The sequence below is a fragment of the Halomonas borealis genome (assembly GCF_004798905.1).
GTDB classification, from domain to species: domain Bacteria; phylum Pseudomonadota; class Gammaproteobacteria; order Pseudomonadales; family Halomonadaceae; genus Halomonas; species Halomonas borealis.
The window spans coordinates 1-41723 of sequence record NZ_SDMO01000019.1 but is presented as its reverse complement, the minus strand read 5'-3'; the positions used below and the strand labels follow the sequence as shown (position 1 = coordinate 41723).

Annotated in this window: 37 protein-coding genes; 11 read left to right on the top strand and 26 right to left on the bottom strand. The window is 67.3% G+C overall.

Features of this window, described 5'->3' with window-relative positions:
- Positions 1-139: 139 nt before the first annotated feature.
- Positions 140-1255, bottom strand: a complete 1116-nt coding sequence (gene gbcB, locus ETC07_RS14495; RefSeq protein WP_136249235.1) for a glycine betaine monooxygenase reductase subunit — start codon at positions 1253-1255, stop codon at positions 140-142.
- Between the two features lie 339 nt (positions 1256-1594).
- Between gbcB and gbca the strand changes: the two genes are divergently transcribed.
- A complete protein-coding gene (gene gbca / locus ETC07_RS14490) occupies positions 1595-2884 on the top strand; it encodes a glycine betaine monooxygenase oxygenase subunit (RefSeq protein WP_136249234.1) in 1290 nt (429 codons plus the stop codon).
- A 132-nt stretch (positions 2885-3016) separates the two neighbouring features.
- Here gbca and ETC07_RS14485 read toward each other — a convergent pair whose 3' ends face one another.
- The gene (locus tag ETC07_RS14485; RefSeq protein WP_136249233.1) at positions 3017-3274 is read right to left on the bottom strand and encodes a hypothetical protein; all 258 of its coding nucleotides are present in this window, start codon (positions 3272-3274) and stop codon (positions 3017-3019) included.
- Between the two features lie 118 nt (positions 3275-3392).
- Positions 3393-4586: a formaldehyde dehydrogenase, glutathione-independent gene (gene fdhA / locus ETC07_RS14480; protein ID WP_136249232.1), complete on the bottom strand. Its 1194-nt coding sequence runs from the start codon at positions 4584-4586 to the stop codon at positions 3393-3395.
- A gap of 321 nt (positions 4587-4907) precedes the next feature.
- Here fdhA and ETC07_RS14475 point away from each other — a divergent pair, with 321 nt between their 5' ends.
- The gene (locus tag ETC07_RS14475; RefSeq protein WP_136249231.1) at positions 4908-5438 is read left to right on the top strand and encodes an invasion associated locus B family protein; all 531 of its coding nucleotides are present in this window, start codon (positions 4908-4910) and stop codon (positions 5436-5438) included.
- 73 nt (positions 5439-5511) lie between these two features.
- On the opposite strand, the gene etfB is transcribed toward ETC07_RS14475, so the two are convergent.
- The 10 genes from etfB to ETC07_RS14425 all read right to left on the bottom strand — a co-directional run bounded on the left by etfB (position 5512) and on the right by ETC07_RS14425 (position 18052).
- The gene (gene etfB / locus ETC07_RS14470) at positions 5512-6315 is read right to left on the bottom strand and encodes an electron transfer flavoprotein subunit beta (RefSeq protein ID WP_136249230.1); all 804 of its coding nucleotides are present in this window, start codon (positions 6313-6315) and stop codon (positions 5512-5514) included.
- Positions 6305-7609, bottom strand: coding sequence for an electron transfer flavoprotein subunit alpha (gene etfA / locus ETC07_RS14465; protein WP_136249229.1), 1305 nt, complete (start codon positions 7607-7609; stop codon positions 6305-6307). Before etfA ends, etfB begins: the two co-directional genes overlap by 11 nt.
- Positions 7609-9582: a (Fe-S)-binding protein gene (locus ETC07_RS14460; RefSeq protein ID WP_136249228.1), complete on the bottom strand. Its 1974-nt coding sequence runs from the start codon at positions 9580-9582 to the stop codon at positions 7609-7611. Before ETC07_RS14460 ends, etfA begins: the two co-directional genes overlap by 1 nt.
- A gap of 255 nt (positions 9583-9837) precedes the next feature.
- A complete protein-coding gene (gene dgcA / locus ETC07_RS14455) occupies positions 9838-11910 on the bottom strand; it encodes a dimethylglycine demethylation protein DgcA (protein WP_136249227.1) in 2073 nt (690 codons plus the stop codon).
- A 12-nt stretch (positions 11911-11922) separates the two neighbouring features.
- On the bottom strand, positions 11923-12480 hold the full coding sequence (locus ETC07_RS14450) for a DUF5943 domain-containing protein (RefSeq protein WP_136249226.1): 558 nt from the start codon (positions 12478-12480) through the stop codon (positions 11923-11925).
- Positions 12481-12648: 168 nt separating this feature from the next.
- Positions 12649-13626 carry a dipeptidase gene (locus tag ETC07_RS14445; protein ID WP_136249225.1) on the bottom strand — a complete coding sequence of 326 codons (978 nt, stop codon included), beginning with the start codon at positions 13624-13626 and terminating at the stop codon, positions 12649-12651.
- Positions 13627-13769: 143 nt separating this feature from the next.
- Entirely contained in the window at positions 13770-14471 is a 702-nt protein-coding gene (gene mtgA / locus ETC07_RS14440; protein WP_136249224.1) for a monofunctional biosynthetic peptidoglycan transglycosylase, read from the bottom strand.
- Positions 14472-14541: 70 nt separating this feature from the next.
- On the bottom strand, positions 14542-15678 hold the full coding sequence (gene gbdR, locus ETC07_RS14435) for a choline metabolism transcriptional regulator GbdR (protein WP_205742559.1): 1137 nt from the start codon (positions 15676-15678) through the stop codon (positions 14542-14544).
- A 281-nt stretch (positions 15679-15959) separates the two neighbouring features.
- A complete protein-coding gene (fghA, locus tag ETC07_RS14430) occupies positions 15960-16817 on the bottom strand; it encodes an S-formylglutathione hydrolase (protein WP_136249222.1) in 858 nt (285 codons plus the stop codon).
- A 125-nt stretch (positions 16818-16942) separates the two neighbouring features.
- On the bottom strand, positions 16943-18052 hold the full coding sequence (locus tag ETC07_RS14425; RefSeq protein ID WP_136249221.1) for an S-(hydroxymethyl)glutathione dehydrogenase/class III alcohol dehydrogenase: 1110 nt from the start codon (positions 18050-18052) through the stop codon (positions 16943-16945).
- Positions 18053-18191: 139 nt separating this feature from the next.
- On the opposite strand from ETC07_RS14425, the gene ETC07_RS14420 reads away from it, so the two are divergent.
- Complete coding sequence (locus ETC07_RS14420; protein WP_136249220.1) at positions 18192-19085, top strand: LysR family transcriptional regulator; 894 nt, start codon at positions 18192-18194, stop codon at positions 19083-19085.
- A gap of 101 nt (positions 19086-19186) precedes the next feature.
- Here the strand turns inward: ETC07_RS14420 and ETC07_RS14415 are convergent, their stop codons facing one another.
- Positions 19187-20566 carry an L-serine ammonia-lyase gene (locus ETC07_RS14415; protein ID WP_136249219.1) on the bottom strand — a complete coding sequence of 460 codons (1380 nt, stop codon included), beginning with the start codon at positions 20564-20566 and terminating at the stop codon, positions 19187-19189.
- A 161-nt stretch (positions 20567-20727) separates the two neighbouring features.
- On the opposite strand from ETC07_RS14415, the gene ETC07_RS14410 reads away from it, so the two are divergent.
- The 3 genes from ETC07_RS14410 (at position 20728) to ETC07_RS14400 (ending at position 24080) form a co-directional block, all read left to right on the top strand.
- The gene (locus ETC07_RS14410) at positions 20728-21693 is read left to right on the top strand and encodes a LysR substrate-binding domain-containing protein (RefSeq protein WP_136249218.1); all 966 of its coding nucleotides are present in this window, start codon (positions 20728-20730) and stop codon (positions 21691-21693) included.
- 35 nt (positions 21694-21728) lie between these two features.
- Positions 21729-22373 carry a hypothetical protein gene (locus ETC07_RS14405; RefSeq protein WP_136249217.1) on the top strand — a complete coding sequence of 215 codons (645 nt, stop codon included), beginning with the start codon at positions 21729-21731 and terminating at the stop codon, positions 22371-22373.
- Between the two features lie 135 nt (positions 22374-22508).
- Positions 22509-24080: an AbgT family transporter gene (locus tag ETC07_RS14400; protein ID WP_136249216.1), complete on the top strand. Its 1572-nt coding sequence runs from the start codon at positions 22509-22511 to the stop codon at positions 24078-24080.
- Positions 24081-24176: 96 nt separating this feature from the next.
- Here ETC07_RS14400 and rpoD read toward each other — a convergent pair whose 3' ends face one another.
- From rpoD to rpsU, 3 genes are all read right to left on the bottom strand, one after another.
- Complete coding sequence (rpoD, locus tag ETC07_RS14395) at positions 24177-26045, bottom strand: RNA polymerase sigma factor RpoD (RefSeq protein ID WP_276605518.1); 1869 nt, start codon at positions 26043-26045, stop codon at positions 24177-24179.
- 200 nt (positions 26046-26245) lie between these two features.
- Positions 26246-28072, bottom strand: coding sequence for a DNA primase (dnaG, locus tag ETC07_RS14390; protein WP_136249214.1), 1827 nt, complete (start codon positions 28070-28072; stop codon positions 26246-26248).
- Positions 28073-28202: 130 nt separating this feature from the next.
- Positions 28203-28418 carry a 30S ribosomal protein S21 gene (gene rpsU, locus ETC07_RS14385; protein ID WP_013333229.1) on the bottom strand — a complete coding sequence of 72 codons (216 nt, stop codon included), beginning with the start codon at positions 28416-28418 and terminating at the stop codon, positions 28203-28205.
- 277 nt (positions 28419-28695) lie between these two features.
- Here rpsU and tsaD point away from each other — a divergent pair, with 277 nt between their 5' ends.
- Positions 28696-29733, top strand: a complete 1038-nt coding sequence (gene tsaD, locus ETC07_RS14380) for a tRNA (adenosine(37)-N6)-threonylcarbamoyltransferase complex transferase subunit TsaD (protein ID WP_136249213.1) — start codon at positions 28696-28698, stop codon at positions 29731-29733.
- Between the two features lie 155 nt (positions 29734-29888).
- Here the strand turns inward: tsaD and plsY are convergent, their stop codons facing one another.
- Positions 29889-30476: a glycerol-3-phosphate 1-O-acyltransferase PlsY gene (plsY, locus tag ETC07_RS14375; protein WP_276605517.1), complete on the bottom strand. Its 588-nt coding sequence runs from the start codon at positions 30474-30476 to the stop codon at positions 29889-29891.
- Between the two features lie 150 nt (positions 30477-30626).
- Here plsY and folB point away from each other — a divergent pair, with 150 nt between their 5' ends.
- Positions 30627-30989 carry a dihydroneopterin aldolase gene (folB, locus tag ETC07_RS14370; RefSeq protein WP_136249212.1) on the top strand — a complete coding sequence of 121 codons (363 nt, stop codon included), beginning with the start codon at positions 30627-30629 and terminating at the stop codon, positions 30987-30989.
- Complete coding sequence (folK, locus tag ETC07_RS14365) at positions 30989-31504, top strand: 2-amino-4-hydroxy-6-hydroxymethyldihydropteridine diphosphokinase (protein WP_136249211.1); 516 nt, start codon at positions 30989-30991, stop codon at positions 31502-31504. Before folB ends, folK begins: the two co-directional genes overlap by 1 nt.
- A 3-nt stretch (positions 31505-31507) precedes the next feature.
- On the opposite strand, the gene ETC07_RS14360 is transcribed toward folK, so the two are convergent.
- From ETC07_RS14360 to ETC07_RS14325, 8 genes are all read right to left on the bottom strand, one after another.
- On the bottom strand, positions 31508-32650 hold the full coding sequence (locus ETC07_RS14360) for a tRNA nucleotidyltransferase/poly(A) polymerase-related protein (RefSeq protein ID WP_276605516.1): 1143 nt from the start codon (positions 32648-32650) through the stop codon (positions 31508-31510).
- A gap of 3 nt (positions 32651-32653) precedes the next feature.
- Complete coding sequence (gene glpE / locus ETC07_RS14355) at positions 32654-32974, bottom strand: thiosulfate sulfurtransferase GlpE (protein ID WP_136249210.1); 321 nt, start codon at positions 32972-32974, stop codon at positions 32654-32656.
- A 37-nt stretch (positions 32975-33011) separates the two neighbouring features.
- A complete protein-coding gene (locus ETC07_RS14350; protein ID WP_136249209.1) occupies positions 33012-33818 on the bottom strand; it encodes a symmetrical bis(5'-nucleosyl)-tetraphosphatase in 807 nt (268 codons plus the stop codon).
- Positions 33819-33845: 27 nt separating this feature from the next.
- Entirely contained in the window at positions 33846-34235 is a 390-nt protein-coding gene (gene apaG, locus ETC07_RS14345; protein WP_136249208.1) for a Co2+/Mg2+ efflux facilitator ApaG/CorD, read from the bottom strand.
- Positions 34232-35044 carry a 16S rRNA (adenine(1518)-N(6)/adenine(1519)-N(6))-dimethyltransferase RsmA gene (gene rsmA, locus ETC07_RS14340; protein WP_136249207.1) on the bottom strand — a complete coding sequence of 271 codons (813 nt, stop codon included), beginning with the start codon at positions 35042-35044 and terminating at the stop codon, positions 34232-34234. Before rsmA ends, apaG begins: the two co-directional genes overlap by 4 nt.
- Positions 35045-35114: 70 nt before the next feature.
- On the bottom strand, positions 35115-36170 hold the full coding sequence (pdxA, locus tag ETC07_RS14335) for a 4-hydroxythreonine-4-phosphate dehydrogenase PdxA (protein ID WP_136249206.1): 1056 nt from the start codon (positions 36168-36170) through the stop codon (positions 35115-35117).
- A complete protein-coding gene (locus tag ETC07_RS14330) occupies positions 36167-36802 on the bottom strand; it encodes a SurA N-terminal domain-containing protein (RefSeq protein WP_136249205.1) in 636 nt (211 codons plus the stop codon). The genes pdxA and ETC07_RS14330 overlap by 4 nt, the downstream gene beginning before the upstream one ends.
- A gap of 70 nt (positions 36803-36872) precedes the next feature.
- Positions 36873-39350 (bottom strand): LPS-assembly protein LptD, encoded by a 2478-nt coding sequence (locus tag ETC07_RS14325; RefSeq protein ID WP_136249204.1) that lies wholly within the window; start codon positions 39348-39350, stop codon positions 36873-36875.
- Positions 39351-39511: 161 nt separating this feature from the next.
- Between ETC07_RS14325 and ETC07_RS14320 the strand changes: the two genes are divergently transcribed.
- Positions 39512-40558, top strand: a complete 1047-nt coding sequence (locus tag ETC07_RS14320) for an aminoglycoside phosphotransferase family protein (RefSeq protein ID WP_136249203.1) — start codon at positions 39512-39514, stop codon at positions 40556-40558.
- Positions 40555-41232 (top strand): N-acetylmuramate alpha-1-phosphate uridylyltransferase MurU, encoded by a 678-nt coding sequence (murU, locus tag ETC07_RS14315; protein WP_136249202.1) that lies wholly within the window; start codon positions 40555-40557, stop codon positions 41230-41232. Before ETC07_RS14320 ends, murU begins: the two co-directional genes overlap by 4 nt.
- The last annotated feature ends 491 nt before the right edge of the window (positions 41233-41723 follow it).

Here is a 41723-nt window from a genome sequence, read left to right as displayed (position 1 = left end):
CCATCGGCCATGTCTTCATCGGTGATGCCGCCGTCGTGCTCCATGTCGACCTCGCCCGAGGTCAGCGGCACCCGGCAGGTGCCGGCAACAAGAACGTCCCATGCCACCGGCATGGGGCGGCATCGCGTGGCGACAACCCTCAGTACTCGACCACCACATCGCCCGTGGGCTTGCTGCAGCAGGACAGGATGTAGCCATCGGCCATGTCTTCATCGGTGATGCCGCCGTTGTGCTCCATGTCGACCTCGCCCGAGGTCAGCGGCACCCGGCAGGTGCCACAGATCCCCATGCCACAGGCCTTGGGAATGTGCAGCCCCAGCTTGGCCGCGGCGGTGTGCACCGTCTCGCCGGGCTGGATGCGCACGCTCTTCCCGGTGCTGCTGAACTCGACGCTCAGCATGTCGGAGACATCGAGCTCCCCGGCCTCAGCCTCGGCCTGCTCGGCGTTTTCGATGACCTCCTCCTGGACATCCACCGGCGTGGCACCGAAGGCCTCCTCGTGATAGCGGCTCATATCGAAGCCGTTCTCCTGCAGCAGGCGCTTGATCGCATTCATGTACGGCGTAGGGCCGCAGCAGAAGATCTCACGCTCCAGGAAGTCGGGCGCCATCAGCTCGAGCATCGCCTGGCTCAGGTAACCGCGAAAGCCCGACCAGGCCTCACCCATCTCGTCGCTGCGCTCGCAAACGATATGCAGCTTGAACTCGGGAATCCGCGAGAAGATATGCGCCAGCTCGCGGTGGAAGATGATGTCCTGGGGAGCCCTTGAGCTGTGCACGAACTGCAGGTCCACCGCGGCGTTGGTATCAAACAGCCAGCGCACCATCGACATCAGCGGGGTAATGCCCACGCCACCGGAGAGCATCAGCAGCTTGTCGGTCGGATAGTCGATGATATTGAACTTGCCGACCGGGCCGTGCACGGCCAGCTCGTCGTTGACCTTGAGGTTGTCGTGCAGCCAGTTGGACACCACGCCACCCGGCATGCGCTTGACGGTGATCGAGAAGCTGTAGGGCACGGACGGCGAGCTGGAGATGGTGTAGGAACGCATCACCTGCTCGCCATCGATCTCCAGCTCCAGGGTCACGAACTGTCCCGGCTTGAAGAAGAACATCACCGGCTGCTCGGCCATGAAGCAGAAGGTGCGGGTATCCCAGGTCTCCTGAATCACCTTGACGCAACGCACCTGGTGGCGACCGTTGGTCCAGGTCTGGGTGGTGACGGGATTGACGGGGTTGAGAAAGTTCATTGTCATGAGGGTATCGCCTGAGGGTCGCCGGGTGCTGCAGCATGGAGGCCTCCGACTGCGGAGATACCGCCTGCCGTTAGTCGAATTCTGCGCACCCCGGCGCCCCCCGACTTGCCTGTCAACGACATGAGCATGCCCACCAGGTCCACCGGCACGACATTTATCCGCTGCCCGGGTCGCTGTTGCATCATCACGCGTCGCCGGTAGACAACTCTCCCTCCCCGCACTGTTTCACACTCACCTCATCCGCCACGGCCCCACCGGGGCGTGAATTCACGAGGCATCGGCCTCTCGTCCATCCTTCGAGGCTGTCGTCACCGCCCAGCAATGAGGAAGCGCCCCACCATGGATTCACTGTCATCGTCTCGCCTGGATGATCCCCTGGCCCCGGCACGCGAGGCCACCGCGGATCTACTGGCCAACCGCCAGCAGAACTACTCCTTGCCCCAGCCCTGCTACAACGATGAACGCTTGTTCGCCCTCGACATGCAGGAAATCTTCGAGAAGGAATGGCTGTTTGCGGGCATGACCTCCGAGATCCCTACCAAAGGCCATTTCATGACCCTCGAGGTCGGGGACAACCCGGTGGTGATCGTGCGTGGCAACGACGGTGAGGTTCATGCCTTCCACAATGTCTGCCGCCATCGCGGCTCGCGCCTGTGCGTCACCGACAAGGGCAAGGTGGCCAAGCTGGTATGTCCCTATCACCAGTGGACCTACGAGCTGGATGGGCGTCTGCTGTTCGCCGGCACCGACATGGGCCAATCGTTCGATCTCGCCGCGCACGGCCTCAAGCCGATTCACGTGCGCACCGGCGGCGGGTTCATCTTCGTCAGCCTGGCCGACGAGGCCCCGTCCCTCGACGACTTCCTCGCCACGCTGGACCACTACCTGGCGCCCTACGACATGGAACATCTCAAGGTCGCTACCCAGTCTCGCATCGTCGAGCAGTGCAACTGGAAGCTGGTGCTCGAGAACAACCGCGAGTGCTACCACTGCAATGGCGCGCACCCGGAACTGCTCAACTCCCTGCAGGAGTACGACGACACCGACGACCCCCGCGCGCCCTCGGCTTACAAGGAACTGGTGGCCCGCAAGCAGGCCGACTGGGAGGCCCAGGGCGTCCCCTACCGGCTCACCCGCCTCGACCGTCGCAACCGCCTGACCCGCACGCCGCTGCTGGCCGGCACGGAATCGATGACCCTCGACGGCAAGCGCGCCTGCCAGACGCTGCTGGGTGACCTGGCCAGTGCCGACCTGGGCTCGCTACGCATCCTGCACCTGCCCAATTCATGGAGCCACTTCATGGGCGACCACGCCGTGGTCTTCCGGGTCATGCCGATCGGCCCGCAACAGACCGTGGTGACCACCAAATGGCTGGTGCACAAGGACGCCGTGGAAGGTGTCGACTACCACCCCGAGCAGATGCGCAGGGTCTGGGACGCCACCAATGACCAGGACCGTCGCCTGGCCGAGGAAAACCAGCGCGGCATCAACTCCAAGGGCTACCAGCCCGGCCCTTACTCCGAGACCTACGAGTTCGGCGTCATCGACTTCGTCGACTGGTACAGCGAGCGCATGCTGGAAAACCTGGGCCACACCGCGCCCGACCTGCGGCTCGCCCGCCACGGCTGAGCCCGGCGCCACCGGGTGTACGCTCGCTTCACGACAGGACCCGCCGACGCGGGTCCTGCGGCCTGCCATCGACACACCACCACCCCGGAGGCCACCCCAACGCTTACGATGCACCGCCAGGCATCGCGGGCATCACCGGGCCGGCCGATCCTCGCGCGGCAACCCCATCAGATGATGCTCGAGCGCCTTGCGTACCGCGGGCAGCATCACATCGGTCTGCGCCATCAGCTCGCGCACCAGGGCGTCGAGCCCCACGACCCCCGTCTCGTCATGCTTGCGCCGCGCCAGCTGAGCCCCACTCTCGGGGCTCGCATCGGCGGGGACATCAACCCCCAACGCCAACAGGCGATCACGGAAGTCATCTCCGTCGATCAGGTCGACGATCATCATGGCGAACTCCTCCTCTATCGCGTACGCGAGCCCGATGGCATCACCGGCCCGAGCCGGGTGAGTACCCCGCGGCCTCGTCACGCGGCCGCGGGGTGGCAACGCCTCACACGGCAACGCCTCACACGGCGACGCTGCCATGGGGGTCGATGACGAATTTCTTCGCCGCCCCGCCATCGAAGTCGGCATAGCCCTTCGGCGCCTGATCCAGGGTGATCATCTGGACGTTGACGGCATCGGCGATGTTCACCTTGCCGAACAGGATCGCCTGCATCAGCGGGCGGTGATACTTCATCACCGGGCACTGCCCGGTATGGAGGCTGTGCGACTTGGCCCAACCCTGGCCGAAGCGCATGCTCAACGAACCCTGCTGCGCGGCCGCATCGGCGGAACCCGGATCCTCGGTGACATACAGCCCCGGGATGCCGATCTGGCCGCCGGCGCGGGTCAGCGACATGGCGGAATTGAGCACGGCCGCCGGCGCCTCCTCGCCGTGATGGCAGCCGCAGGCGTGGGCCTCGAAGCCCACGCAGTCGACGAAGGCGTCGACCTCGCGCTCGCCGAGGATCGCCTCGATCTTGTCGGCCATGTCGCCGTCCTGGGTCAGGTCGAGGGTCTCGCAGCCGAAGCTACGCGCCTGGGCCAGGCGCTCCTCGATCATGTCGCCGACGATCACGCAGGCCGCACCCAGCAGCTGGGCGGAAGCCGCCGCGGCCAGGCCGACCGGGCCGGCACCGGCGATGTAGACGGTGGAGCCCGGTCCGACGCCGGCGGTGACGCAACCATGGAAGCCGGTGGGGAAGATGTCGGACAACAGCGTCAGGTCCTGGATCTTCTCCATGGCCTGGTCGGCGTCCGGGAACTTCAGCAGGTTGAAGTCGGCATAGGGCACCATGACGTATTCGGTCTGGCCGCCGACCCAGCCGCCCATGTCGACATAGCCGTAGGCCGCCCCCGGACGCGCCGGATTGACGTTAAGGCAGATGCCGGTCTGGCCGGACTTGCAGTTGCGGCAGCGCCCGCAGGCGATGTTGAACGGCACCGAGACCATGTCGCCCGGGCTCAGGAATTCGACGTCGCGCCCACACTCCACCACGATGCCGGTGATCTCGTGGCCCAGCACCAGGCCCTCGGGCGCGGTGGTACGGCCCCGCACCATGTGCTGGTCGCTGCCACAGATGTTGGTGGTGACGACCTTGAGGATCACACCGTGCTCGCACTTGCGATTGCCGAGGGCGAGCTCCGGGTAGGCGATGGACTCGACGGCGACCTCGCCGGCCCCCTTGTAGACGACTCCGCGGTTGTTAGCACTCATGTGGCAGGCTTCCTTCATGGTTGAGGTGAGATCACGGCACACGACCGTCTTCCCGACCCTACCCCTCCTGCATGATCGCAACGCTCCTCGAGCGGCCTCGTCATATCCCTGCGCGACCCTTGCGCCCCATGACCGTCGCCGCGTTTCCTCACGCCACGTCCCGGCACGCCTCTCACCACCCGGCGGTGGGGCCGCTACGACGTCGCGGGACTCGACCTCGTCGCCCGTTCCGGGCATGGTGGTAGCATCATGCCCGGGTACCGGTCGACGTCCGGGGCCACGAGCGTCAATCCGTTGCAACCGTCAGGAGAAAGAAGCCCAATGTCCAAACGTCTCGTGTCGGGCCTGATCGGCCTGCTGTGCCTGCTGCCGCTGGCCTCCACCGCCCTCGCCCAATCCAGCCTTGCGGGGCAAGGCCAGGGCCAAGGCGGCAATTTCGAGAGCGAGCAATACCAGAGCTGGGAGGTGCGCTGCCCTAGCGACGGCCAGAATGCGCCATGCAGCATGACCCAACTGGTCACCAACCCGGACGATGACCAGCCGGTGATGCGGGTGATCATCGCCCAGCCACCCCAGGCCGATAACCCGATCATGACCTTCCTGCTACCGCTAGGCGTGCGCCTGGCGCCGGGTCTGCAGCTCAGCGTGGACAGTGGCGAGGGCATGCCCTTCCCCTATCAGGTCTGCGACCAGCCGGGCTGCCGCGCCGACCTGCCGCTGGAGCCATCGCTGCTGCAGCAACTACGTGGCGGCAGCAACGCCTCGCTGAGCCTGATCGGCCCACGCGGCAATCGCCGCGACCTGAACATCTCGCTGATGGGCTTCACCGCCGCCAGCCAGCGCATCCTGTAAATCGATCGCCGCACCACGACGAAGGCCCCGGTCATCGACCGGGGCCTTCGCGTTAATGCCTGGCCATGCCGCCTTAACGCAGCACGCCTTCCGCCTTCAGCAACGCAAGGATCGCCTCGGCGCCCTCCTCCGCGCTGACCTCGGTGAGCACCTGGCCACCGCCGCCCTCGGCCTTGGCCGCCGCGGCCTTGAAGCGGTCACGCGCCGAGGCCGCCTTGACGACCTTCAGGCGCTTGGGTCGCTTGCGCGCCGGCTGTGTCGCCCAGCTCACCCACTCCTCGTCGCGGGTCACGCTGCCCACCACGGCGTTGAGATGGCCTCGCCGCGCCGGCCCATAAGCGCTCTGGCGTGGCGCCGGGGCCGCCCCGTCGACGGTGACGATGGCCGGCAGGCGCACCCTGAGGCGTCGCCGTTGGCCACGCGGCAGCGCCTGCAGCAGGGTGGCGACGCCGTCCTCGACGCCTTCTACCGCGGCCAGCCCGCTGACCACCGGCCAACCCAGGCGCTCGGCCAGCAGATAGGGCAACAGGCCGGAGCCTTCGCCCTGTTCGGCGCGTTCGCCACCGATCACCAGCTGCGCCGGCGACGCGTCGAAGGCCTCGGCGAGCGCGCCCAGCACATCGGCGCCCTCGGGTTGCTCGACCAGGGTCAAGGCATCGAACCCCATGCCCAGGTAGTCGCGCAACGCCGCCTCACTCTCCGCGGCCTGTCCACCGGCATGCAGCAGGCGGACCTCGGCACCGCTGACACCGCGTGCCAGCTCCACCGCGCGGGCATCCTGGTCGGCGCGGCGCGCGCGGCCGGTGATGGGGTGACGTCCCACGGAGACCAACACGGTGATCTCCAGCGAGGCATCGATGTCGGTTTCAGGCTGCATCGCGCTTCTCCTCCCGTTGCTGCTTGACCCTGGCCATCAGTGCTCCGAGCACCTCGGCCGAATCGCCGATGACCGCCAGATCGGCACGCTTGATCATGTCGCAGCCAGGGTCCATGTTGATCGCCACCACCTTGTCGCAGCTCTGGATGCCCTGCAGGTGCTGGATGGCACCACTGATGCCCACCGCGACATAGACGCGGGCCGTGACCCAGGTACCGGTAGCGCCCACCTGGCGATCGCGCGACATGAAACCATCATCCACGGCCACCCGGGAGGCGCCCTCGGTGGCCCCCAGGGTCTCGGCGGCGACATGGAAACCCTCCCAGTCGGTCACGCCATTGCCGGCGGAGAGAATGAACTCGGCCTCGGCCAGGGCCACACCCGCCGGGTCCACGGCCACCTGGCCCAGATCCTCGATGCGCGAGATCGGCGATGGCAGCGCCTGGGGCAGGCTCAACGCCTGGGCCGCGTGACGCTCGTCATCGGCCGGCTCGGCACACTCCTCGAGCGCCAGGGTGATGCGCGGCAGCGGGCGCTGGATATCGAGGGTGGCCGCCGCGCCACGCGCCGTGCATTGCCAGCCGAGTGGCGCATCGGGGGCCGCCATGACCTGCCAGACCCCGGTAGCCGGACGCTCACCGAGCCTGACCGCCAGGCGACGCCCCAGGTCGGCGCCGCCGAGCTTGGAGTCCGGCAGCAGCCAATGGCGCGGCGCCCAGGCATCATCCACGGCGAGCAGCGCACCGCGCCGAGCCTCCGGGGCGACGCCGTCGTAGCGGGTATCGTCGAGGGTCAGCAGGCGATCGACGCCGGCCTCACCGAAGCCATGCTCCTTGAGCTCGCCTTCCCCCTGGCGCGCGTAGCCACCGAATACCACCGCAAGCACCGCACCGCGTGCGTCGGGGGCGGCATCGGCCAGCCGGCGGGCCAGACCCAGCAGGTCGCGATCATGCTGGGAGAGCCGACCGCCAGGCATGTCCGGCACCACCGCGACCAGGAAAGCCGGCGAGGCGATCTCGACCAGCGGCTTGCTCTGGGCGATCGACTTGGTGGCCCCACCACCACCGGCGCCCTGCTGGACGCCGCTGCGGTCGATGCGTTTCACGCCATTGGGACCCATGAACCCCACCGCGCGGGGGTTCTTTCGCATCAGGCCATGGGGGCCCAACCATGCGCTGACCGCGCCCTGCCCCGCACGCCTGCCGAGTTCCGTCAGGGCCTCGAGATGCCGGGGATGCAGGCGGTTACGAGCGATCCATTCCTTGCGCGGATCGCGACGCCGGGTCTCGCTCATCACGCCACCTCCACGGCCAGGGGCCGATTCGATGAGGGTTGGGCCGCACCGGCGGGCGCCTCGACCAGCGCATCGGCGACCAGTTCGGCGATGTCGCGTACCTCGGCGGTGGCATCGACCACGCCCTCGAGCATCGCGGTGCACTGCGGGCAGCCCACCGCCACCAGATCGGCGCCGGTCTCTCCCACGTCGTTCATGCGCATGTCGGGAATCCGCTGCTTGCCGGGAATATCGGTGATCGGCGCCCCGCCACCGCCGCCGCAGCAGCGTGAACGGGAGCCGGAACGCTCCATCTCGTTGAGCTCGATGCCGAGCGCCTTGAGCACGTTGCGCGGCGCCTCGAACTCGCCGTTGTAGCGACCCAGATAACACGGATCATGATAGGTCACGCGGCCACCCTTCCAGGGCGCGAAGTGCAGCCGACCGGCATCAAAAAGCTCGGCAATGTAGGTGCTGTGATGGTGGACCGCATAGTCCCCCCCCAGCTCGCCGTATTCGTTGCCCAGCACATGGAAGCTGTGCGGGTCGCAGGTCACGATGCGCTGGAAACGGTACTGAGACAGGGTGGCGATATTGCGCCGGGCCAGGCTCTGGAAGGTCGCCTCATCGCCGAGACGGCGGGCCACGTCGCCGCTGTCGCGTTCCTCGTTACCGAGCACCGCGAAGTCGACCTCGGCGGCGCGCAGCACCTTGACCAACGAACGCAGGGTACGCTGGTTGCGCATGTCATAGGCACCATCGCCGAGCCACAGCAGCACCTCGGCCTCGCCCTTGTCGGCCATCAGCGGCAGGTTCTGGTCGGCGGCCCAGTGCATCCGTGCGCCGGGATCGAAACCACCGGGGTTATCGGTGGCGATCAGGTTGTCGAGCACCTCGGCACCCTTGTTGGGCGTATTACCGTGCTCGAGCGTCAGGAAGCGACGCATGTCGACGATGGCATCGACATGCTCGATCATCATCGGGCATTCCTCGACGCAGGCCCGGCAGGTGGTGCAGGACCACAGCGTCTCGGCATCCACCAGCGCCTTGCCCTCGCGTGCCACGATGGGCCCGTGGGGGCTGCCCCGATGCTCGCCCAGCGGTTGTCCCGGATAGGCGCTGCCGGCGTAGGCGGCATCGCTGCCACCGGCCATGCCGACCACCATGTCCTGGATCAGCTTCTTGGGGTTGAGCGGCTGGCCGGCGGCGAAGGCCGGGCACGCCGCCTCGCAGCGACCACACTGCACACAGGCATCGAACCCCAGCAGCTGGTTCCAGGTGAAGTCGCTGGGGGTCTCGACGCCCAGGGGCGCCTCGGCGTCGTCCAGGTCCAGGGCCTTGAGGCCGGTGGAGCGACCGCCACCGAAACGTTCGGCCCGGCGATGGAAGGCCAGGTGCAGGGCGCCGGCGAAGGCGTGCTTCATGGGCCCGCCCCAGGTCATGCCGAAGACCATCTCGGCCAGCCCCCAGGCCAGCACGGCGACGAGCGACAGCGCCAGGAGCCATCCGCCGGCACCTTCGAAGAAGCCCGCCGGCAGCAGCCCCACGCTGGGCAGGGTGAGCGCGAAGACACTCAACGAGAAGGCCGCGAGGCTCTTCGGCAGGCGCATCCAGGGCCCTCTGGAGAGCCGTGCCGGCGGGTCGCGGCGACGCCGGGCGACGAACCGGCTGCCCACGAACATGGTCGCGCTGGCCGCCAGAAGCCCCCAGCCGAGGATGCCCTCGGCCAGTTTGAAGCCGTGCACCAGGACCATCAGCAGCGCCGCGACGACGAAGCCGCCGGCGGTCGCCACATGGGTGTTGGACATGACCTTGTCGCGGGCGACCACGTGGTGCAGGTCCACCAGGTAGCGCCGGGGCATGGCCGCCAGGCCTCGCAGCGTCGGAACCGGCGACGGCCGCCCCTGGCGCCACAGCCGGACGCGCCGCCAGGCACCGAGCGCCGCCAGCGCCAGGACGGCGAAGATCAGTATCGGCAGGAGGGTATCGAGCATCTCGGCTCTCCTCGATGAGGTGCTATAAGCCTTGGTGATAAGCGTTAAGAGTCCTGGTCAACCCTCCGCCGATGGTGATGGGCGTTTCCGGCGACAAGCCTTCGCGAGGGCGCTGTGAACCTATCCCTGGACGCTACCTTTGCCATCCCTGGCAAAGGACCCTCGCTTCGCCTTACCCCCGGAGCCCATTGCCCATAGGTGGTTGGCAATGTCCCTTGACTCTCCTCTCTTACCGATGACGGCTTATGGCTGGGGTTAAAAGTCTTTACACAGCCGCAGGGCGTCGTAGATCGCCGCATGGGTGTTGCGCGGCGCGGTGCAGTCCCCCAGGCGGAACAGCAGGAAGCCATCCCCCTCCTCCGACAGGCAGGGCTGCGGCTGGATCGCATATAACGCCTCGAGGTCGACCTGCCCCTTGTTGCGGGACTGCTCCTTGAGGGCGTAGTAGAGCGCCTCATCCGGCCGCACCCCGTTCTCCACCACCACCTGATCGACGACCCGCTCCTCCTGGGTGCCGGTGTACTCGTTCTCGAGTACCGCCACCAGGGAATCACCCTCGCGATAGACCCGGTGCAGCATCAGGTCGGAGGTCATGATCACCTCCTTCTCGTAGAGGCTGCGGTAGTAGGTCGGGAAGGTCGTGCCCCCCACCGCCGCGCCGGGCTTGATGTCGTCGGTGACGATCTCGACCTGAGCCCCCTTGTCGGCCAGATAGTCGGCCGCCGAGACCCCGGAGAACTCACAGATGGCATCAAATATCAGCACGTTCTTGCCCGGGGACACCTTGCCGTTGAGCACGTCCCAGGTGCTTACCACCAGGCTTTCTTCGGTATTCTCCGAGTAGCCCCACTCCGGGTGCTGCTCCAGGAAGGGCTGGCCGCCGGTGGCCAGGATCACGATGTCCGGTCGCAGGTCCTGGAGGGTCGCCGCATCGGCACGGGTACCGAGGCGCAGGTCGATCTTGAGGCGCGCCAGCTCGAGCTGGTACCAGCGAGTGATACCGGCGATCTGATCGCGCTGCGGCGCCTTGGCCGCGGTGGTGATCTGGCCGCCCAGCTGCTCCTCGGCCTCGAACAGGGAAACGTCGTGGCCACGCTCGGCGGCGACTCGGGCTGCCTCCATGCCGCCGGGGCCACCGCCGACCACCACCACCCTGCGCTTCGCTCCTTCGCTGGGCTCGATGATATGCGGCAGGCCCATGTACTCCCGGGCGGTGGCGGCATTCTGGATGCACAGCACGTCGAGCCCCTGGTACTGGCGGTCGATACAGTAGTTGGCGCCCACGCACTGCTTGATCTGGTCGACCTGGCCCATCTTGATCTTGGCGATCAGGTGAGGGTCGGCGATATGCGCCCGGGTCATGCCGACCAGATCCACGTAGCCACCCTCGAGGATCCGTTCGGCCTGATTAGGATCCTTGATGTTCTGGGCGTGGATCACCGGCACGGAGACCACTTCCTTGATGCCCGCCGCCAGGTGCAGGAAGGGCTCCGGCGGGTAGGCCATGTTGGGGATGACGTTGGCCAGGGTGTTGTGGGTATCGCAGCCCGAGCCGATCACGCCGAAGAAGTCCAGCTGGCCGGTGGCGTCGTAGTAGGCGGCGATCTGCTTCATGTCCTCGTGGGACAGGCCGTCCGGATGAAACTCGTCGCCACAGATGCGCAGGCCCACCGCGAAGTCGTCGCCGACCTCGGCGCGCACCGCCTTGAGCACCTCCATGCCGAAGCGCATGCGGTTCTCGAAGCTGCCGCCCCACTCATCCTCACGCTTGTTGACCCGCGGGCTCCAGAACTGGTCGATCAGGTGCTGGTGGACGGCCGACAGCTCGATGCCGTCCAGCCCGCCTTCCTTGGCCCGGCGCGCGGCCTGGGCGAAGTCGCCGATGATCCGCCAGATATCTTCTTCCTCGATGGTCTTGCAGGTCGAGCGGTGGACCGGCTCGCGGATGCCGGAGGGCGACAGCAGCGTCGTCCAGTTGAAGCCGTCCCAGCGCGAGCGACGCCCCATGTGGGTGATCTGGATCATGATCTTACCGCCGTGCTGGTGCACGGCATCGGCGAGGTTCTGGAAGTGCGGAATGATGCGGTCGGTGGCGAGGTTCACCGAGCTCCACCAGGCCTGGGGGCTATCGATGGAGACCACCGAGGAGCCACCGCAGATGGCGAGCCCGCAGCCGCCCTTGGCCTTCTCCTCGTAGTACCTGACGTAGCGCTCGGTGGTCATGCCGCCGTCGGTGGCGTGGACCTCGGCATGGGCGGTGCTGACCACCCGGTTGCGGATGGTCAGGTTGCCGATCTGGATCGGCTGGAAGATCGCGTCGAATGCCATGGTGGTGCCTCCTCAGCCCTGTCCGATAGTGGCGAGAGTGTCGAGCGGACGGGTCTCGAAGAGCCCCGTGTCGCAGCCTTCCTCGGCGGCGCTCCGGGTCTGCTCGGCGACGGTGCGCAGATCGCTTCCGCGGGCGGCGAGGATCTGGTCCATGGCGCCGGCGAACCAGCCGGTGAACATGTATTCGACCCGACGGCCGACCTTGCCGAGCTGATAGACGAAGGCGCTATGTTCCAGGCGTACCCGGCAGGTACCGGCCTCGAGGTCGATGTCCTCGGTGATGAACTTGCCCCAGCCGCGCTGGGACAGTCGCCGCATGTAATGCGCGAAGACCGCTTCGTCCTCGAGGCCGTGCAGCTCGGCCTCCTGCTCGCACCAGTGCCAGGCGCTCTTGTAGCCGGCGTGATAGAGGATCTCGGCGTATTGCTCGGCGCCCAGGGCCTCTTCCACGGCCAGGTGGTTGTTGATGAAGAAATGCCGCGGCACGTAGAGCATGGGCAACGCATCGGTGGTCCAGACGCCGGTCTCGGCATCCACGTCGATGGGCAGTTCGGGGGCCATCTTGGTCACGATCGTATTCCTCGAAACAACTTGTATTTATTCACACTCATCATCCCGGTGGGCCATCATGAGTGCAGCGAGAACAAGGCGCGGATGCAGCAAGAAAGCGGAGTGGACGGTTGTCCATGAGCATTTCGAGCGAGTCCGCAACACCGTTATCGCCAACGCAATAGGCCCTCAGGCGCCCCAGACATCCTTCAGCACACGGGTCCAGTTCTCGCCCATGATCTTGCGCACCTGGGGTTCGCTCATCCCGCGCCTCAACAGCGCCTCGGTGAGGTTGCCGAACTCGCCGATGGTACGGATGCCCGCGGGGTTGATGATCTCGCCGAAACGGGTCAGGCGGCGGGCATAGCCCTTGTCGTGGGTCAGCCACTCGAAGAAGTCATGGCCGTGGCCCTGGGTGAAATCGGTGCCGATGCCGATGGCGTCCTCGCCGACAAGGTTCATCACGTACTCGATGGCCTCGACGTAGTCATCGACGGTGGCGTCGACGCCGGCACGCAGGAAGGGGGTGAACATGGTCACGCCGACGAAACCGCCGCGATCGGCGATGAACTTGAGCTCGGCGTCGGACTTGTTGCGGGGGTGATCCTTGAGCCCCGCGGGCAGGCAATGGGAGTAGCAGACCGGCTGGGTGGATGCCTCGATGACCTCGGTGGAGGTCTTCTCGCCGACATGGGAGAGGTCGCACATCATGCCCACGCGGTTCATCTCGGCGACGATCTCGTGGCCGAAGCCGGACAGCCCGCCGTCACGCTCGTAGCAGCCGGTACCGACCAGGTTCTGGGTGTTGTAGCACATCTGCACGATGCCCACGCCGAGCCGTTTGAAGACCTCGACGTAGCCGATCTGGTCCTCGAAGGCATGGGCGTTCTGGAAGCCGTAGATGATGCCCGTCTTGCCCTCTTCCTTGGCGCGGGTGATGTCGGCGGCGGTACGCACCGGCCGCACCAGGTCGTCGCACTCGGCCATCAGGGCGTTGGACCTGACGATGTTGTCGACGGTGGCCTGGAAGCCTTCCCACACCGAGACGGTGCAGTTGGCGGCCGTCAGGCCACCACGACGCATGTCCTCGAACAGCTCGCGGTTCCACTTGGCGATAACGAGGCCATCGATGACGATGGCATCCTGGTGCAGCTCGGCGGGGGTCATGGCGGGGAAGCTCCGTAGTAGCGCAGGGTTACGCCGGCAGCATATCCCTCGCCCTACGGAACCCGGCGCCTGGAAACGACCGGGGAAATTCCAAAAACGTCACCCGCGTCGCGATCGCGACACAACGGGAAATCGATGTCGTGTCAGAGACGCTCGAGGTAGCTGGCACCGCCAAGATTGCGCATCTGCTGGCGGATCCAGGCGCTGCGTTGCAGGACGTAGCCGCCGGGCCGAGAGGCGCTCCGACCACGGGGGTCGGGCAGGATGGCGGCCAGCCGGCTGGCCTGGACATCGCTCAGCCGTGCCGCCGGCACGCCGAAGTAGTGCCGTGATGCGGCCTCCAGGCCGAACACTCCGGTGTCCCACTCGGCGATATTGAGATAGACCTCGAGGATGCGCTGCTTGGGCCACAGCGTCTCGATGAGCAGGGTGAACCAGGCTTCCAGGCCCTTGCGCACCCAGCTGCGCCCGGTCCACAGGAAGAGATTCTTGGCGGTCTGCTGGCTGAGAGTGCTGGCACCACGCAGGTCGCCGCCATTGAGGCTGGCCTCGACGGCGCGCCGCAGCTCTACCAGGTCGAAGCCATGATGCGTGGGGAAACGCTGATCCTCGGCGGCGATCACCGCCAGCTTGGCGCCGTCGGCCAGCTGATCCCAAGGGCGCCAGTCGTGACGCAAGTCCAACGGCTCGTCGGCGCGCCAGGCCTGCACCTTGCGCTCGAGCATCACCATGGAGCCGCCCACCGGTATCACCCGCAGCATCAGCACCACCAGCACGCTTAGCCCGACCCAGCCGAGCAGCGCGAGCCACAGTACTCGCGCCAGCCATCGCCATCCTTTTCGCATCGACCTCGCCCGGAACTCCGTCAGGGGCTCACTCCCGCGGCATGCGGATGAGCCCTCCCGGCGCCAGGCGTTAACTCAGCCTGACGCTGGCATAGGTCGGCTCCCCCCGGGCCTGATTCAGGGCGCTCATGGCCGCGGAGACCGGGGCATCGGGAACCGACTCGAACGAGGCGGACTGTAGCATGGCCACGGCGTCCTGGCCCAGCTGCACCGGCACCAGCTCGACGGCGCTGGAGCCTAGCCGCTCGTCGCGCGGCGGAATGCCGAAGTATTCCCGATAACACTTGGAGAAGTGCGGCGTGGAGACGAAACCACAGGCCGACGCGACCTCGATGATCGACAGCGGGGTCTGCTTGAGCAATTGCCGGGCGCGGGTCAGGCGCAGCTTGAGGTAGTAGCGCGACGGCGAGCAATGCAGGTTCTTCTGGAACAGCCGCTCCAGCTGGCGCCGCGAGACGTTCACGTAGCCGGCCAGCTCGTCGAGGCTGATCGGCTCCTCGAGGTTGGCCTCCATCAGCGCCACGATCTCCAGCAGCCGCGGCTGGGTGGTGCCCAGCACATGCTTGAGCGGCACGCGCTGCTGGTCCTGTTCGTTGCGCACGCGATCGTAGATGAACATCTCGGAGATGCCAGCCGCCAGTTCGCGGCCGTGGTCGCGACCGATCAGCGTCAGCACCATGTCCATCGGCGCCGTGCCGCCGGAGGCGGTGGCCCGGTCGCGGTCGATGGAGAACAGCCGGGTACTCAAGGCGACCCGGGGAAAGGCCTCCTGCATGGCGGCCAGGCATTCCCAGTGCACGCTAGTCTCGAAGCCATCGAGCAACCCGGCCCGCGCCAGCGCCCAGGAGCCGGTACACACGGCGCCCAGGCGGCACGAATGGCGCGCCTGCGACTGCAGCCAGGCGACGTGCTCGCGCTGCACGCTGCGCTGCGGCCCCACGCCGCCGCAGACGATCACCGTGTCCAGCGCCAACGGCACCGTGATGGAGGCATCCGGGGTGATCTGCAGGCCGTCGCTGGCACGCACCGGGCCACCATCGGCGGTCAGGGTGTACCAACGATAGAGTTCGCGCCCGGCTAGCTGATTGGCCATGCGCAAGGGCTCGATGGCCGAGGCCAACGAGATGAGGGTGAAGTTGTCCAGCAACAGGAATCCCAGGGTCTGGGGCCCGGCGGCATGAGGGGGAGGCTGAGGAGCGCGTGTCATCATCCATACTCCGGCACGAGGTGTTGTCATCATTATTGTCGAGTCAGGCAGGGGCCGCCCTGGCGGGCTATCCGTCGCGAACCGGCATGCACACCCCGAAATTTACCGGTTGTGTCGTTTTCCGGCATGTCAAATTTGGCTATCGGGAGACGCCGCCCCGGTGAAGCACGACAATGAGTCGTCGATAGGTACGCGGATGACGCTGCAGGGCATGGAGAGGGGGCGTAAACGACTCGCGCCGCCTGTGCACAGGCGGCGCGTGAAGCGAGTCGCAGGGTGACTCAGTGTCGAGCGTGGAGATGCTCGGCGTGGTAACGCAGGTGGTCGTCGATGAAGCTGGCGATGAAGTGGTAGCTGTGATCGTAGCCGGGCTGGCGACGCAGGGTCAGCGGATGATCGTGCTCGGCGCACACCGCCTCCAGGCGCTCGGGGCACAGCTGCTCCTCGAGGAAGTCATCGGCCTCGCCCTGGTCGACGAACAACGGCTGGCGGGAAGCGCCGCGCGCCACCAGTTCGCAGGCGTCGTACTGGGTCCACTGGCTGACGTCCTCGCCCAGGTAGTGGCCGAAGGCCTTGCGCCCCCAGGGGCACTGGGACGGATTGACCACCGGCGCGAAGGCCGACACCGAACGATAGTGCCCCGGCCGGCGCAGCGCCAGGATCAGCGCGCCGTGGCCGCCCATGGAGTGGCCGCTGATCGACTCCCGGCCGTTGACCGGGAAGTGCTGGCGCACCACCGAGGGTAACTCCTCGGCCACGTAGTCATACATCCGGTAGTGGTGCTTCCACGGCGCCTGGGTGGCGTTGACGTAGAAGCCCGCGCCGGAGCCGACGTCATAGCTATCGTGCTCGCCGGGCAGATTCAGCCCGCGAGGGCTGGTATCCGGACAGACGATGGCGATGCCGAGCTCCGCGGCCAGGCGCTGAGCCCCGGCCTTCTGCATGAAGTTCTCGTCGCTGCAGGTCAGCCCCGACAGCCACCACAGCAGCGGCACACGCTCGGTCTCCGCCTGGGGCGGCAGATAGATGGCGAAGATCATCTCGCAGTCCAGCGCCCGGGAGCGGTGGCGATAGCGCTTGTGCCAGCCACCGAAACTGCGGTTAGCCGAGACCAGCTCGAGCTGTTCGGTCATGGTCATGAGCGACTCCTTATGGAATTCGAGGCGTGCCGGGCATCGCCGTCGCGATACCCGGCATCGGGCGCATTACACACGCGTCGCGGCGGACACGTTTCAAGCCCCGCGCGCGTCAGCGGGCGCGTTGATCAATAGTGCAGCACGGTACGGATGCTCTCCCCCTTGTGCAGCAGCTCGAAGGCCTCGTTGATCTTCTCGAACGGCATGTCGTGGGTGATGAAGTCATCGATGTTGATTTCGCCCTTCATGTAGCGATCCACATAGCCCGGTAGCTCCGTGCGGCCCTTGACGCCACCGAAGGCGGACCCCTTCCAGACCCGCCCGGTAACCAGCTGGAACGGACGGGTCGAGATCTCCTCGCCGGCACCGGCGACGCCGATGATCACCGACTCGCCCCAGCCCTTGTGGCAGCACTCCAGCGCCGAGCGCATGACATTGACGTTGCCGATGCATTCGAAGGAGTAGTCGACGCCACCGTCGGTCAGGTCGACGATCACCTGCTGGATGGAGTCGCTGTAGTCCTTGGGATTGACGAACTCGGTGGCGCCGAACTGCTTGGCCAGCTCGAACTTCTCCGGATTCACGTCGATGGCGATGATGCGGCTGGCCTTGGCCATCACCGCGCCCTGGATCACCGCCAGGCCGATGGCGCCGAGCCCGAACACCGCCACGGTGGCGCCCGGCTCGACCTTGGCGGTGTTCATGACCGCACCGATGCCGGTGGTCACGCCGCAGCCCAGCAGGCAGATCTTGTCCAGCGGCGCCTCCTTGGAGACCACGGCCAGCGACACCTCGGGCACCACGGTGTACTCGCTGAAGGTGGAGCACCCCATGTAATGGTGCAGCTTACGACCCTCGAGGGAGAAACGACTGGTGCCGTCGGGCATCACGCCCTTGCCCTGGGTGGCACGCACGGCGCCGCACAGGTTGGTCTTGCCGGAGAGGCAGAACTTGCACTTGCCGCACTCGGCGGTATACAGCGGGATGACGTGGTCGCCGGGACGCAGCCCGGTGACGCCCTCGCCCACTTCCTCGACGATGCCGGCGCCCTCATGGCCCAGCACGGTCGGGAACAGGCCTTCCGGGTCGGCACCGGACAGCGTGTAGGCGTCGGTATGGCAGACGCTGGTGGCGGCCATGCGTACCAGCACCTCGCCGGCCTTCGGGCCCTCGACGTCGATCTCGGTAAGTTCGAGGGGTTTGCCCGCTTCCAGGGCGATGGCGGCGCGTGACTTCATGATGCTCTCCTCTGAATGGGCGGTGGCCTTCGCCGGGCGTCGGCCTTCCCCTAGTCTAGGCAACCCCGCATACTCGGATAAACCGCACGAAACACATCACATTATTGCCACATGGCAATAATCGCCGAGGAGACGCGGAATGCAGCGCTGGGATCGCGTCGAGGCCTTCATCGAGGTGGTGCGCCAGGGTGCCTTCAAGGCCGCCGCCGAGCGTCTGAAGGTCTCGAGCTCTCACGTCAGCCGGCTGGTCAGCCAGCTGGAGCACCAGCTGGATACCACCCTGCTCTATCGCACCACGCGCCGCCTCCGGCTCACCGAGGCGGGCCGCCTCTACTATCAGCATTGCCAGCACCTGTTCGAGGGCTTCCGCGAGGCCGAGACCGCGGTCAAGGAGCTGCAGGACACCCCCAGCGGCCTGCTCGCCCTGACCTGCGCCACCACCTTCGGCGAACGCTTCATCGCCCCGCTGGTGCACGACTTCATGGCCGCCCACCCGCGGCTCGAGGTCAACATGCACTTCACCAACCGCCAGGTGGACATCATCGACGAAGGCTTCGATATCGCCATCCGCATGGGGCGGTTGAAGGACTCTACCCTGATCGCCCGGCGGCTGTGCGAGCGTCGCGAGTACGTGGTCGGCTCACCCGACTACTTCACTCGCATCGCCCAGCCCCACAGCCTCTCGGAGCTGTCTCGGCACCGCTGCCTGATCGGCTCGCGCAACGAATGGCGCTTCGACGTCGATGGCGTGCGACGCGATATCCGTGTCGACGGCCCGCTGAGTGGAAACTCGGGCCCGGCGCTGCTGGACGCCGCCCTCAAGGGGCTCGGCCTGGCCCAGTTGCCCGACTACTACGTCGAGCAACACCTGGCCCGCGGCGAGCTGATCAGCGTGCTCGATGCCTATCGCCACGCCGACACCGCGGTATGGGCGGTCTACCCCCGGCATCGCCATCGCTCGGTCAAGGTACACCGTTTCCTCGACCACCTGGTCGCGCATATCGATGAGGGGCTGCCATCGCGGCGCCGCTGATCGAGCCTGCACCACCCGACTGGAGGCGCAGGATCAAAAAAAGCGCGCCCCGAGGGACGCGCCGGCAAGGACGGCACCCGCCGCCCGACAAAGAACTCGTTTCAGCATTCGATGGCGTTGACCGCCAGGCCCCCCTTGGAGGTTTCCTTGTACTTCTCCTGCATGTCGGCGCCGGTGTCTCGCATGGTACGGATCGCCTTGTCCAGCGAGATGAAGTGGTCGCCGTCGCCGCGCAGCGCCATCTGGGTGGCGTTGATGGCCTTCACCGAGGCGATCGCGTTGCGTTCGATGCAGGGCACCTGCACCAGGCCGCCCACCGGGTCGCAGGTCAGGCCCAGGTTGTGCTCCAGGCCGATCTCGGCGGCGTTCTCCACCTGGCCCGGGCTACCACCCAGCACCTCGGTCAGGCCGGCGGCCGCCATGGCGCAGGCCGAACCCACCTCGCCCTGGCAACCGACCTCGGCGCCGGAAATCGAGGCATTCTTCTTGCACAGGATGCCCACGGCACCGGCGGTCAGCAGGAAATCCACCACGCAGCGCTCATCGGCACCGGCCTGGAACTTCATGTAATAGTGCAACACCGCCGGAATAATACCGGCCGCGCCATTGGTCGGCGCGGTCACCATGCGCCCGCCGGCGGCGTTTTCCTCGTTGACCGCCAGGGCGAAGACGTTGACCCAGTCCATGGCGGAGAAGGTCGAGGCGATCAGGCTGCCGTCGTCGTCCATCGCCTCGAGGCGACGATGCAGGTCGCCGGCACGGCGCTTGACGTTGAGTCCGCCGGGCAGCACGCCCTCGCTCTCGAAGCCCTGCTGCACGCTGTCCTGCATGGCCTCCCAGATGCGCCATAGTCCGGCACGTATCTCGGCCTCATCGCGCCAGGCCTTCTCGTTCTCCATCATCAACTCGCTGATGCGCAGGCCATGCAGGCGGCACAGTGCCAGCAACTCGCCGGCGGAGTTGAAATCGAAGGGCAGCACGGTGGTGTCGCTATCGAGCTCGCCGCTGGCCGCCTGCTCCTCGTCGACGACGAAGCCGCCACCCACGGAGTAGTAGATGTTGCGATGCAGCTCCTGGGAATGGCCGTGAGCCACCAGGGTCATGGCATTGGGGTGATAGGCCAGGCTCTCGTCATGCCACTGCAGGTCACGCGACCACAGAAAAGGGATCGCCAGACGACCGTCGAGCAACAGGGTCTGGGACTCCAGCAGCTCCTCGATGCAAGGCGAGACGATGGACGGGTCGATCGACTCGGGGCGCTCGCCCATCAGGCCCATGATGGTGGCCTGATCGGTGCCGTGGCCCTGGCCGGTAGCGGACAGCGAACCATGCAAGTGCACCTCGACCCGGGCCACTCGCTCCAGCATGTCTCGTCGACGCAGTTCCTGGACGAAGTCGTTGGCCGCACGCATCGGCCCAACCGTGTGAGAGCTGGAGGGGCCGATGCCGATCTTGAAGAGGTCGAAGACGCTGATGGACATGGGAAACACCTCGGAGTGGGGGTCGGATCGTACCGACACCGCCTTGTTGTCAGTTACACTAAAGCCTGCTGGCCTTCGCTTGCCTTGGACCCTAATGTTGTCGCTAGCCGAGCCCGACGACAATCTAGAATATCTTGCCCACAGTGTAGAATCACTAAACCATGAGCCAACTCCTCAATTCACAGACGCATGCCTGGCTGAAGGTCTTCGCGGTCAGCGCCCGCCACCTGTCCTTCACTCGGGCGGCGGAGGAACTTCACGTCACCACCGGGGCCGTCAGCCAGCAGATCAAGCAGCTCGAGGAACGACTCGGTTTCAAGCTGTTCCGCCGCCTGCCCCGGCGCCTGGCCCTCACCGAGGAAGGCCGACGGCTGGCGTCGGTGGTCGGCGAGGCCTACCAGGCGGTCGGCCTGGAAGTGAAGCGGCTGCGCAGCGGGGTCATGAGCGGCATCATCCGCATGCGCGTGGTGCCCTCCTTCCTCAACAAGTGGCTGATGCCACGCCTGCCGCGCCTGCAGGCGCGCTTCCCCGACATCGAGCTGCACATCATCTCCGAGGACAGCAGCACCTCGCTGCGGGAAGGCGAGTTCGATCTCGCGATTGACCTCAACGACGGTCGCTATCCCGGCATGTCGATCACGCCGCTGATGGAGGAAACCATCTTCCCCGTCTGCGCCCCCTCGCTGATGCGCGGCCGCCCCCCCCTGCGCCGCCCCGTCGACCTGGCCTGGTATCCCCTGTTGCACGACATCACCGCCTGGCGCGGCAGCCACGACTATGGCGAATGGGAACACTACCTGACCGCCATCCATGCCCCCGAGATCAATGTGCGTCGCGGTTACACGTTCAATCGTAACCACCTGACCATGGAGGCGGCGCTGGCCGGCATGGGGGTCGCCATCGCCCGCCAGACGCTGATCACCAACGAACTGGATACCGGCGCCCTGGTGGCGCCCTTCGAACGACGCGTGGCCACCGGCATGCACTACGGCATCGTGCATGCCGCCGGCTCACTGGACGACCGACGGATCCTCGCGGTCCACGACTGGCTACAGGAGGAGGCTCGACGCCAGCACCCTTCTCGACATCCCTTCGTGGCAGACAAGGGCCATCCTCAAGACGTATAATTAGCCGACTCAACATCTCATCAGAAGACAGCACCATGCCCGACTCCCCTTCCGAGCGAATCGCCTTGCGCGCACTCTGCCTGCGCGGCTTCGCCTATATGCTCTTCATCGCCGCCCTGATGCAAGGCGTGCTCTTCGAGGCCATGCACATGCCGGCCGTGCGCTTCTCCGAGGCCGGCTTCACCGAGCTCACCCAGTCCGCACTGCTGATAGGGGCCACGACACTGGCGCTGATCACCCACCGCCTGGACGACCGCCTTCCGCACCTCACCCTGCTGCTGGTGGGCCTGCTCGGTGCCTCGCTGATTCGCGAGCAGGATGCCTGGCTCGATGCCAACGTCTTCGACGGTGCCTGGCAGCTTCTGGTGACACTACTCGTGGTGCCGATCCTGTACGCGGTGCTGCGCGGCCGCCGCACCCTCGCCGCCGAGCTCGAGCGCTACGCCATGAGCTTTTCCGGCGGCCTGTTCGCCGCGGGGTTCCTCGGCACCTATGTCTTCTCGCGCCTCTACGGGCGTGGCGAGCTGTGGACGAGCCTGCTGGGTGAGCATGACCTGCGGATCGTCAAGGATGCCGCCGAGGAGGTCACCGAGCTGTTCGGCTATGCGCTGTTGCTGATCGCCATGCTGGAACTGCTGCTGATGGTGCGGCGCTGGGCGAGAAGCCGCGATACGGCCTGAGCCGAGTCACTCGACTCGTGCGTCACTCACAATACGTTTGAGTTTGCAGAAGATCTCTTATCGAAGTAATGTCGCGCGTCATGCCATTTTGGCAATAACTTCAACCAACAACGCCTTCATTGACGAGAAACTTCGATGTCTACTGCCAATTCCGGTGGCGCACGCCTGCGCCGCAGCGCCTTCACACGCTTCCTCGATAGCGTCGAGTGGCTCGGCAATCTGCTGCCCCACCCCGTAACCCTGTTCGCCGTGCTTTGCATGGTCGTGGTGGTGGCCAGCGGTATCGCCGGAGCGCTCGACGTGTCCGTCGCCGACCCCCGACCCACCAATGAAGGCGAATCGATCGCCGTCAATTCGCTGCTCAATGCCGACGGCCTGCGCCTGTTGCTCACCGAGCTGGTCAACAACTTCACCAGTTTCGCACCGCTCGGCACCGTGCTGGTGGCGATGCTCGGGGTCGGGGTCGCCGAACACTCCGGCCTGCTATCGGCCAGCATGCGCGCCCTGGTGCTCGGCCGCTCGCCGCATATCGTCACCTATGCGCTGGTCTTCGCCGGCATCATGTCCAACATGGCCGCCGAGCTTGGCTACGTGGTGCTGATCCCGCTGGCGGCGATGATCTTCCATTCCCTGGGGCGCCACCCCCTGGCCGGCCTGGCCGCCGCGTTCTGCGGCGTCTCGGGCGGCTACAGCGCCAACCTGTTGATCGGTACCGTCGATCCCCTGCTCTCCGGCATCACCCAGGAGGCGGCGCACCTGATCGATCCGAGCTACACGGTCGGCGCCGAGGCCAACTGGTTCTTCATGATCGTCAGCACCTTCGCCGTGACCCTGATCGGCGGCCTGGTCACCGAGCGCATCGTCGAACCCAAGCTCGGCACGTTCGATGCCACCTATGCCGAAGACGATATCGACTCGCAGCGCATGACCGGGCTCTCGAGCGACGAGAAACGCGCCCTGAAGGGCACCGGCCTGGCCACCCTGGCCATCGTCGCGGTGCTCGCCATCATGGTGGTGCCGGAGAGCGGCATCCTGCGCGACCCCGAGACCGGGGCCGTCAGCGGCTCGCCCTTCCTGAACGGCATCGTGGCGATCGTCGCCGTCTCGCTGGGTCTCCTGGGCTTCGTCTACGGTCGCCTGGCCGGCTCCATGCACGGCGACCGCGATGTCGTTGACGCCATGGCCAAGAGCATGAGCAGCCTGGGGCTGTATATCGTGCTGGTGTTCTTCGCCGCACAGTTCGTGGCGCTGTTCAACTGGAGCAACTTCGGCACCGTCATCGCCGTGGCCGGCGCGGATCTGTTGCAGACACTGGGGCTCAAGGGCCCGGCGCTGTTTGCCCTGTTCATCCTGCTGTGCGCCTTCGTCAACCTGTCGCTGGGCAGCGCATCGGCCCAGTGGGCGGTGACCGCCCCGGTATTCGTGCCGATGCTGATGCTGATGGGGTATGCCCCCGAAGTCATACAGGCGGCCTACCGTATCGGCGACTCGGTGACCAATCTGATCACCCCGATGATGAGCTACTTCGGCCTGATCATGGCGGTGGCGGCACGCTACCGCAAGGATCTGGGCATCGGCACCCTGGTCGCGCTGATGCTGCCTTATACACTGTTCATGCTGGTCGGCTGGAGCCTGCTGTTCTTCGCCTGGGTCTTCCTGTTCGGCCTGCCGGTGGGCCCCGGCTCGGCGACCCACTACAGCCTCTGACGGCGACGGCCAGCCCCCAGGGTTGGCCAAGGGCTACACGAAAAAACGCCCGCAACCTTTCGGTTGCGGGCGTTTTTTTCGAAGCGTCGGTCAGGCTTATTCGTCGAGGAAGGAGCGCAGCGGCTCCGAGCGCGACGGATGGCGCAGCTTGCGCAATGCCTTGGCCTCGATCTGGCGGATCCGCTCGCGGGTCACGTCGAACTGCTTGCCGACCTCCTCGAGGGTGTGGTCGGTGTTCATGTCGATGCCGAAGCGCATGCGCAGCACCTTGGCCTCGCGGGCGGTGAGACCGCCGAGCACATTGCGAGTGGCCTCGATCAGCCCTTCACCGGTAGCCGAATCGATGGGCAGCATCATGGTGCCATCCTCGATGAAGTCACCCAGGTGCGAGTCATCGTCATCGCCGATGGGCGTCTCCATGGAGATCGGCTCCTTGGCGATCTTGAGCACCTTGCGCACCTTGTCCTCGGGCATCTCGAGGCGCTCGCCCAGCTCCTCCGGCGTCGGTTCGCGGCCCATCTCTTGAAGCATCTGCCGCGACACGCGGTTGAGCTTGTTGATGGTCTCGATCATGTGCACCGGGATACGGATGGTGCGCGCCTGGTCGGCGATCGAGCGGGTGATCGCCTGACGAATCCACCAGGTCGCATAGGTCGAGAACTTGTAACCGCGACGGTATTCGAACTTGTCGACCGCCTTCATCAGGCCGATGTTGCCCTCCTGGATCAGGTCCAGGAACTGCAGGCCACGGTTGGTGTACTTCTTGGCGATCGAGATCACCAGACGCAGGTTGGCCTCGACCATTTCCTTCTTGGCGCGACGCGCCTTGGCCTCGCCGATGGACAGCCGACGGTTGACCTCCTTCACCTCGGGCACCGCCAGCTGGATCATCTCCTCCTCGAAGGCGATCTTGCGCTGGGCACGCTGGATATCGCCCTTGAGCACGGCCAGCTTGTCGGCGTACTTGGCGTTATCGGCCATGAAGTCATCGAGCCATGCCTGACGCGACTCGTTGCCCGGGAAGGCCTTGATGAAGGTCTTGCGCGGCACCTTGGCCTTCTTCACGCACAGCTGCATGATGGCCTTTTCCTGGGCACGCACCTGCTCGACGCTGATCCGCACTTGGCCGACCAGGCGTTCGAAGTGCTTGGGCACCAGCTTGATCGGCGAGAACAGCTCGGCCAGGCGCGTCAGCTCGGCCTGGGCGGAACGACGCCCGCCGGCCTCGATGGCCTGGCGCACCATCTCGTTCTGCCCGCGGATCTGTTCGAAACGCGCACGCGCTTCTTCCGGATCCGGGCCACCGCCGCTGTCGTCTTCTTCCTCGGCTTCTTCGCCATCCGCGTCGGCATCGCTGGCGGCCACTTCCGGCTCTTCGGGCACCTCGGCCTCGGCCACGCCGGGGATGCCGCCGTCGGGATCGATGAACCCCGAGAACAGGTCGGACAGCCGGCCCGGCGCCTCTTCGTCCTGGGTCGCATCATAGGCCGCGAGGATCGAATCCACGGCGCCGGGTAGATAGGCCAGGGCGGACATCACCTCACGGGTGCCCTCCTCGATCCGCTTGGCGATCTCGATCTCGCCCTCACGGGTCAGCAGCTCGACCGTGCCCATCTCGCGCATGTACATGCGCACCGGGTCGGTGGTGCGCCCTACATCGCTTTCCACCGCGGCCAGGGCGGCCACGGCTTCCTCGGCGGCCGACTCGTCGGTGGATTGGTCAGACATCATCAGGGTGTCTTCATCGGGCGCTTCCTCGACGACATTGATACCCATGTCGTTGATCATGCCGATGATGTCTTCCACCTGATCGGGGTCGGCGATATCCTCGGGAAGATGGTCGTTGACCTCGGCATAGGTCAGGAAGCCCTGTTCCTTGCCGCGCGCGATCAACTCCTTCAGACGTGACTGCTGCTGCGCATTTCCAGCCATAGAAACCCTACTCGACGAAGAAGAATGGAGCACCTGAAGCACTGAGGCGGAGAAAACTCGATAAGCCGAACAGTATAGCGGTTTTGGCCGCCATCTTGCCAGTTCGACGTATTTGCGCGGTCATTCAGGTGTGTTAGCTTGTCAGGTTGCGTTCCGTTCGGGGACGCTCTGTATATGGTGATATTAGAAGGAAATTCAAGCCTGGCGCCAACATCCGGCGCGCCACGCCCTCCTCACCCCTTGAGCTCGGCCAGCAACACCATCAGCCGCTGACGCTCCTCGCGTGACAGTCGCTCGCCGGCGCGCTCCCGTGCCAACAGGGCATCGAAGGCCTCCTGCGGCGACTGCTGCCGGCGATGGCGCTGGAAGTACGCCACCCAGTTATCGAGCTCGGCGCCGCGCAGCCCACTCGGGACCAGCGGCGCTCGCCGGGCCAGCATCGCCAGGCGCTCGCCTTCCGGCGTACCGTGGAAGTGCGCCAGCAGCACCTGGGCGCTGCGATAGCCACCCGCCCGAAGCAGCCGTACCACCTCGCGACACAGCCCGGCATCCGGGTCGCGCTGATCGCACCAGTCGTCGTCCTCGGGCAACCGCTCGACCAGCGCCGGCTCATGCACCAGCAGCTGCAAGGCTCGCGCCATGCGTCCAAGCGACGCCGGGGCGCCGGAGGCGGGTGACGCCCCCTCGCCCGCCGATGGCATCGTCCCCGCCAGCTCCGGCGGCACGTCCTCGGGCGGCATCGCCTCGACGCCCTCTTCGCGGGGCATCAGCGCCTCGAAGCTCGACTGGTCGACGCCGGTGCGACGCGAGAGTTCCGTCAGCAGCAGCGACTTCATCACCCCTTCGGGCAGGCGGCCGATGGCGCCCAGCACCCGACTGGCGAAGCGCTCACGCTCCTCCAGCCGCTCCAGGTCGCGCCCCTCGGCGGCCTGCTCGAAGAGGAACTCCGACAGCGGGCTGGCGCAGGTCACGCGATCCTCGAAGGCCTCAGGGCCCTCGCGGCGCACCAGGGTGTCCGGATCCTCACCCTCGGGCAGGAACAGGAAACGCGCCTGGCGGCCGTCGATCATCTGCGACAGCACCGTTTCCAGCGCCCGGCTCGCCGCCTGGCGGCCGGCACGGTCGCCGTCGAAGCAGAACACCACCTCGTCGACCATGCGGAACAACCGCCCCAGATGATCCTCGGTGGTGGCCGTGCCCAGGGTCGCCACCGCATTGCGAATGCCGAACTGGGCGAGCGCCACCACGTCCATGTAGCCCTCGACGATCACCAGACGTTCGAGGCGCGGATTGGCCTGACGCGCCTCATACAGGCCGTACAGCTCGCGCCCCTTATGGAAGACCGGCGTCTCCGGGGAGTTCAGGTACTTGGGCTTGGTGTCGCCCAGCACTCGTCCACCGAAGGCAATCGTCCGCCCACGGATATCGCGGATCGGGAAGACCACGCGATCACGGAAGCGGTCGTAGGTGCGCCCGCTCTCCTCGCGGTGCACCAGCAGGCCATACTCGACCTGCACCGACTCGGCGATGCCCTGTTCGCCGAGGTGTCGCTTGAGCGCCTCCCAGCCATCGGGGGCATAGCCGATACCGAAGTCGCGCACGACCTCCGGCGACAACCCGCGGCGCTCGATGTACGTCCGCGCACCCTGCCCTTCGGGCATCTTCAGGCGCTCGCGGAAGAAGCTCGCCGAGAGCTCCAGCAGGTTGACGCCTTCCTTGCGCTTGCGCTCGCGAGCCTGGGCCCGCGGATCGTCGGCACCTTCGCGCGGCACCTCGACGCCCTGCCGGGCGGCCAGGCTTTCCACCGCCTCGGGAAAGCGCAGGTTGTCGTACTCCATCAGGAAACGCAGGGCGTTACCGTGGGCACCGCAACCGAAGCAGTGATAGAACTGCTTGTCGGCGCTGACGGTAAAGGACGGCGACTTCTCCTGGTGGAAGGGGCAGAGACCGGAATGATTGCGCCCGGCCTTCTTGAGCTTGACCCGCTCGCCGACCACCTCGACCACGTCGACGCGAGCCAGCAGGTCATCGATGAAACGTTGCGGAATCTGACCGGCCATCAGGCAATCCCGTCGGGGTTGAAAGCCAGTGCGCCGAAAACAGGCGCAAAAACAAGCGGCCACCGAACGGCGGCCGCTTGGCGCTCCTCCCGAGTCGCCCCGCTAGCGAGCGAGTCGACCCCAGTACGGATCAATAGAGCCGTTCGAAACGCTTGCGCTCACGCTGCAGCTTCTTGGCGTGACGCTTGACGGCGGCAGCCGCCTTGCGCTTGCGCTCTGCGGTCGGCTTCTCGTACTGCTCGCGACGGCGAACCTCGGAGAGAACACCGGCTTTTTCACAGGAACGCTTGAAGCGACGCAGTGCGACGTCAAACGGCTCGTTGTCACGTACTTTAACAGAAGGCATTAAGCACTCACCTACCTTGAAAAACTTGAGTTCGGTTCGAACGCACGCCTTGAGGAACGCTCGTGATGTTCCGATACCACCAGCAACCACGCCTTGCGGGCCGACAGCGGTAAGGGAGATACAGAGAGTCTGCCCCTGGGCGCACGACCCAGTCTTGCAGCGCACAATATTCTAGTCGTCGTACCACGACCATGCAAACCGTTTCGCGCCGCGCCCCTGCCGCAGGCCACACAAAAGGCGTAGAATGCCGGCATTTCCGCTGTACCGAGCCATGATCATGCGTGTACTGGGCATCGAGACCTCCTGCGACGAGACCGGCGTCGCCCTCTATGACACCGAGCGAGGCCTGGTGGCCGACGCGCTCCATAGCCAGATCGCCATGCACGCCGAATACGGCGGCGTGGTGCCGGAGCTGGCCAGCCGTGATCATACCCGGCGCCTGCTACCGCTGATCCAGGCGGTGCTCAGCGATGCCGGCATGCGCCGCGACGAACTGGACGCCATCGCCTACACCGCCGGGCCCGGCCTGGTGGGGGCGCTGATGGTCGGCGCCAGCACCGCCCACGGCCTGGCCCGGGCGCTCGACATTCCGGTGCTCGGCGTGCACCACATGGAAGGCCACCTACTGGCACCGATGCTCGAGGACGCCCCGCCCGCCTTCCCCTTCGCGGCATTGCTGGTCTCCGGCGGCCATACCCAGCTGGTCGAGGTGGCGGGCCTCGGCCGCTATCGCCTGCTCGGCGAATCGGTGGACGACGCCGCCGGCGAGGCCTTCGACAAGGCCGCCAAGATGCTCGGCCTGGACTATCCCGGCGGTCCCGCCGTGGCACGCCTCGCCGAGGCTGGCGATGCGAGCCGCTTCCGCTTCCCGCGGCCGATGACCGACCGTCCGGGGCTCGACTTCAGCTTCTCCGGGCTCAAGACCCACACCCTGACCGCGATCCGCCGGCTCGAGGCCGACGACGCCCTGGACGACGCCGCCCGCGCCGACGTGGCCCGCGCCTTCGAGGACGCGGTGGTCGACACCCTGGTGATCAAGTGCCGCCGCGCCCTCGACCAGACCGGTCTCAAGCGCCTGGTGGTGGCCGGCGGCGTCAGCGCCAACATCCGCCTGCGCGAGCGCCTCGGCCTCGAGGCCGCCAAGCGCGACGCCGAGGTGTTCTACCCTCGCGGCCGCTTCTGCACCGACAACGGCGCGATGATCGCCTATGTCGGCGCACAACGCCTGCTCGCCGGCGAACGCGACACCGCGGGGCAGATGCAGGCCGTGCCGCGCTGGCCGATGGATGGGCTGGAGCCACCAGCCGAGGCCTGAAGGCCCAAGGAAAGATGATGACCTGCCAGCAGGGCATGCCTACGGCCAGGCGTGTTTGAGGAAGGGGCGAGAAGACAGAGCTTACGGGGTAACAATGAGGCCTTTGAGCCGGTCTTTAACGCCTTATCGCCGAGCGCTGACATCTTTCAGAATGCCTAGAGCCCCGGCTCATCGCCACGCCCCAGGCGCTGGAAGTTCAGCGCGTGGCGTCCCAGCACCAGCAGCGTGAAGCCGATCACCACCGGCACATAGGCCGGCGCCAGCCAGATCGCGACCAGCGGTGCCAGCGTGGCGCTGGCAAGCGAGGCTACCGCCGCGGTGCGCACCCGCCAGGCCAGCAGGCACCACAGGGCCGCGCAACACAGCGCCACGCCGGGGGTCAGCAGCAGCATCACCCCGAAGGCGCTGGCCACCGCCTTGCCGCCGCGGAAGCGGTACCACACCGGATAGCTGTGACCGAGCAGCACACCGAGCCCCACCAATCCCTGCCCCCAGGGCGGCAGCCCCAGCAGCATGGCAAGCCCCAGCACCGGCATGCCCTTGAGGGTGTCGATGAGCAGCGTGGCCAGCGCCAGCCGGGTGCCATGCAGGCGCAGCACGTTGGAGAAGCCGGGATTACCGGAGCCGGCCAGCCGCGGGTCGCCCCGCCCGGCTAAGTGGCACACCGTGTTCGCCCCCAGCCAGGTACCGCTGAGATAGCCCAGCGCCATCAGCGGCAGCACGAGTTCGAGTTGACCCAGCACGACCGGCCCTCAGGTGGAAAGTGTCTCGATTCTGCCAGCCTCATCGCCCTGCGAACAGCCGGAGACGCTGTTGCCGGCCCGTCGGCTCGCGTACAATCGCCGCCCTATCCGGCACTGCCGCCGCCCCTGCCAAGGTTCGGAGAGCCCCAGATGGATCTCGTACTGATCGAAGCGTTGAAGGTCGACACCGTGATCGGCGTCTACGACTGGGAACGCACCCTGACCCAGACCCTGGTCCTCGACCTGGAGCTGGCCACCGACATCCGCCCCGCGGCGGCGCACGACGACATCGCCCAGACCCTCGACTACGCCGCCATCAGCGAGCGTATCGCCCGCTTCGGCGCCGAGCATCGTTTCGAGCTGGTGGAAACCTTCGCCGAACGCCTGGTCGACGCCCTGCGCCAGGAGTACGCCATCGCCTGGATTCGCCTGACCCTGCGCAAGCCCGGCGCGGTGCCCGAAGCGGCGGCGGTGGGTGTGCGCATCGAGCGCGGCGAGCGGAGCGCGACCTGATGGCACTGGTCACCGTCAGCATCGGCAGCAACATCGAGCGCGACCGCCACCTGACCGCCTGCCTAGACGCCCTGACCGAGAGCTTCGCCAATCTGCGCCTGTCGCGGGTCTATGAGAGCGAGCCGGTAGGGTTCGAGGATGGACGCAACTTCTACAACCTGGTGGCGGCCTTCGACAGCGACTGGTCGGTAGGCGAACTCGCCGCCTGGTGCAAGCGGCTGGAGTTCGCCAACGGCCGCCAGCCCGACAGCCCCAAGTTCAGCCCCCGCACCCTGGATGTCGACCTGCTCACCGTCGACACGCTGAGCGGCGAGTACGATGGCATCAGCCTGCCACGCGCCGAGATTCGCCACCACGCCTTCGTGCTGAAGCCGCTGGCGGAGCTGCTGCCCGATGCCTGCCACCCGCAGGATGGCCAACGCTACGCCGAGCTATGGGCACGCTTCGATGCCGCCGACCAGGCGCTGTGGCCGGCGGCGTTCATGTGGCGGGGGCGACGCCTGCCTCTCGGCTGACCTTCAGTTACCCAGCGCCTCGTCGATGGCGGCCCGGCGCCGCCGAGCCAGCTCCTCGCCCAGCGCGCGCCCCTGATAGCCCGCCTCGACGAGCTCACGGGGCAGGATCTTCCCCGCCTGGCACCAGGCCAACGACAAGGCCTCGGCCGACCCGTCATCCTCCCGACGCACCAGGCCGATCCAGGCGGCCACCCGCTCGCCCTGGCGCCAAGCACCAACGGCCTCGAGCCAGGCCAGCACTCGTTCGCCATCCAGCGCCTCAGCTCGCGCCGCGCCCAGCAGCCGGCGGGTCGCCGCCGCCTGCGCGGCCAGCCGGCGCGGCAGCCGCGGCAGCTTGAGGCGTTCGGCCAGGGCCTCACGCGGCTCGGCATCGAGATGCTCCACCAGCCGCGCCCAGCGCCAATGCGGCGCCTCCTCATCGGCCACGCCCTCGGGCAGCCGCGCTAGCCGCCCCAGCGCCTCGTCCAGCGCCGCGGCATCATGCATAAGCTCAGGCATCAGCGCCGCCAGGGCGCCACCCTCCTCCAGCGCTCGGAAGTAGGCATCGGGCCGGGGCTCGGAGAGCGCCTTCTCGGTCTCGGTCCAGACGCGCTCGGCCACCAGGTGGCCGAGCTCGCCGCTCGCCGCCAGCCGGCGCATCAGCTCGCGCGTCTCCGCGGCGATCACGAAGCCGAGCCCCGCGTAGCGGGCCAGGAAGCGCGCCGTGCGCAGCACCCGCAGCGGATCCTCGACGAAGGCCGGCGAGACGTGGCGCAGCACTCGCGCCTCGAGGTCGGCCAAGCCGCCGTAGGGGTCGACCAGCTCGCCCTCCGGGGTCTCGGCCATGGCGTTGATGGTCAGGTCACGGCGCACCAGATCCTGCTCCAGGCTGACCTCGGGGCTGGCGTGCACCTCGAAGCCGGTATAGCCATGGCCGGACTTGCGCTCGGTGCGCGCCAGGGCGTACTCCTCCTGGGTCTGCGGATGCAGGAAGACCGGGAAGTCGCGGCCCACGGCGCGGAAACCACGCGTCGTCATCGCCTCGGGGGTGGCGCCGACCACCACCCAGTCGACGTCGGTGACCGGCCAGCCGAGTCGGGCATCGCGCACGGCGCCGCCGACCCGATAGACGGCCAGCCCGGCCAGGCGAGCATCACGGGCCGCCACGGCTCAGGCCTCCACGCGTTCGGGGAGGCGGTGCTGCCAGTCGGTGAAGCCGCCGTCGAGGCTGTAGACCGCCTCGAAACCCTGGCCGGCCAGCCAGGCGGCGGCCTGCTGGCTCGAATGGCCGTGATAGCAGACCACCACCAGCGGCGTCTCGCGGGGCGCCTCGGCCAGCAGCCCGGTGACGCTATCGTTGTCCAGGTGGCGACAGCCCGGGATATGGCCGGCGGCGAAGCTCGCCGGATCACGGATATCCACCAGGGTCAGCGGCGACGCGGCATCGAGCCATTCGGCCAGGGTAGGAATGTCCAGGTGCTGGAAGTTCATCGGATCTCCAGGGAACGTAAGAGGAGGAAGGCGGGCATCAATGTCGGCTGGGCACGCCGATGCGCTCGCCGCTGTCGAGATCGAGGGCGGTCAGCGAGCCACCCCACACGCAGCCGGTATCCAGCGCCTCGGCGCGTACCCGGCTGCCGGGCGTCTCCCCTTCCAGGGCCGCCCAGTGACCGAACAGCAGCCGCGGGTCGTCGTCGCGCGGGTACTGGAACCAGGGCGCGAAGCCGGGCGGCGCGCTGGAGAGCCCTTCCTTGGCGCCGAACTCGAGGGTCCCGTCGGCGGCGATGAAGCGCATGCGGGTGAAGACATTGACGATCACCCGCAGCCGATCGAGACCGTCCAGATCGTCGCTCCAACGGGCCGGCTGGTTGCCATACAGGCCTTCGAGGAAGTCCCCGGCACGCTCGGAGCCGAGCCGCTCGACGACCTCGTCGGCCAACGTCTCGCCCCGCTCCGGACTCCAGCTCGGCGGCAGCCCCGCGTGGCTCATCAGGGTGTCGCCCTGGCGCACCACCAGCGGCCGCCCCTGCAGCCAGTCGAGCAGGCGCTCGCGGTCCGGCGCGGCGAGAATCGGCTCCAGGGTATCCTTGGGCTTGAGCCGCGCGCCGCCACGCGCCACCGCCAGCAGGTGCAGATCGTGGTTGCCGAGCACCACCCGGGCGGCGTCGCCCAGGGCCATGACCTCGCGCAGGCAGTCGAGCGAGCCGCGACCGCGGTTGACCAGGTCACCGGCCAGCCACACTCGGTCGCGGCGTGGGTCGAAGTCGAGGCGCTCGAGCAGGGCCACGAACTCCTCGTGGCAGCCCTGCAGATCGCCGACGGCATAGGTGGACATGGCGTTCCTCTCGCTCCGTGCGGTATATCAGTGAATCTGGTTGGGACCGGCCAGCCGGAAGGGCGCGATGGCCACCTCGAAGGGGCGCTGAGTGGCGGTGTCGACACAGGTAAAGTCGCCCTCCATCACGCCCACCGGGCCATCGAGGATGGCGCGGCTGGTATAGCGGAAGGTCTGCCCTGGGGCGATCATCGGCTGCTGGCCGACCACCCCCTTGCCACGCACCTCCTGAGTCTCGCCGCTGCTCTGGGTGATCTTCCAGTGGCGTGCCAGCAGCTGCATGCTATGCGCGGAGTGATTGTGCACGGTGATGGTGTAGCTGAACACGAAACGCGCGTCTTGCGGGGCGGACTCGTCTTCCCGGAAGGCCGGCTCCACGTCCACACGGATCTCTTCGCCGAGGGCCGGTGCGCTCATGAGGGTTGCCCTCCTGCGGCCAGGTGATTGGCGATATGCACGAACTCCGCCACGCTCAGGGTCTGCGGGCGGCGGGCAGGGTCGATGCCGAGGGACTCCAGGGTCGCGGCATCGAGCCGCCCCTTGAGGTTGTTGCGCAGCGTCTTGCGGCGCTGGCCGAAGGCCTCGCGCACCAGATCGAACAGCAGCGCCTCATCCAGTGCGACGTGGGGCCTCTCGGCATGGGGCGTCAGGCGCACGATGGCCGATTCCACCTTGGGCTGCGGCACGAAGGCCTCGGGCGGCACCACGAACAGCGACTCGACCGCGCAGTAGTACTGAGCCAGCACCGAGAGACGCCCGCGCTCGCCACCGCCGGGGGGCGCCGCCAGGCGCTCCACCACTTCCTTCTGCAGCATGAAGTGCATGTCCGCCACGGCGTCGCCGGCCTGCAGCAGATAGGAGATCAGCGGCGTGGAAATATTGTAGGGCAGATTGCCGACCACCCGCAGCGCCGGACCATCGCCGCGCAGTTCGCGGAAGTCGACCTTGAGGGCGTCGCCCTCGTGGATCACGAAGCCCGGCTTGTCGAAGAACTGCACGCGCAGCCCGGGGATCAGGTCGCGGTCCAGCTCGATGACGTCGAGATGGCCGCCCGCCGATTCCAACAGCGGCTCGGTGAGGGCGCCCTGGCCGGGACCGATCTCCACCAGCCGCTCGCCGGAGCGGGCGCCGATGGCGCGAACCAGCCGCGAGATGATGCCGGTGTCGCGCAGGAAGTTCTGGCCGAAGCGCTTGCGGGCGCGATGACCCTGGGGGCGGGATGCCATGCGGTCTATCCTTATGTTCGATTCAAGAGCGCCGCCGCAACCGCGGCGGCGCCGAGCCTGGCAGGCCTATTCAGCCACGGTCGGCGCGACGCGCCATGTCGGCGGCCAGCGCCTCGGCCACCGCCAGGCTGCCGGGATCGGCGAGGCCGTGGCCGGCGAGGTCCAGGGCGGTGCCATGATCCACCGAGGTGCGTACCAGCGGCAGCCCCAGGGTGATGTTGGCGGCGCGGCCGAAGCCGGCGTACTTGAGGACCGGCAGGCCCTGATCATGATACATCGCCAGCACGGCATCGGCCTCGGCCAGATGGCGCGGGGTGAACAGGGTATCCGCCGGCAGCGGGCCGTCAAGAGACAACCCTTCACGACGCAGCGCCGCCAGGGTCGGGGCCATCACCTCCAGCTCCTCGCGACCCAGGTGGCCGCCCTCGCCCGCGTGGGGGTTGAGGCCGCACACGGCGATGCGCGGCGCGTCCAGGCCGAACCAGCGCCGCAGGTCGGCATCGAGGATACGCAGAACACGGGCCAGGCGCTCGGGCGTCAGCGCATCGCTCACCTCGCGCAGCGGCAGGTGGGTCGTGGCAAGCGCCACACGCAGCGCCCGTGCACCCTGCCAATCCGCACCGGCGGCGTGCAGGGCGCATTCGGTGGCGAGCATCATCACCACCTCGTCGACGCCACATGCATCGCGCAGGTATTCGGTGTGTCCGGTGAAGTCGCCATGGCCGGCCTCGCGGATCACCGCCTTGTGCAACGGCGCGGTGACCAGGCCGGCGGCCTCACCGGCCCGGCAGGCCGCCACGGCACGGTCCAGGGTCTCGAGCACGTAGTCGCCGTTGCGGGTATCCAGCACGCCGGGATGACTCGGCGCGGCGAGCGCCACCGGCCACACCGGCAAGCGCCCTGGCCGGGCCTCGGGCACCGGCTCGCCCGGCGCCAGCTCGATGATCTCCAACGGCCGACCCAGGGCCTCGGCACGCTCGGCGAGCAGCCCGGGGTCACCCACCGCCACCCGGCGATGGCCCGTGACGGCGCCCGTCACGCCATCGGTCGCCAGCATCACCGCCAATTCCGGGCCGATCCCGGCCGGCTCGCCGGTGGTCAGGGCGATGACCGGCGCGTCCTTCATGCGTCGCCGGGCTCGAGCCGTTCCTCGACGAAGGCCTCGCTGCGGATCTCCTGGATCCAGTCTTCCATCTCGTCGCCCGCCTTGCGCTGGAACAGCGCCTGGCGGGCCTGGTCGCGGCTGCCGCCCTGCTGCTCCATGAAGCGGTCGACCTCACGCTCGGAGAGGCTGACCCGGCCGCCGACGCGGCGCTGCTGGAGCTCGCGCATCAATAGTTCGCGGCGCACCTGGTCACGCACCACGCCCAGCGACAGGCCGTCGGCCTCCAGGGCGTCGGCGAACTGATCCAGGCTCATGTTGTTGCTCTGGGCGATGGCCCGCACCTGACGATTGAGCTCGGTCTCGTCGACGCTGAGGTTCCCCTCGCGGGCCATCTGCAGCTGAATCTCCTCGACGATCAGGCGGTCGAGGACCTGCCGGCGCAGCGCGTCATCCGGCGGCAGGTCGACGTCACGAGCACTCAGCTGCCGCTTGGTCTGGGTGAAGCGGTCCTCGAGCTGGGTGGCCATGATGGCGCCGTCGTTGACCACCGCCACGATACGGTCCAGGGGCTGACGCGCCTGGGCCGCCCCACTCAGTGAGGCGGCGCCCAGCAGCAGGGCCAGCAGCAGGGTGGCGAGTTGTCGGCTGCGCATGTCGGTGTTTCCTCTCGTTCAATAGCGAATGTCTCGTCGAGGCCGGCGCGCCGGCCTCTTGACGCGGCGCTCAGCGACCCTCGAAGGCGCTGCTGCGGTAGCCCGGCACGGCGCCGTCGAAGTAGCCAGCGGCCTCGCCGCCGACGCCTCCCAGCCCCTTGAACACGAAGCGCAGGAAGAGCCCACGATCGGTGGTGTCGTCGTCGATGCGATTGGCGGTGTCCTCGTCCTCGATCCACTCGCGCCACACCAGCTGCAGACCATAGCAGCAGTCGTTCCACTGCACACCCGCCATCTGCTCGAGGCTGCGGTCGTTGGTGTTGTCATAGACGAAGCGGCCGATCAGATCGAACTGAGGGCTGACCTTGAGGGCGCCGGAGACGTCGAACTCCTCACGGTCGTAACCGAGCCGGTCATCGTCATCCTCTTCGGACACATCGAAGCCCTCGAGCTGCCAGCGGTAGCCCAGGTTGAGCACATGGCCGGCCTCGGAGCGGTACTGCAGCCCCCAGCTGGCCTGCTCGGTGCGCGACTCGTGGTCGTCATACAGCCACTGCCAGCGGGTGCGCCACTCGTCGCTCAGGCGCCAGTCGAGACGCGTGACCAGCGGCGAACGGTCGCGGGTGGCGTTGTAGTAGTCGAAGGAATCCTCGTTCGCCGGCAGGCTGTCGGGATCGCCTCGCATGTCGATATGGCGATCCTCGAAGTAGGCCGCCTGACCGAGGCCCAGCGACAGCCGTTCGCGGCCGCTCTCGTCCTCCAGCAGACGGCTCTCCACGCCATAGGAGATCCGGTTGAGGTCGCCCACCCGGTCGCCACCGGAGAAACGGTCCGGCGACCACAGTTGCTGCCAGGAGAAGTTGCGCTCGGCAGTATCGAAGTCCGGGAAGTCGCTCTGGTCGCGGGCCGGCACATAGGCGTAGTTGAGTCGCGGTTCCAGGGTCTGGCGATAGGCCTCGCCCCCCAGGTCCAGCTCGCGTTCGAACACCAGGCCCGCGTCGACCGAGGTCACCGGCGCGGTCAGCGACGGCGTGTCGCCGCGTTCGGTCTCGCGCTCGCCGTAGTCCAGGTCATAGGACAGGTGCGCCAGCTCGACACGCGGCTCGAGATAGCCCCAGCTGTCGTCGAAGCGCCAGCCCGCGGCAGGCGTCAGGCGCAGCCGGGTGCCGTTGGCGGCCTCGCGGATCGGAATCCGCCGCTGCCGATCCTCGAAATCGTAGCGGCCATCCTCGCCGCCCTCGACGTCGCGCCAGAAGTAGGTGAGGTTGCTGTTCCACTCCTGATAGAAGCCACTGTCCTGGGACCAGCGCCCCCGGGCGTCCAGGCTCGGCAGCCGGTAGAAGGGCTTGTCGCCCTCGTCGAGCGGGTCATCGAGCTTCTGATAGCCCTGGGCCTTGGCCTGCAGGCGCCAGGTATCACCGCGGTAGTCGAGCCGGGCCAGCCGCGCCAGGTGGTCGGTGTCCTGCTCGGCGAAGTCGCGGCCGAAGTCATCGAAGTAGGCGCCGTCGCTGGCCGCCCCGTAGCGCAGCCGGTAATCCGTGCGCTGGTCGATGCGACCGGCATGGCGGGCATCCAGGTACCAGCGTTCATCGCCGTTCTCGAGGCGTGAACCATCCGATGCCTCGTCGCCGGCCAGCTTGTCGTCGGCGATATAAGCCCCCTCGATGGTGCCGGCATCGGACGGGAAGCGGTAGCGGTACTCGCCGCCCACCAGCCAGCCCCGCTCGCTGATCCAGCGCGGGGTGATGGTCGCATCCTGGTTGGGGGCGATGTTCCAGTAGAAGGGCTGAGCATAATCGAGCCCATCACTGGAGGCACCGAGCACCGGCCACAGGAAACCGGTCTGGCGGCGCTCGTCGATGGGGAAGCGCACCCACGGCCAGTAGAACACCGGCACATGGCCGACCTCGAGACGCGCATGCTTGGCGGTGCCGAAGCCGCTCTCGCGATCGAGCAGGATGTCGCTGCCGACCAGCCGCCACAGTTCATTACCCGGCTCGCAGCGGGTAAAGCTGGCCTCGCGCAGCCGATAGCGGCCGTCATCGAGCCGGGCTAGCCGCACCGCATCGCCACGCAGGCGCTGCTCGTGGGCCACGTAGTGGGCGCTATCGATGCTCGCCGCATCGCTGTCCAGCGAGAATTCGGCGGCGTCGCCGCGTACCAGCAGGTTACGGTCACGCAGCGCCACCGGCCCTTCGGCCTGCACGCGATCGCGGGCCGCCGGCAGGCTCACCCGGGGCGCCTCGAGCTGTGTGTCGTCGCGACGCAGCACGACCCGGCCGCTGAGCCGGGTCTCGCCTTGCGCGCCATATTCGCCGCTGTCGGCTTCACTGGCGACCTGCCCCTCGGGGGGCGGCGCCAGGCGGTAGTCCGGTGTCACGTAACGTCCGCGGCACACGGCGTCGGACGGCCGGTCGGCGCCCCAGGGCTGCCAGTCCAGTTGATCGGCGGGCAGCGGCTCGGGGGGCGCCGCCAGCACGGGGACGGCGATGATCATACTCGAGGTCACCAGACCTGCCAGGGCCGTCCGGGAGGGTCGCTTGGCCATGTTCCACGATGTCCTTGGCGGAGGGAATCGGTATTATACAGGCCCCATGCGACCTGTCCCGCCGGCGAGTCCCTGTCACACCGACGCTAACGGGCCTCAGCATGCGGCGACGCTTCGGGGCCGTCAACCGGCGCCCCATCACCGGACACCGAGAGATCAAGATGCCAGAGGCCGATGCCCTCGCCCGCCAGACGCCGCTGCGCCACTGGGCCGCCCAGCGCCACGGACTCGACCCGCAGGCCTTGGATCTGCGTCTGGCCGCCGGCGACGCCAGCTTTCGCCGCTACTACCGCCTGACCCTGGCCGACGGGTCGACCCGCATATTGATGGACGCCCCGCCCGAGCAGGAAGACAGCACCTCCTTCGTGGCCATCGCTCGCGCCTGGGAGGCCGCCGGCCTGCCGGTGCCGCACCTGCATGCCGTGGACCTCGAGGCCGGCTACCTGGAGCTCGACGACCTGGGCGACACGCCGCTGCAGAAGCGCCTCGGCGACGAACGCGACCCGGCCACCCTGGCCTGGCACGAGCGCGCCCTGGCGCTGCTCGAGACGCTGCAGAACCGCACTGCACCACACGAACTGCCGCGCTACGATGCGGCCCTGCTCGGCCGCGAGCTCGATCTCTTCCCCGAGTGGTGCCTCGCCGGCTGGCTGGATATCGCCCCGCCGCCCGGCTGGCACACCCTGCGTCAGGCGCTGATCGACGCCGCCCTGGCCCAGCCGGTGGTCACCGTGCATCGCGACTTCGATGCCATGAACCTGATGGTGGTCGACGAGGGACTCCACCTGATCGACTTCCAGGACGCCGTGGCCGGGCCGCTCAGCTACGACCTGATCTCGCTGCTGCACGGCCGCTACTGCCGCTTCGATACCGCCCGGCGCGGCGCGTGGATCGAGGCCTTCCGCCGCCGTGCGGTGGCCGACGGCCGCCTCGACGACGGCATCGACTCGGCCACCTTCCACGCTCGGGTGGCCGCCATGGCCGCCCAGCGCGCCCTCAAGGTGCTCGGCATCTTCTGCCGGCTGACCCTGCGCGACCATCGCGAGGGCTATCTCGCCCGCCTGCCTCACTTCCTCGCCCACCTGGAGGATGCTCTGGCCGAGCTCGATGGCCACGCCACCTTCGAGGCCTGGCTCGCCGACACATTCCGTCCCGCCCTGGCATCGCGCCTGGAGAAGGCCGGTATCGACCGGGAGGGCGCGGCATGAAGGCGATGATCCTGGCCGCCGGGCTCGGCAAGCGCATGCGCCCGCTCACCGACCACTGTCCCAAGCCGTTGCTGCCGGTGGCCGGCAAGCCGCTGATCGTCCACCACCTGGAGCGCCTGGCGGCGGCCGGCATCCGCGACGTGGTGATCAACGTCAGCTACCGGGCCGAGCAGATCGTCGAGGCGCTAGGCGATGGCCGTGACTTCGGCATGACGATCGCCTGGAGCCGCGAGGAGACGCCGCTGGAGACCGGCGGCGGCGTCCGCCGCGCCCTACCGCTGCTCGGCGAGGCGCCCTTCTGGCTGGTCAACGGCGACGTCTGGTGCGATATCGCGCCCGACGCCCTGCCCCCCCTCGGGGACGACCTGGCCAACCTGGTGCTGGTGGACAATCCCGACCATCATCCGAACGGCGATTTTTATCTCGACACCGCCGGCCGGGTGCATCCGACAGGTGCCCCCCGCCTGACTTACGGCGGGCTGGCGCTGCTCGACCCGGCCCTGGTAGCCGAGCAGGCCGACGATGCCTTCGCCCTGGCACCGTTGCTGCGCGCGGCCATGGAACGAGGCCGTGTCGCCGGCCATCATCACCGCGGCGCCTGGGTCGATGTCGGCACCCCGGCGCGCCTCGAGTCCCTGGACCGAACCCTGCGCGCCGCAAGCGGACCGGGCTGAGACGAGCGGCGCCAGCTGCTATGCTGCCGAGCCGCCCATTGCCCTTAACTCACCGGGGCACACCGCCTAGGCAAGCCGGCGTCGAACGGACCGATGGTCGTCCATTCGTCGCCTGGGGGCATGGAAAGCCGGCAGTGGCCGCGGTGTAGCCGCGCGTTTCATCACACGTGGCCCGGCAAACAGGAAGGAATTCAGTGCATGAACACCACGGCACAACGGACCGACGGTCGTCCATTCGTCGCCTGGGGGCATGGAAAGCCGGCAGTGGCCGCGGTGGAGCCGCACGTTTCATCACACGTGACCCGGCAAACAGGAAGGAATTCAGTGCATGAACACCACGGCACAACGGACCGACGGTCGTCCATTCGTCGCCTGGAGGCATGGAAAGCCGGCAGTGGCCACGGTGGAGCCGCACGTTTCATCACACGTGGCCCGGCAAACAGGAAGGAATTCAGTGCATGAACACCACGGCACAACGGACCGACGGTCGT

Coding starts and splice junctions, on each gene's coding strand:
- rpsU (WP_013333229.1), bottom strand. CDS start 28,418: ATGCCTTCTGTTAAAGTACGTGACAACGAGCCGTTTGACGTCGCACTG.
- ETC07_RS14425 (WP_136249221.1), bottom strand. CDS start 18,052: ATGAAGTCACGCGCCGCCATCGCCCTGGAAGCGGGCAAACCCCTCGAA.
- ETC07_RS14420 (WP_136249220.1), top strand. CDS start 18,192: ATGCAGCGCTGGGATCGCGTCGAGGCCTTCATCGAGGTGGTGCGCCAG.
- rsmA (WP_136249207.1), bottom strand. CDS start 35,044: ATGGCATCCCGCCCCCAGGGTCATCGCGCCCGCAAGCGCTTCGGCCAG.
- ETC07_RS14460 (WP_136249228.1), bottom strand. CDS start 9,582: ATGCTCGATACCCTCCTGCCGATACTGATCTTCGCCGTCCTGGCGCTG.
- dgcA (WP_136249227.1), bottom strand. CDS start 11,910: ATGGCATTCGACGCGATCTTCCAGCCGATCCAGATCGGCAACCTGACC.
- mtgA (WP_136249224.1), bottom strand. CDS start 14,471: ATGCGAAAAGGATGGCGATGGCTGGCGCGAGTACTGTGGCTCGCGCTG.
- fdhA (WP_136249232.1), bottom strand. CDS start 4,586: ATGAGTGCTAACAACCGCGGAGTCGTCTACAAGGGGGCCGGCGAGGTC.
- ETC07_RS14445 (WP_136249225.1), bottom strand. CDS start 13,626: ATGACCCCCGCCGAGCTGCACCAGGATGCCATCGTCATCGATGGCCTC.
- ETC07_RS14405 (WP_136249217.1), top strand. CDS start 21,729: ATGCCCGACTCCCCTTCCGAGCGAATCGCCTTGCGCGCACTCTGCCTG.
- ETC07_RS14410 (WP_136249218.1), top strand. CDS start 20,728: ATGAGCCAACTCCTCAATTCACAGACGCATGCCTGGCTGAAGGTCTTC.
- pdxA (WP_136249206.1), bottom strand. CDS start 36,170: ATGAAGGACGCGCCGGTCATCGCCCTGACCACCGGCGAGCCGGCCGGG.
- fghA (WP_136249222.1), bottom strand. CDS start 16,817: ATGACCATGACCGAACAGCTCGAGCTGGTCTCGGCTAACCGCAGTTTC.
- folK (WP_136249211.1), top strand. CDS start 30,989: ATGGCACTGGTCACCGTCAGCATCGGCAGCAACATCGAGCGCGACCGC.
- ETC07_RS14485 (WP_136249233.1), bottom strand. CDS start 3,274: ATGATGATCGTCGACCTGATCGACGGAGATGACTTCCGTGATCGCCTG.
- gbdR (WP_205742559.1), bottom strand. CDS start 15,678: ATGACACGCGCTCCTCAGCCTCCCCCTCATGCCGCCGGGCCCCAGACC.
- etfB (WP_136249230.1), bottom strand. CDS start 6,315: ATGCAGCCTGAAACCGACATCGATGCCTCGCTGGAGATCACCGTGTTG.
- gbca (WP_136249234.1), top strand. CDS start 1,595: ATGGATTCACTGTCATCGTCTCGCCTGGATGATCCCCTGGCCCCGGCA.
- ETC07_RS14475 (WP_136249231.1), top strand. CDS start 4,908: ATGTCCAAACGTCTCGTGTCGGGCCTGATCGGCCTGCTGTGCCTGCTG.
- tsaD (WP_136249213.1), top strand. CDS start 28,696: ATGCGTGTACTGGGCATCGAGACCTCCTGCGACGAGACCGGCGTCGCC.
- etfA (WP_136249229.1), bottom strand. CDS start 7,609: ATGAGCGAGACCCGGCGTCGCGATCCGCGCAAGGAATGGATCGCTCGT.
- dnaG (WP_136249214.1), bottom strand. CDS start 28,072: ATGGCCGGTCAGATTCCGCAACGTTTCATCGATGACCTGCTGGCTCGC.
- folB (WP_136249212.1), top strand. CDS start 30,627: ATGGATCTCGTACTGATCGAAGCGTTGAAGGTCGACACCGTGATCGGC.
- ETC07_RS14350 (WP_136249209.1), bottom strand. CDS start 33,818: ATGTCCACCTATGCCGTCGGCGATCTGCAGGGCTGCCACGAGGAGTTC.
- ETC07_RS14325 (WP_136249204.1), bottom strand. CDS start 39,350: ATGGCCAAGCGACCCTCCCGGACGGCCCTGGCAGGTCTGGTGACCTCG.
- gbcB (WP_136249235.1), bottom strand. CDS start 1,255: ATGACAATGAACTTTCTCAACCCCGTCAATCCCGTCACCACCCAGACC.
- ETC07_RS14400 (WP_136249216.1), top strand. CDS start 22,509: ATGTCTACTGCCAATTCCGGTGGCGCACGCCTGCGCCGCAGCGCCTTC.
- ETC07_RS14320 (WP_136249203.1), top strand. CDS start 39,512: ATGCCAGAGGCCGATGCCCTCGCCCGCCAGACGCCGCTGCGCCACTGG.
- glpE (WP_136249210.1), bottom strand. CDS start 32,974: ATGAACTTCCAGCACCTGGACATTCCTACCCTGGCCGAATGGCTCGAT.
- murU (WP_136249202.1), top strand. CDS start 40,555: ATGAAGGCGATGATCCTGGCCGCCGGGCTCGGCAAGCGCATGCGCCCG.
- apaG (WP_136249208.1), bottom strand. CDS start 34,235: ATGAGCGCACCGGCCCTCGGCGAAGAGATCCGTGTGGACGTGGAGCCG.
- ETC07_RS14415 (WP_136249219.1), bottom strand. CDS start 20,566: ATGTCCATCAGCGTCTTCGACCTCTTCAAGATCGGCATCGGCCCCTCC.
- ETC07_RS14330 (WP_136249205.1), bottom strand. CDS start 36,802: ATGCGCAGCCGACAACTCGCCACCCTGCTGCTGGCCCTGCTGCTGGGC.